Here is a 57,671-nt window from a genome sequence, read left to right on the forward strand (position 1 = left end):
CTGTATTGGATAAAGTAACGTTGACGTCACCACCTTTGCCACCAGCTCCGCCATCGCCGCCGATTGCGACGCCCACAAAGGCCCCAACAGACCCGGACGAACCGCCATTACCGCCGCCACCGCCGATAGACTGGGCTAAAATGCCCATCGCATCGTCGCCGCCAGTGGTGATGATTCCATCGTTTACAATGGTCACGGTCGAACCGCTGCCGCCGCCGCTGCCGTTGCCGCCAACAGACACCATGCCGCCGGACGATCCCCCGTCACCGCCACCGCCGCCAATGGATTGAGCGATGATGCCACGCGCGCCATCCCCCTGGGTCACAATGCGCCCATAGTTGCTGACGCTAACCGCCGCACCTGTACCGCCACGAGACCCACCGCCGCCGATGGCAACTAAACCAAAGGAATTTGCACCGGTACCACCACTGCCACCTATTGACTGCGCCATCACCCCGTCAGCTCCGTCCCCAAGGGTCAGTATGCTTCCCAACCCCTGCACAAACACACTGACGGCGCTACCGCTGCCACCATTTGATCCCACACCACCCAACGACAGAGAAACGAGGCCCCCGGCAGTTCCACCGGAACCGCCCCCGCCGCCGATGGATTGGGCAACGATCCCTCGAGAGAAACTGCCCCGCGTTTCGATGGTTCCACCATGCGAGACCGACACCTGCCCGCCGTTGCCGCCGTTATCTGCGCTACCTATCAGAGAAACAAGAAGGTTGCCGCTGGTTCCGGTAGAGCCACCAGACCCACCGACGGACTGAGCAAGAATCCCGTTGGCAAAATTGCCGGTGGTCAGAATAGTGCCGGTGGACGCCGTGTTGACCACCACGTTGCCACCGCTGCCGCCGTAGCCGCCGCTGCCGGAGGATCCGACCAATCCCCATTGCGAACCGCCATTACCACCGTTGTTTGACACACTCAGCGCATAGATACCGTCAGCATAGTCACCGCTGGTCGAAATCGATCCAGCCTGGGTCACCGTCACGTTACCACCATCGGCCGAGTGGCCGCCGGTGCCGCCACCCGGTGCCGCAAAACCACTGCCGCCGTTCCCAGCCTGGCCGCTGCGGCTGAACGCAAAGATCCCCTCGTTGTTAGCGCCCGATGTCTGGATCGTGCTGCTGGCCGTTTGCGTTGCGTTTACCGTGCCGCCCTTACCTCCGTCACCGCCATCGCGCCCGTCCCAAAAGCTTAGATAGGAATCCCCGCCGTCGCCGCCGTCGCCGCCAACACTGCCAATCTCCCATCCGACATTGCTGGTGGCATTCACATCGCTGCTAAGCGACTGGGTCTGAGTCGGGCCCGTGCTGCCGTTTCCACCAGAGCTCGGCGGAACCACCAATGCACCGTCCCGCCCATTGCTGCCATCCTGCCCATAGACAACCTGACTCACCCCATTAGGGCCTGAGACGTTGACAGGTGGTGTCACCGTCCCCGGCGTACCCGAGCTGTTGAAGTCGCTGTTGTACTGAGACAGCGTCAACTGTGTCGACAAACTTGCCGTACCGGTCGCTCCACCGCCGCTGATTTGAGCAGTCGTTCCAGTAATAGAGACAATACTGAAGGCAAGCGGAGGATTGTCCGAATTGTAGATTGTGTCGCCTGCGCTCTTGACCAGAAAAACGTAGCCGTCTGCGGTTTCAACGAAGGCTGTTGTACCCGCCGTTGGCGTGGATGCGGGGTCTACGATCAGTGCGCTAACTGTTGTATCCTGACCCGTCACCGGGTTTTTGACGGTATCACCAACCTTCGAGGCCGCCGTCGGCGCAGCGAGCAAAGGATTTGAAATCAGAGCTAAAAACGAAACAGTAACCAGCAAATTTGATTTCTTGATCACTCCGGAACCTCACAACCAACGCATTCAAACGACACGGCGACCGAACAGGTTCCCGAAAAGCAGTCACCTGCAATTCGAGCTTTCCCCATCACCATCTTGTGAAGAGTATCTGCAATTTTAAGACGATTGATGTGAATTTGTTCACTCATTAACGGTTTGGTAAGACTAATTGCTGATTTACAACACAAAAGTATCACTTCGATACAATGCAATGTTTCCAAAGCGATAACCAATGCCGCCCGCAATGGTTGTTCGTTTCAATCTATGCAGTGGTCACAACCTAAGATTGCGGCTCTCTGTTAGGCTGGATGACCTTCACTTCCGCTCTAAGTGTCTGCGCTATGTTCGGAAGTTTTGGAATACGGGCTTAACGCAATGCAGATCGTCTGGTTCAAACGCGATCTTCGCGTGCAGGACAACTCCGCCCTTGGACGTGCTGCGGAGTGCGGAGAGGTGCTTCCGCTTTATGTCGTAGAACCGGACCTTTGGCAGCAACCTGATATGTCTGCCCGCCACTGGGGCTTTATCGCCGAAACGCTCGAACAATTGCGCGATGATCTGGGCAAGCTGGGTCAGCCTCTGGTTATACGAACCGGGGAAATCACTCAGATCCTGTCAGATCTACATGCTGCGGAGCACCTCTCTGCGCTTTGGTCGCACGAAGAAACCGGCAACAACTGGACCTATCGCCGTGACCTGAAAGTGGCTGAGTGGTGCACTGAACACGGGGTGCGATGGCGTGAAGTTAAAAATCACGGCGTACAACGCCGAATGACCTCGCGCGTAGGGTGGGCCAGACGCTGGGACGCCCATATGGCGCAACCCAAAGCTCTGCCGCCGGTTCTGTCAGCGCTTGAAATGGATCTAGGCCGTGTGCCGTCCTCGAAGGATCTGCAGCTTGTGTCAGATCCCTGCCCGGATCGCCAACCCGGTGGGCGAAGCGACGGTTTAAAGCTTTTGGACAGCTTTTTACACAGTCGAGGAGAAACCTATCAACGCGCAATGTCTTCGCCATTACAAGGCGCGTACGCCTGCTCGCGCCTGTCGCCCTATCTGGCTTGGGGGGCCGTTTCGATGCGCGAGGTGGCACAGGCGACGGGGCAGAGGCAACAAAATTTGAGTTCGGGTGCGCAAGCCTGGCGCAAGTCGCTGCGTTCTTTTTCGGGTCGTCTGCATTGGCATTGCCACTTCATCCAGAAACTGGAAGACGAACCCAGGATCGAATTCAAGAACCTGCACAAGCTTTACGACGACTTACGCCCTGTGCAGCCAGATCCCGCGAACCTGTATGCCTGGGCCAATGGTCAAACAGGTTATCCCTTTCTGGATGCCTGCATGCGTTCACTTAGAGCAACGGGTTGGCTGAACTTCCGGATGCGGGCGATGGTAATGGCAACCGCAAGCTATCACCTTTGGCTTGACTGGCGCGCGCCGGGTTTGGAATTGGCGCGGCTATTTACCGACTATGAACCGGGCATTCACTGGAACCAGGTCCAAATGCAATCCGGCACAACCGGTATCAATGCTGTGCGGATCTACAATCCCGTCAAACAGGGAAAAGATCAGGATACGTCCGGCGTATTTACACGGCTATGGGTGCCAGAGTTGGCCGCGATAGCCGATCCTTACCTACAAGAGCCGTGGTCCGCACCGAATGCTGCGGCGGTGGTTGGCACGCTCTATCCCGAGCGAATCTTTGACCACCTTGCCGCCGCAAAGCTGGCACGCGAGAGGATTTGGGCTGTCCGTCGCACTCCGGCCTTTCGCATCGAAGCCGCCGCCATCCAGTCCAAACACGGAAGTCGCAAACGCCGCTCATCGTCTAAAGCACGATCAAAACCTTCGGCCCAACTGAGTTTACCACTGGACGGCTAACCGATGCGCATGCGCAAGAAATCTGACCTACCCTACAAAACTTGCATCAGATGTGGGCGACCTTTCACATGGCGTCGGAAATGGGCAAAGGTCTGGGATCACGTTCGCTATTGCTCGGACCGATGCAGGCGCGCCAGATGATTAGCCTGCTAAAGCATTTAGCCGTGACATGCACCTCACGTTTTCAAAGAAATAGTGAACTCATTCACCCCTCAAAGAACGCGCCCTTGAATAGAACATGTCACGGACAGCTATACGCTCTCTCTCGCTGTCATGATGGCCAGACCTTCCGCCACAGCGGTAAAAACGGATGCAAAAGAATGCTCTGCAGCCGGGAAAACACGCCGCATCGTTTCAGGGACAATGGCCATCAGGCTAGAGCCGCCAACATAGACAACCCGGTCGATCTGTTCTGCAGTTAAATCCGCCAGACGCAACGCTTCTTGCACCCCAGTCTCCAACCGTGAAGCATGATCGTTAAGACTGTCGGCCACCAGCGCGTCACTTAACTGCAAAGCCAACCCAGCCTCAAGCACGTCAAGTTTGATCGCCGGATTTTTTGACCCTGAGTTCACAGCAATCTTTCCACGTTCAACAGCAAAGGCCAGTTCATGCCCCAATTCGTGCTCAAGCACCGAAGCAAGGCGGGCCAACCGTTCAGGTGACTGGGCCAGTTGTATCATGTCACCCACCGTGCGCCGGTTCTGCGCCGTGTACAGAAACGGGATCACCTCCCAGGTCGCCAGGTCGTTAAATATGGCGTTGGGGGCCTTCGATGCCCCGCTGCTAAAAACATCCCGAACCATCGAACCTTTGCCCAAAAGCGGCATCACATGATCAATACTGATCGCGCGATCAAAATCCGTTCCCCCAATGCGCGCGCCGTGATTGGCCAGAATCTCTAATTCGGCTGCATGGGACCGAAAGACCGAAAAGTCAGACGTTCCACCCCCAATGTCGACAACCAGCCCAGTACCCGAGCCGCATTCAGTGGCACCTGTCGCGATGGCCGCTGCGGCGGGCTCAGGGCAAAACTGAACATCCGTAAATCCGGCGGCTATGTAACATGCGCGCAAATCAGCTTCTGCCTGAGCCTCTCGCGGGTCGTTCACCCCATGAAAAACTACAGGTCGCCCCGATACAACGCGTGTGCATGGCACACCAAGTTCGGCCTCTGCCTGTTCCCTCAGTTGGCGCAGAAAAGAACCGATGATTTCGACAAATGTCAGCCGCTCGTTCAAAATCTGCCGCTTTTCATGCATTAAAGCAGTACCCAAAACCCGCTTGAGCGCTCGCATGAAACGCCCCTCCTGCCCATCCAAAAGCGCTTGGTTGGCGGGTTCACCAATCAAGGTTTCCCGCGTTTCGAAGTCAAAAAAGAAAGTGGTTGGAAGTGTCTGTGCACCGCCATCGAAACGTACAAGTCGAGGCGCGTTTGCATTCATGTAAGCAACAGCTGAATTTGACGTACCAAAGTCGATGCCGATCCACGGGCAGATGGGGGCCATGGCGCATGTCTCCGAATTGTCTGAGCAAAGAGCGTCGGGCCTAAAGTTTTCTCAAACCGGGGTCAAGCCTATGTACCCGTGGCGTCGCCCTGATGCGCCGCGTAACTGGCTTCCAGCTCATTTTTCAAGAAGTCCCCGAAGTTCAAAGGTTCAAACCTTGGCGCACCGGTCCCTGCAAGAGGCGCAATATCGGTGGAAACGTGCGGGTCGAAAAAAAATGGCACAGAATAACGGTCTTGGCCGCTGGTATTGATCACACGATGCGGCGTGGACAAGAGGCGACCATTGGACATACGGTGCAACATGTCACCGACATTGACCACAAACGCGTCTGCAATCGGGGGCGCATCAATCCAATGGCCAGCAGGTGTCTGAACCTGCAAACCGCCAACGTCATCTTGCGCCAACAGGGTCAAAGCCCCAAAGTCTTTATGTGGGGCTGATCCAAACAGATCATCCGGGCTTTGCGCTGGTTGCGGCGGATAATGAAGCAGACGCAGCCACATAGTTGGCTCTTCAAAAGCTGCCAAAATCGAGCGGTTTTCAGCGCCGATGGCCTCCAACGCCAGCCCTAATAGCTTTTGGCCCAACTCGGTCATTGCCCTGGCATAGGCCTCACAAGCGTCTCTAAATCCTTCAAGTTCAGGCCATTGGTTTGGCCCCGACAGGTAGACATCCGGGTCAGCGACGGCATCCTCGCGCATCATCATGAAGGATGCCGACTGGTTCGGTTTGGTAACTTCGGCCAGTTCGGAATTCACGTCTGTAGACGTGTTGATAGCAATGTAGCCGCGATGGTTTTTATCAAGTGCGATAGCTTGTTTCGCAGCTTCTGGCAGCGCATGAAATCGCCTTGACGCGGAAAAAACGGCGGCACGCAACTCGGGATCGACCCCGTGATTAATGACGTATCCAAAACCGCTCTTGCCATACGCTTCCAGAAAGGCTTGCGCCAATTTGGTTGTGTCTTCACCGCGGATGAGCGGAGCCAGATCAAGCACTGGTATTTCAGTAAATTCAGTCACTTCAGATCTCCGGCCCTTGAAACTGTGCCGTGTTGAAAGAACCCGAAAACTTGACGGCGAAGCTCATGCCCATTCATTCCTTAAGCTGTGAATCGTCAAATAGATTCAATACAAACAACATTCCTCTGCCTTGACACGATTGCCAAGGGCACATGGTCTAGCGCTCAGGACTTAGATGAAAGAAAAAGGCAAAACGACTGTCAGGTGCAATGCACAACAGGAATGCGTGTCTGAAGCTGATCAATTAGATCTCGTTCTTGGAGGAAGACATCCAATTCCGCATTCGGCTTCGCGGCTATCCTTGCTCAACCCAATTTAGCCTACCACTCCACGCTCTCATACGTTTCTGTGTTGATTTGCGTAACGTCAGAAACTTGCTGAACCGTAACGGGTTCCGCCATGACATCGGGGTGCGACCCATCTGAAGCCTCTCGCTCAACCGCGTCGATCTGATCTGCGGCAACATCCCAAGCAACGTCAATAGCTGGTTCCCCCGCAGCGACATCAGCATCAGTCAACGTGACGCTTTCGCCCAAAACGCCGACCTCTGGAACGGTATGCTCGTCCCCAACGGCAATTGTGAAATTTGTCTTAGATGTAACAGTGGCACCATTAAAGGCAATTGAATCAATCGCGACCTCGCCGCTGATCACTCCGGCATATTCTGGAGGGGGTGAGATTTCTAATGCATCAAGGTTCCAGCCTGAAAGGTCGGCCGGGCCACCATCTGTGACAAGCGCGTCTTCCCCGCTGCTCAGGATCGTTGCAGGCGGCAAACCCTCAACCCTGACACCCGTATTTTCGCTGACCGAGGCGATCTCGACCGCAATATTCAGCGTGCCGTTCACGTCGACTGCGGCGTCGTGATCAGGTTGAACCATTTGGCGACCCTCGAAACCCGGGCCTTCCCATTCCAATTTCAGTCCGGCGCGGCCAAAATTCTCGAAATACCGAAGCTCGATATCATGCGTGCCGGGCTCCAGGATAATCTGACCCGAGTCGCTGCGATAACTGTGGTTCCCGTCATCTTCAACGACCTCGTGCCCATCGACATAAAGCACCACACCATCGTCTGCCGACGTGAAAAACGTATAGGTGCCGCCCTCATCAATTGTCACTTTCCCTTGGAAACGGGCCGCAAACGTATCTTTGGACCCCCCGTCCCAGAAGGATCCGTGCCCATTGTCATAGTCAATTTCTGACTTGATTTCTTGGTGCGTTGGATCTGCGTCCCAGGTCACGTCGTCCAGTTTTCCAATCCGTTGATTTGAGTCGAAATATTCTGCATGGAAACCCGTTTTCACTGCTATGCTCGGCTCAGCAATCTGCGCCGCTTCCACGGCAAAGCCCACCGGTTGGCTAATTTCGGTCAAACCGTCGCCTGACACAGTTAGCAGAGCTTCAACTTCCCCGACAAAGTCATGAGGCGTTGTGACGGTCAGCGTTTCCGCAGCAATACAGGTCAGGTCGACGCTGCCATCGTTGCCGACCACCAAAGTTTGATCGCCAGCCGCCACTACAGAGCCTGCAGGCAGACCTTTCACCGTTAGCGTCACAGTCTCATTCTGATCGGCATCAGGGTGGACAACACTCAATGGTGTCGGGACCCCCGATACAGTTGGCACCGACGTCACATCTGGCGCTGAAACAAGTTCCGGTCCGTCCATCCCGGGGCCCTCCCACTCCAGCTTCAGCCCGGCGTGACCATAATTCTCGAAATATCGCACCTCGATATGATGTGTACCGGGATCGAGGTGAACCTCGCCCGACTTGGTCTGATAAGCGTGCAACCCGTCGTTTTCGATCACAAGCTGCCCGTTGACCATCAGTTGCGCACCATCGTCCCCACCCAAGTCGAACCGGTAGGTTCCGCCTTCATCCACTTGCACTGCGCCACTGATCTGCACTCCGAAAGTATCGCGGGAGCCGTCCTCCCAAAAAAACTCGCCACTGTTTTGGTAGTCGATTTCGGAAATGACCTCCTGATGGGTCGGCTCCGTCGCCCAATCAATGTCCTCCAACGAGGACAGGCGTTTGTTGACGTCGAAATACTGTGCGTGAAACCCTGTCGAAACCGTCAGGTCCGGGGTATCCGCGACGTTAACAACAAATGTCTCTGACGTGCTGAGTCCGCCAGCATCCGAGACCTTCACCGTCACATCCACCGTTTTGGCATCTTCATAGTCGAGAGCCGCGTTTTCTTTCAGACGCAAGACGCCATCTACAACTTCGAACCGATCATCCGAGACGGAATAACTGTGGCTGTCATGACTGTCCGGATCGTGAAAGCTAAGTTCGCCCACAATCGCGCCACTGGCATTTTCGGCGAGTGTATTCGGTGTGACTGTCAGAGTAATGTTGTCGACCAATGCCCCATATGTATCGTTTTCGTCAGCTTGTTCGCGCAGCTCCAGCCTGTCTTCACCTGTGCCGATGACCTGCATGTCGAAAGTGGTCCAGTCGGTACTTTCCGGGTTCAACTCGGCAATCAGTTCGTTGTTCCAGTAGACTTCGACCGTATCTGTGCCGTTGGCCAATCTCTCCCGCAGATCAAGCCCCAGGTCGTAAACCTGACCTTTGCTGGTCTGGACCGTCTGGCTAAAGCTGTCGACGCCACGGCCCGCGTCCAATTCCAGGTGTTGCTGACCATCCGAAGCTTTGGTCCCACCAAGGTTGTCCCAAATCTCCATCCCGGCCGTGCTGTCCCAGGCACCTGAAGCGTCGTTCTTGAAGGTACCCCATCGTCCATGGTCTAGGTCAAACTCCTCGAAACTGCCGTTTTGAACAAGGTTGCCGGTATTCGTGCTCAGCGTCAGACCGGTCGGCGCTTCGTTTTGGTCTGTCACGTTTATTGCGAACTCTTCTGAATACGAAGACCCAGCCGCATCAGTGGCAGTGACTTGCACAACAACCTGAGAGTCGACTTCGAAATCAAGTTCGATCCCGTCCTTTAGTTTCAATTCACTATCCACAACTTCGAAACGATCGTCCGAAACCGAAAAGCTGTGACGGTCACCATCATCCTCATCTTGCACAGACAAGACCCCAACGACTGCCCCGCCCGCATTTTCAGCGACTGCAGCATGCGAAAGGTTCACGCCAGTAACGGCATCGTTGGCGTCTGTAACCTCAATGGCGAAAGCTTCGGTATGCGAAGACCCTGCCGCGTCGGTGATTGTGACTTGCACATCGATCCGCGCTTCTGCTTCGTGATTCAGGGCAATCCCGTCTTTCAGCTTCAACTCTCCGTCTACAATTTCAAACCGGTCGTCCGAGACCGAGAAACTGTGGTGCTCCTCATCATTGCGATCATGCGCAGACAGGGTCGCTACCGCTTGTCCATCGGCGTTCTCTTCAACCTTGATGTTTCTGATGGGCACGCCAGCAGGCGCAGGGTTTGGCAGCATGTTTACGGACAGAGGTTCATCTGAATTGACTTGATCCGCCAATTCAACCGGCTTTACCCGGTCAGCAGGGGCGCTGTGGGCGGTCATTGAGGCATTGGCAGAGACTTTTGTTTCAACCTCAAAACTTTTAGGTTCAAAGTTCTCACGTCGATAAACAGTATTGGAAGGCTGCTGGCTTCCGGACAACGAAGGCACAGGCACAATCGGTGCTGGTGTTTCTGTCGGCGCGTCGACCTCGGAAGGTTTCACTTCATCCTGTGCCTGATGCGCAAACGCAGCATTTTCTTCCAGCGACAGGCGCTGCGCCCCTTCGACGGTTTCGCGCTGGGCTAAGCTGCCCTCGTGTTGGTCACCAGTATGCAATGTGCTGCGGCTTTGATCTTCGGGTGTGACCTGCACCGATTTGGAAATCCCAGAGGCAAAGATCTCTTTTTCACGCAAGTCCTTTGGCACATTGGAGTTTAAACCCGACCCGCCGCCATTCATTTCACCCATAACAAACCCCTATTCCAATTCACTGACACAGAACGGTAACGTGGAGTCGTAAATCTGGCCTTTCGTTTTCCCCCTTCATTTTAGTCAAATCCTTCCGATGAGAAGCATGCAGCTTCATGAAACAGAAAGGATTTGCAACGCTTCCTAAGCCGGGCAATCGGACGGAGCTGAGATGGAAGACAAGGGATTCAAAGGGCGCGACAGTTCCCTTGCAACCAATGTACTAATCCTTGCCGCGTCGTTGTCATTGAACATTTTGGCGCTGATGGTGCCGATCACGGTATTGCTGATTTTTGACCGGGTGATCCCGTTTCAGTCGGTCGAGACTTTGAGAATGCTGACCTTGTTTCTTCTGGTGTCTGTATCAATCGAACTGGCACTGAGGTGGAGCAGAGCGACGCTGCTCAACATCACTTCGGAACGGGCCGCAGTCTCGAACTACCGCCGTTTCTTAAGCCGAATCCTTCACGCCAGCCCGATTGCTTTTTCGAAACACGCCGGTTCGACCTATCTTGACCGCTTTGCAGCTATTGCCCATTTGCGCGATCACAACGCAGGTCAGAACCAAGCGCTGATGATTGATCTGCCATTTACGCTGGCTTTTGCCGCGATGATTGCATTGATCGGGGGGTGGCTGGTCATTGTTCCGGTCATCGGGCTGATAGCCGTTACAATATTCTCTCTGGCGATCAAACGAGCGCAGTGGACATTGTTCGACAAGCGTAAAGCGCTGGACAGCCGTAGGTATGCCTTTTTGTCCGAGGTGTTGTCTGGCAGCCAAACCGTCAAGGCCAACCGAATGGAACGCCAGATGACTCGCCGTTTCGAAAAGCTCGAAGATCAGACAGTAGACGTCAGCGAACACCTGATCCGGCTCTCTGGGCTTGCGCAAAACTTTGGAGCAGTATTTGGGCAGGTGTCAGTTGCCGCCATGGGATTGCTGGGTGCATTTCTGGTGATCCAAAACAAAATCGGCATCGCCGAAATGGCAGCCTGTATGCTGTTGAACGGACGGATCATTCAGCCGCTGACCAAGCTTTTAACAGTGTGGGTACAATCGGAAAACGTCGCCTTTTCCCGCAGCAAACTCAGTGAAATTGATGCGCTGGACACCGTTCCGACCGCACCCGAAAGCAGGCTCCCAATCCACGGCAGGATCACAACACAAGGCCTGCAACTCGGACAAGACCAGGCCAATCCCGCTGTGTTGAGCAATTTGCAGGTTTTGCCTGGTCAGATCGCTTTGGTCTCCGGCTCGGCGCGATGGCAAATCGATGCGTTTTATGACACAGTGGCCGGACGAACCGTACAAGACATCGGAGAGGTGCTGATAGACGGAACTGACGCGCGATCTTTGGCGTCTTGGCGGGGGCGCGATGCCATAGTTGTTCTGGAACGTGACCCGGCCATTTTTTCCGGCACGTTGTTGCAAAACCTCAGCGGCTTTGGAGACGACGAACAGATTAAGCGCGCAAAAGAGTTTACCGACCTATTAGGGCTGGACCTTCGGATCAATCGCTTGCCGATGGGTTACAACACCGTTCTGGGGTCAGGCAGTACATTCGAAGACGACCCCGTGAATCGTCAGCTGATTGCCCTTGTGCGTGTACTGGCACTTCGCCCGAAAATCCTGATCATGAGCGAACCGACATCTGTTCTGGACACTACAGAACGGGATGCTTTTGCGTCTTGTCTTGCCAACATGCCCAACCGACCAACCATTCTTGTCGACAGCCCTGACCCACGCCTGCAAAGGCTTGCAAGTGTAACTTGCTGCGTAACCTCTCAGGCAGGCGATGAGGTTGCAGGCTGGAATGCCGACTTGCTCACCGACCAGATCGCTGCACAAAACAGACTGGATGTGGCATGACCCAGATACACACGCATGACGCGACTGTTTTGTTGAAGAAGGTGCTGTTGGTCAGCGGCTGGCAGAACGAGACGGACACGATATCAGAGGCCTTCCCCCATCTGTCCGAGACATTAGACCCGGATGAGTTGGTCCAAACACTTGAAAATCTGAACGTTCCATATGAGCAGACAACGTGCCGTGAAAACGAAATAACACAGGACGATTGCCCGGCAATGATAATCCCGGGTCATGGAAAGTGTTACGTAGTTCTTGGGCGCAGCGGCGACACACTGCAAGTCGCAGATTTGAGCAGTAGCTCTACACGCCCGCTTGAACAAAAAAGTACTCCGTGCACATTGATCCGCGTCCAACAGTTTACAAACCACCTGACCCAGCAACCTCTCAGAACGGTTTGGGGGTCGTTTGGGCTATTGCGTGAAATGATGCTCGGCCTTTTGCTTGCCGCGTTTCTAACCAACCTGCTTGGCTTGCTCGCGCCGCTATTAGTCATGGCAATTTACGACCGGGTTGTTCCCTCGGGCTCAGTCGACCTTTTGTTCGGCTTGGCAGTGGGCGTCGGTATCCTTGCCGTTTCGGATTTTTTATTCCGTAGCATCCGTACAAAAGCCCTTGCCCAAGTCGGCAAGAAAGGAGAACGCGCACTTGCCGTCGGGCTGTTTTCAAAACTAATGCGTCTTCCATTGTCCCAACTGCGGAAATCTAATGTAAACCAACAAATCGCTCGTTTTCGTCAGATCGAATCCTTACGTGAGCTTTTCACCGGTCAGCAGATGATCGTTCTGATCGACTTGCCATTTGCGCTCATGTTTCTTGCTGTACTTTCATATTTAGCCCCATCTGTGGGTTTGCTTACACTTGGGCTTTCAGCTCTACTTTTCGCTGTAGGGGTTGCCTCACTACCGATCCAAAAGCAGCTGGACCGGACAGCTGCCGAGGCCACCCGAGCCAGTACGACAGGTATCGAGGATGCCGTCGCGCATCAAAGCGCACTGGTAGATCTAGGGATGCAGAACCAATGGCTGGCGCGATATTTGCCTCTAGCAGAAGAAGCTGAGGTCGCTGCGAAGAATGCGCGGCAACTACGGACCTTGACTCAGGCCCTTTCTCAAACAGTGGTCACGCTTGGATCCGCAGGGGCGATTATCCTGTGCGCCCACGGCGCTGTTGAGGGGAGCATGAGCTTTGGGGTGTTAATCGCTTCGATCGCGCTTGTATCAAAAGTGCTGTCCCCGGTGCAGGCTTTTCAGTCCTCGCTTGTGCAATTGGACGGGCACCGAAGCAGTCAAAAGCAGGCCGACCAGGTTCTGACTCTGCCGGAAGAATTTGAACTCGGTTTGGGTCGCTCACACCAAAAAACACTAAGCGGGGCGATATGTTTCCAAAACGTAAGCTTTCGCCCCGACCCGTTGAACCCGGCACTGCTGACTGCGGCTGGTTTGCATTGCGCCCCGGGTGAGTTGGTTGTTTTAATGAGCCGCGACGTGGCAAACCGAACTGCGGTGCTTGATCTGATCAGCGGGTTGGCAACACCATCGGCGGGTGTGATCGAACATGACGGCATCGACATCCGCCAAATTGCACGGGACGAGCTGCGAAAATCCCTGACCTATGCAACCTACGATCCACGTTTGTTCCACGGCACTGTGAAACAGAACTTCCGCCTTGCCGCCCCAACTCTGAGCGAGGCCGAGATCAAATTGGCACTCTATAAACTGGGTATTCTTGACGAGATCGAAGCGTTACCTGACGGGTGCGACACGCGACTGACTGCTCAGCGGATGTCTGGTATGTCCGATGCGTTGATCAAGTCTTTGGCTTTGGCGCGCAGTATGGCGCGGTTATCCTCTGTTCACCTTTTCTCGGAACCCACCAACGGGTTGTCACACGAGTGTCGTTCTCGATTCAGATCTTGGTTGAACGATCAAAAACCCAACAAGACCATCTGGGTTGCCACCGCAGACCGTTCGTTGATGCACATGGCAGACCGCCTGATTTATTTGAACGGGGACCGGGTAATTGTGAACGACACGGGGCCTGCGGCAGTCAAAAAGATACAGTCCGTTTTAAAAACACTGGAAGGCTGAAAATGGGGTTTTCTTCAAAAAACAGACGGGCATTGGGCCCCTTTGCAAAATCGAAACGGAAGTCACAGATACGCCCGATGCGACTTGCAGCGCTGGTTGCCATGGTTTTTTCGGGCATGGTCGCAGCGCTGATCGTGCTGGCTGGGCGGACAATTGTCCCACAAGTCACGCGCGCACCGGGCACGATCATCCCGATCGGGGACTACACTCAGATCGAAGTGATGGATGGCGGTGTCGTTGACAGGGTTTATGTGCAAGACGGAGCGCATGTGCAGGCAGGTGACGTGCTGGTTCAGCTCAGCCACCCCGACCTGAGCAGAGAGCAGCAAAAACTGCGGGAACAGATTGCGACACTGGACCGCAAACTGACGCATGGGCGTATCATTTTGAAGATGCTGGAGAGCGGCGATAAGCTCAGCACACCGGAGTTGATTGCGCTGCGCCGCCAGAACCAACACCGCGCGGCTGCAACGCTGGAGATCTACGCCGAAAGCCAGCGTATGAAGCGTATTTCGATTTCACAACAACAGGAAACACTTGAGATTCTGAAAGCCTCTCAAAGTTTCACGGTGGAACGTGTCACGAGAAAACGGGCGGAATTGGAACGCGCTCGACTGCTGCATGATCAAGGCCTGACAACGGCACGTGATCTTGCCCGGGATGCTGATCAGCTGGACGCACTGCAAACTGCGGCATCTGAGGGTGAAGTGCGTCTGGCACAGGCGCGCAATACTCTGACGATGGCTAGGGCCGATCTTGCCGAACAAACCTTGAGCCTTCGCGAAGCAACCCTCAGCACATTCGAGGAGTTAAGCGATTTACGCAGCGAACTGAGCGTTTCATTGCGCGTTGTGAACCGAAAGCTAGACGGCTTGCGAATTGTCGCTCCAACGACGGGGATCGTGCAATCGGTCGCCTTCCCCAACCAAGGCGAGGTCATCGCGCCGGGGGAAACAATTTTCGAACTGCTCCCCTCCCAACTGGACCTAATGGTCGAAGCTCGCATCCCGAACAGTGAGATCGGCTACGTCAATTTGGATAAAGAGGTTCAAATGACGGTGGATACCTATGACGCGCGGCGTTTCGGCAAGGCACAAGGTCGAATTGTGGCTGTGTCTCCTGTTCCACTGGTGGATGATCAAACCGGGGACACTTACTTCCGTGCCTCGATCCGGTTGAAAGAACAGTCTGTTGGGGCCGGCGCATATAAACGCCCGCTGCAGGCTGGAATGACGGTAGTGGCGGAAATGACAACCGGTGAAAGCTCGTTGCTCACTTATATGTTGAAACCGGTCCATCAGACGATGCGCAACGCTTTTTCCGAGCGTTAACTTCATAACCCACAAACGTTCAACTCTCCGGGTGCGGAGGATTCGGGTGCCCTTCATTCTCTGCTGGCGCCCCTTTTCCCGACCGATCAAAGCTGCGCGGAACGCATGTCTGCAAGGGCCAAAGCAGACTAACCCGCTCTTAAAACCTAAAGCGTTACGGTCCTTTGGCAGAAATTCTGAAAACCTCAATATCTTGGTTTAAACCTCGAACAGCGTGGCGACCAACGGACTGAACCTTGTTTCCCATGTGTTTCGCAACACGCGAAGTGATCAGGGTCTTTTCACCCAGTATCTTACAAAGATCCTGAACACGGCTAGCGACATTGACGGTCTGTCCAACAACTGTGAAGTCCAATCGATCAGGGCTGCCGATATTGCCAAATGTCACAGGACCAAAGTCGATGCCGATAACAAATTCGATTGCATCTTGGCTTCGTTCATCCGCTTGTTTGTTGTATTCGTCAAGATTGGCCAAGGCTCCAGATGCAGCCTCGACCGCCGATCTGCAGGTGGACTCGTCGCTGTTGTCGGCCTCAAAAACTGCGAGAATGCCATCGCCCATGAATTTGAGCACATCGCCGCCTGCGTTCTGAATTGGCGAGACCACCATTTCAAAATAGTCTCCCATCATGGCCAGCAGTTTTTCCTCGTGCCAAGCTTGCGCCTTTTCGGTAAACCCCCTGAGATCCGCAAACAAGATCGCGGCTGAAACCGTTCTGTGTTCCCCGCGCTTAATGTGCCCCTGACCGATCTCTACCGCTGGACCATGACCTAGATAAGTCTGCAACAGGCTTTTTTGTGACTGACGCATAGCTATGGGTTCCAAAGCAGCTGCAAGTGCAAAACGCGACTCTTCAATGTATCGAATGTGCATGTGGGAAAACCCGGTTTCAGCATTTGAAGTGAAACTGGTGCCTTGAACCGATCCATTCCCATGTTCCAACGGAATGGCCAGAAAATCCGTGGCACCCGCTTTAGCTAGTTCCGAATAGATCGGGTGTTCATCTTCAAGGTTGAGGTCCGTCAGCCGCTTTCGCAGAGAGCGGCGGTGCGTGACGATGTATTCAAATGGGCTGCCATGCCACGCACTTGTCGATAGCACAGTCGTGGGAACCGTATAGCGGTGGGTATTTTCAGGGGTCCAGATAATACCCCATGCGCTGAGCAATGGATTTGAATAGTTTTGTGCAATCCGTGCCCGTGCCAATGGTACACCAAGCTTTACAAGGCCTTCGCAATAGCCTTGAACGATTGCGGTTTCATCCCCCAACAACCGTCCTTCAGAAATCAGCCAATGGTTCAGTGCATCAATTTCGGACACGAGCCTCTCGCACAAAATGGAGGTGTTTACAGTCTACATATCAATTCCTAGGAGAGAACCCGCACTGATGCAGACGCTTTTGAAATTCTGCATCAATGCGGTTTGCCAAACGGGCGGCGGTTTCGTTTGGGGTATGATCAACTGACAGCGGCGGCTTTGGTAGGGTCATCCTCAAGTTGTTTCAACAAGCGTGCCTGTTTAACTTTTGGATCCAAGTCCGGGTCGGTTAAATGAGCCAACATGTCCGGTACGGTCGCTTCGATTTGATCTTGCGAGGCCAGCGCCATCCCATGAGCCACAAAGGGGCGCAGATAGGTCATTCCGGCAAGGTTCGCGGTTTGCTGGAAAGGCTTAAGAAACTCGGCCATCGTGTAATTGTTGTACCCTCCCGCGTGGTAACTGTGCTCGGGCCCACCTGTAGAGACAAGGATCAGAAACTCGCGCCCCTTCAGATGATCCCCACCGGTTCCGTAGGCAAAGCCATAGCTCAGAACCTGATCCATCCACGCCTTCATGACAGGCGGCGCAGAGTACCAGTAAAACGGGAACTGAAATACAATCCGGTCATGGGCCATCAGCAATGCTTGTTCCGTTTCGATGTCAAAACGCAACTCAGCACCACCGATATCGGTCAAATCGCGTGTGGTGACTTCTTGCGCGTCTGAAAGCGCATCGAACCAGACTCGGTTGATCCGGGATTTGCTCAGGTCTGGATGCGCGGTGAGAACGAGTGTTTTCATGTGTCTGCCTCTTGCAGAAGTTTCGCTGAATAAACGGTGATGAGGGGGCGACCATCGGGACGCGTGTCAAACCGCCAGTTTTCCTGAACCCGCGCTTCGATATGTTCTCCGCTCACGGTTGTGGCACGAAACAGAACTTCGAACTCCGTAGCGCCCGGCGTGACCTTTATCTTGCTGACGTGATGTTCGGTCGGGCGCTGCAAGGTTGCAAGTACGTCTGTATACCACGCGCGCACCCGAGCGTGCCCTGTCAAGGTCGCGTCAACATCCGGCATGTCCCAATCCACATCGGGGTGTAGGTCCTCAAGGAATGCCTCGATCGGATCAAGCCGGTCAAACCGCGCGAACCAATCTGCGATAAAGGAACGTATTTTGGGATAGTCGTTCATGGAGTTCACCATTCGGCGACTTAATCAGCCAGCCGGTCCGGCAGCGGAGCCAGATCATACTGCGACCAGAAAAACGTATTTGCTGCATCCTGATCGGCAGAAAGGTTCGTCGCTTCGACGATCTTGCCCTCTTCGATGCGATAGACCAGCGCCCAGGTCGTATCTACATTCGGTTTTCCGTCTGCATTCGACCAACCGCGATGAATGTCCACGACATGTGTTTCATCCGCGCCGAAATAGATCGGCTGGGCTTGGAACCCGGCTGTGCCCAATTGTGCGAAGAAGGCGAGCACTTCCTCACGCCCGTTCTTCGTTCCAGACAATGGGTGACGACCCGGAATGTGCCATTTGACGTCCTCGTCCATCACGGCAGCAATTCCGTCCAGATCGTTCGCGCCGTAGGCGGCAAAAAAGTCTTGGACCACTTTGATGTTCTCTTCCGGTGAGGCCGCCATGGCGGTGTCTCCTGCGATGATTGCGGTGGCGAGTGCTGCGGCTTTGGTCAGGGTTTTCATCTCTTGTCCTCTCAGGCGCTTAGGCGTCGGGCAACTGCAACGCTTTCTGCCGGTCTATGCTGTGATGACGAGAACTTAGTTATTTAGCCTTTTCGTGATAATTCCCCCAAAATTCACTTCTTTCATGTATAGAATCGAACAAAGCCAAGATCGGGGATCCTATGCGCTTACCGCTTGCAACGCTTGAAATCTTCACCGCCATAGCAAGGCACGGGTCGCTGCGGGCCGCCGCAGACGCACTTGGCATCAAACCATCGACAGTGAGTCATCAGTTAAAGTCGCTGGAAGATCAGCTGGATACGGCACTTTTCATAAGAACAACGCGCTCAATCAGCCTGACCGAAGCCGGGCGTGCGCTCATCCGTGGAGCGGGCCCAGCCTTTGACCAACTGTCCGAGGCGGTAGAAAGTGCACGCAGCACAGGCCATGCCGCCCGTGGTACGCTGAAGTTGGCCATGCCTGAATTTGCGTACCATTTGTACGTGAGCCCGATCCTGAACAGCTTTTGCGCCAAATTTCCCGAGATTGAGCTGGAGCTGTCATTGACGGATGCGCTCTCGGACATTTTGGGCGAAGAATTACATGCTGGGTTCCGGTTGGGGGACCGAGTTGCGCAAGATATGGTCGCGGTTCGACTTACTCAGCCATTGCAACTGGCTGTATCAGCAAGTCCGCACTATCTGACTGCCCGCGGCACGCCCATGGACCCACGCGATCTTCTTGAGCATAACTGTATTCGATACAGGTTTCAGTCTTCTGGCCAGATTGCTCCGTGGCGTTTTGAAGCCAGAGAGGGACCGTATTCCGTTCAAGTGCAAGGCAATCTGATCACAAACACTTTGCCAGCTTCGGTTGATCATGCAAAACAGGGGTTGGGGCTGGTTTATACATTCCGGGCCTTTGTGGCCGCTGAAATCGGAGCAGGCCACCTTAAGCCTGTTCTTGAAAACCATCTGGGCCAGACGCCCGGTATTTTCCTTTATTACCCGCGGGAATACAGGGGCATGATGCCCTTAAAGCTGTTCATTGAGCACATAAAACAGCTAAGAGGTTCTAAGTAGAAAAATAAGAATACTCTTTCCGTTCAAGCAGCATCAGTTAAGCACTGAACTGGTGCCACTTCCGACAAATCGGGCGAGATTCGCACCATATCAGACAGTTGGGGGACTGGCTTGGACGCCCCCTTGAGGATCAATTCAGCTGGAACGCTGGTTGCTGCGGCTAAAGCTTGCGACAGTGGTGTACCGACTTTAGTCACCAGATTCCGTATGGCGGTTGTCAGGTCCAAATCCGCCCCTGCCAATGTACCGTCTTGCAGTGTCAGTCTGCCCTCCTCGCGCCGGATAAGCCGCCCTTCCAGATGAAACTCTGATTGATCAGTGCCAGCCACGGCCATCGCATCGCTGACCAAAAATATTTTTCCCGGCCCGCGTTTGGCTACAAATGCAGCGCGCATCGTTTCGGAGTGAACATGCACAGCGTCTGCGATCAAACCTGCAGAGAGGTTCCCGCTTGCCAGCACTGCACCTACCAAACCGGGCTCGCGACTGCCGAGTTGGCTCATTGCGTTGAACAGATGCGTCGCGCAGCGGGCACCAGCCTTTGCGTAAGTGATGCAAGTGTCAAATGAGGCGTCGGTGTGGCCCAGCGAGACGATAATCCCCGCCTGGGTCAAAGCCTTGACCTGGTCAACCGAAACATTCCCTGGTGCCAACGTGACCATCAGCGCAGGTAATTCGCGGGCGGCAGTCAAAAGCTGATCAAGATCAGCTTCCTCCATCGGGCGGATCAGCGCGCCGTCATGGGCACCCTTGCGACGCACCGACAAATGCGGCCCTTCAAGGTGCAGACCTGCAATGCCGGGAACCCCCTGGCGCACCGCCTGTATCGCAGCCTGTATGGCAGCAGTTGTTTTCTCTGGCGTGTCCGTAATCAGCGTCGGCAGGATTGCAATTGCCCCCAACCCGCGATGTGCCTGAGCGATCCGCTGCAACGTTTCGACCGAGGGCGCGTCATTGAACATCACACCTCCCCCGCCATTCACCTGCAAATCAACGTAGCCGGGACTGAGGATGTCACCTGACAGATCCTCAATCCTTGTGTCAGTCGGCAGTTCATTTGTCGGTATTATCGCGTCGACTGTGCCGTCTACAAACCGAATGGCATGATCTTGAAACAGTGTCTCTCCGTCAAAAATCGGACCGCCGGCGAAGGTGATGATTGAGCCATTCATACTGTTTCGGTCACTTTCCGAAGATGGCGCGGTGTATCAGGGTTGATGCCGCGACGCGCAGCGACGGCTTCAACCATCCCATAGAAAGAAGCAATGGCAGCGACAGGATCGGTCATCCAATGCGCTGTCCGCACATGCGGCAGCGAAACAGCATCCTTTACGCGATCCGTCGTCGCAAAAACCTGTGCACCCTTGGCCGCAAGTGCATCTGCGACCTCTGCAATATTTGCCTCGGCAGCATCGCCAGAGGAAAAGGCGAGGACCGGAAAACCTTGATCCACTATTGAAACCGGACCGTGCAACACTTCGGCAGAGGAGTAGCTTTCGGCGTGGATCTGGCAGGTTTCCTTGAACTTTAACGCCGCCTCGTTCGAGATCGCCCAGGACGTTCCGCGGCCCAACGTGAACAGCGACTGGCCATCGATCGCATCGATTACAACACCCCAGTCGCAGGCAATGGCCTGCTCCAGATCTTTCGGTAGGTTGCGGATGGCCGCCAGCAAATCTGCGTCGCCTTTGATCTCGGCCAGCAACCAAAGCCCCGCAACCAAAGACGTCACAAATGTTTTGGTCGCCGCAACACTCAACTCTGGCCCGGCATGAATGGGCAGCGCGGCCGAGGCAACATTCGCCAGGGCCGAACCGGTATCATTGGTGATCGCCACAGAATAAGCGCCGCCTTGGGTCAGCGATTGGGTCAGGCGAACAATGTCTGGGCTTTGCCCAGATTGCGACACCGATATGCACAGCGCGTTTGGACAGCGCATATCGACGCCGTAGATCGATTTGACGCTTGGCCCAACCGACGCCATGGGCAGGCCCAGCAACAGCTCTGACGCGTATTTCAGATAGCTGCAAGCATGATCGGATGATCCCCGCGCAACAGACATCAAAAAGAGCGGATCGCGCGCGCGCACTTCTTGCGCCGCTGATTTGACGGCCTCGGATCCTTCGGTCAGCAAGCGGTCAACGGCGACAGGTATTTCGTTGATTTCCTGCCGCATAAGCGTGAGTTGGTTGGACATCAGGTCCGCCCTTTCAGTTTGATAGGCGCAGTTCGGCCACGAAATCGTAGGCATCCCCGCGATAGATGGAACGGGTGAGTTCGGCCACACGTCCGCTTTCCAGATATGACGTACGTTGAATACGCAATCCTGCCGTCCCCTCGGCTACGTCCAGCAGCCGCGCTTCGGTTGCTTCAAGATTGATGGCCGAGATCTTTTGGATCGCGCGGACCGGGCGATGACCTGACTGTTCAAGTACGGCATAAAGCGACCCGGTCACCTCGGTGGGGTTGGGTAGGATGTCCAATGGCAGCGCGGCGCGTTCTAAGGCCATCGGGCGTCCTCCGGCTGCACGCAGACGGTGGATCCGGGCCACTTGATCATTGGCCGACAGGCCCAACGCCAGCATTTCATCGGGTGCGGGCAGGAAAATTCCCCGCTCCAGCCACTTCGAGGTCGTTTCAAAACCACGCCGTTCCATATCTTCTGTGAATGAGGTCAGATGTGACAGAGATTGCTCGACCCGCGCGACTGGTTCCCGCACAAAAGACCCTGAGCCTTGCCGTTGCTCGATTGTTCCTTTGCGCACCAACTCCTGAATGGCCTTGCGCACTGTAACACGCGACAGGTCGGTCAATTCCGCGATCTCACGTTCGGGCGGCAGAGAGCTGTTTGGCGGCAGGATACCTTCCTCGATCCCCTGTTCAAGCCGCTGGCGCAGCTGCACATAACGTGGTCCGGCAGACTGGCCCAGCCAGCCCTCGGGCTTTAGGAAATCAACAACGCTCATGTTCGACCTCCTCTTTGAACGCTTGCGCCAAAGCGATTGCCCCTGAAAGCGGATCGCCTGATGGCTGCGTTAAAACTTGCTGCATCTCTTTTGGCAAAAAGGCAGCGTAGTGCGGACCTATCCCGCCAGTCAGGCAAATGGGAACACCGGGGATCCAGCCCATCTTTTCCAGCCTGTCCGCCAAATAGCCGGCACCCGCCTGCATGATCGACATCGCAACTGTGTCCCCCTTCCCTGCAGACTGTGTGACGACGGGTGCCAGAGCACCAAATTCCGTAGGAGACATTGTCGATGCGGCTTTGACGATACCAGTCGCACCCTCGAACTGGCGCAGCAAGTGCCCGGACATTTCAGACGACGCAATCACCCCGTCGGCACATTCCAGCACCTCGGACAATGCCCGTTTTCCGACCCACTGAGCCGAAGCCTGGTCCCCCAACACCGGCCCCCATCCTCCGGCAAATCTTGGCTTTCCACCCTGCTGCATGGCTAGAAAAGACCCGGTGCCACAATGCGCAACAAAACCGTCACGTGGCCCTAACGCCCCGCGAAGGGCAGATGGGCGATCATCTTCTATGCGCACATGTTCAAAGGGCAAGGCCGCAGCCAGACGATCAGCTACGGCGGGCCCCGTGACACCTGCCAAACCCAGATATGCCGGCACTTTGGCGAGGTCTGCGAAGTCAATACCAGCTTGTTGACTCAAGGCGGCCAATCCTTGCGAAAGCTCAGCACAGGACGCATCGAAATCGGTCGACACGTTCGCCGACCCAACCTCAACCCGCCAGCTTCGAGCACGATCCGACAAAGCGAGGCGGCACCGCGTACCTCCACCGTCTATTGCCAAAACCAGATTATCCATGCAGCGAGTCATGAAGAGACCTTTATAATACCTTTGCCGAATTTAGAAGGCCAAAATACGACCTCATGCGAGTTTAATTGCATTATTGAGGGAAATAAACAAAATGGTAGACTAATGGTATCTAAAAGGTATGATGCCGAGAGACCGGGGGAGAATCACTTGAACACACCTGTGACAGAACAGTTGCACCCAAATGCAATCGGGCTCGACACGCGCCCGCTGTCAGATGTCGCCGCCCTTCTGGCGCAGTCGCAAGCCTTGGCCGCGTCTGCGCCACTGGATGCGGTGGGCCCTATCTGTGACGGGGCACAGGCCATGGCGGCCACGGTCCGGGCGAAAGGCGTTCTGCGCTATTTGGCGGCAGGTTCCTCTGGCCTCATGGCTGCAGCGGATGCTCTGGAACTTGGGGGCACTTTTTCCATCCCGGCAAATCAGATCCAAATTCACATGGCGGGCGGATTGCCTTCCAGCGCAGAGATGCCCGGAGATGTCGAAGACATCTCGACCACCCTAACAGATGAGTTGGCTGAACTTTCCGCCCGTGACACTCTGATCGCAGTTTCGGCCAGTGGAACTACACCATACACCGTCGCGGCCGCTCGCATTGCTCGCGACAAAGGTGCCCAGGTCATTGGCATCGCCAACAACGCTGGCTCCGAACTCTTGCAGCTATCGGACCATGCGGTCTTGCTGGAGACCCCGCCGGAACTTGTATCCGGCTCGACCCGAATGGGCGCAGGCACCGCGCAGAAAATTGCGTTGAATATACTTTCCACACTGATGGCTGTCGAGTTGGGCCATATTCAGGACGGAATGATGATCAACCTACGCGCCGACAACGACAAGTTACGTGCTCGTGCCAACGGGATCGTCTGTCAGCTGACGGGCGTTGATCCCAAACAAGCGGCGTCGGCACTGAACATCACGGGCGGCGACCTCAAATGTGCGGTACTCGTCGCAGCAGGTGTCGGATCTGAAGAAGCCGCGCAAGCACTTCTGGATGAAACAAACGGCCACCTCCGACCCGCAATGAACCGATTGAAACGAAACAACGAAAACACAAACCTGGGAGAAGCAAAATGAAACGCAAAGTTCTAAGCCTGGCTCTGATGAGCACAGCGCTGGTCACAAGCGCCTATGCACAAGAGGCTACGCTGACAATCGAAAGCTGGCGCAACGACGACCTGGCCCTCTGGCAGGAAAAGATCATTCCCGCCTTCGAAGCAGAGCACCCGGGTATCAAAGTCATCTTCTCACCCTCCGCGCCTGCCGAGTACAACGCGGTTCTGAACTCGAAACTTGAGGCCGGATCGGCCGGTGACCTGATCACCTGTCGCCCGTTTGACGCTTCGCTGGCGCTGTACGAAAGCGGGCACCTAACTGACCTGTCCGACCTCGAGGCCATGGGCAATTTCTCAGATGTTGCGAAATCCGCATGGCAGACCGATGACGCATCCGCCAGTTTCTGCGTGCCTATGGCGTCGGTGATCCACGGTTTTATCTACAATAAAGACGCCTTCAATGAGTTGGGCCTTGAAGTCCCCACCACAGAGGCCGAGTTCTTTGCCGCTTTGGACAAGATCAAGGAAGACGGTACCTATATCCCAATGGCGATGGGCACAAACGACCAGTGGGAAGCTGCCACGATGGGCTATAACAATATCGGCCCGAACTACTGGAAAGGCGAAGAAGGCCGCCTGGCGCTGATAAAAGGCGAGCAGAAACTGACGGACCCGCAATGGGTTGCACCTTATGCGACACTGGCTAAATGGGCGGACTATCTGGGCGACGGATACGAAGCGCAAACCTATCCCGACAGTCAGAACCTGTTTACCCTCGGTCGCGCCGCAATCTACCCGGCGGGCAGCTGGGAAATCGCTGGCTTCAATACGCAGGCCGATTTCGAAATGGGCGCTTTCAAACCTCCGGTCCAGAATGCAGGCGACACCTGCTATATCTCTGACCACACTGACATTGGCATCGGCCTGAACGCGGCCAGTGAAAACCAAGAGGCCGCAAAAACTTTCCTGTCCTGGGTCGCAAGCCCGGAATTCGCCAGCATCTTTGGCAACGCGGTTCCCGGGTTCTTCCCCCTGTCCAACACTCCGGTCGAGCTGGAAGACCCGCTGGCCAAGGAAATCGTCGGCTGGCGGGATGAGTGTGAAAGCACAATCCGTTCGACCTATCAGATCCTGTCGCGTGGCACGCCAAACCTGGAAAACGAAACCTGGGGTGCATCTGTCGCTGCCATTAAAGGCACGGAAAGCCCCGAGGCGTTGGGCCAGCAGTTGCAGGACGGTTTGGCCAGTTGGTACGCACCCCATCAGTAAAGCCTGAGCGCTAACCATCACCGGACGCGGGGTTTCGCGTCCGGACCTTTTCCCGGAGTCCGTCATGCAGACCCGCCGCATCCGCTGGCACATCGCCGTTTTCCTTGCCCCTGCGGTTCTGGTCTACACGGCGGTGATGATCTTCCCCTTGTTCAACACCCTCCGTCTTGCACTGTTCAGCGAGGTTGATCAGGCGCGCGTCTATGTGGGCTTGGAAAATTTCCGCACCCTGTTTTTCGACCCGATCTGGTCCGAACAGTTCTGGAACGCGTTGGGAAATAACTTCTGGTTTTTCCTGATCCACATGCTGGTGCAGAACCCCATCGGCATCGCCTTGGCGGCAATCTTGTCACATCCCCGCTTGCGGTTCGCTGCGCTTTACCGTTCGGCGATTTTCATCCCCACGATCCTAAGCTTTGTGATCGTTGGCTTCGCCTGGAAACTGATCCTGTCACCCCTTTGGGGTATCGCGCCGTCGATGCTGGACGCCATCGGTCTAAAGTCACTGTTTGCACCGTGGCTGGGTAAAGAAGAATACGCACTGACAACGCTGGCGCTGGTGTCGGTCTGGCAGTTCGTCGGGATCCCGATGATGTTGATCTATGCTGCCCTTCTGTCGATCCCCGAAGAAATCCTTGAGGCCGGAGAGATCGATGGGATTACCGGGGCTTCCGCGTTCTGGAAAATCAAACTGCCGCTCATATTGCCGTCCATCGGCATCATCTCGATCCTGACATTTGTGGGCAACTTTAACGCGTTCGACCTGATATACGTGTCGCAAGGCGCGCTAGCTGGGCCGGATTTCTCAACTGATATCCTTGGTACATTCATGTACCGAACCTTCTTTGGCTTCCAATTGCAATTGGGAGATCCGCATATGGGGTCCGCTATCGCTGGGGCCATGTTCGCGATCATCCTCGTGGGGGTCTGCATCTACCTCTTCGGCATCCAGACCCGGATGCGCCGGTACCAGTTGTGAGGGCATGGCCATGAACAAAGCACGCCAAAACCCGCTGAACACCGCCGCCATGCACGGGGCGCTGATCCTTTACACGCTGATCGCCCTGTTCCCGGTCTTCGTCATCATCATCAACAGCTTCAAAACCCGCCGCGCCATCTTTCGCGAACCGCTTGCCCTGCCCGACGCTGAGAGCTTCTCGCTGATCGGTTACCAGACGGTGATGAAACAAGGGGATTTCTTCCTCTATTTCCAGAATTCGATGATCGTTACGGTGGTGTCGCTGGCATTCATCCTGCTTTTTGGTGCCATGGCGGCCTTTGCCCTCAGTGAATACCGCTTCAAGGGCAACCTGCTGATGGGTCTCTATCTGGCGCTTGGGATTATGATTCCAATCCGTATCGGTACTGTCGCGATCCTCGAGATGATGGTGGCCACCGGGCTTGTGAACACGCTTTGGGCCTTGATCCTTGTCTACACGGCACAAGGATTACCGTTGGCGGTGTTTATCCTGTCCGAGTTCATGCGACAGGTGTCCGACGACCTGAAGGATGCAGGCAGGGTCGATGGGTTGTCGGAATATACGATCTTCTTCCGTCTTGTCCTGCCGCTCGTCCGCCCTGCCATGGCAACGGTCGCGGTATTCAACATGATCCCGATCTGGAACGATCTGTGGTTCCCGCTGATCCTCGCCCCGGCGGAGGAGACCAAAACCCTGACGCTGGGCAGTCAGGTCTTCATCGGTCAATTCGTCACCGATTGGAATGCGGTTCTGTCGGCCCTGTCGATGGCAATCCTGCCGGTGCTGGTGCTCTATGTCATCTTCTCGCGCCAACTGATCCGCGGCATCACTTCAGGAGCTGTCAAATGACCCGAGTTCTGATTGCTGGCCTTGGCAATATGGGCCTTAGCCACGCGCTGGCCCATCACCACCATCCGGACGCGCAAATCGTGGGATTGGTGAACAGGTCCGGTCATGTGGATCACCCCGAGCTGGGCCAGTATCCTGCCTATTCGGACTTCCACTCGGCGTTGGCCGAGACAAATCCGGATTTGGTCGTTGTCGCCACCTATTCCGATAGCCATGCCGATTATGCCTGCGCCGCGATGGAAGCTGGCGCGCATGTCTTCGTTGAAAAACCACTGGCCACCACAGTGGCTGATGCCAAACGCGTTGTCGAAAAGGCCACCCAAACCAACTGCAAACTGGTGATCGGCTACATTCTGCGCCATCACCCGTCGTGGATGCGCCTGATTTCCGAGGCGCGTGACCTTGGCGGGCCATATGTGTTTCGCCTGAACCTCAACCAGCAAAGCAGCGGGGCCGAGTGGGAAACGCATAAGGCGCTAATGCAAACCACCTCGCCCATCGTCGATTGCGGCGTGCATTACGTCGATGTGATGTGCCAGATCACGGATTCGGACCCGGTGCGCGTACATGGCATGGGCCTGCGCCTGAGCGATGAGATCGCCGAAGATATGTACAATTACGGACAGTTTCAGGTGGTCTTCGAGGACGGCTCGGTCGGTTGGTACGAGGCCGGTTGGGGCCCGATGATGTCTGAGACCGCGTTTTTCGTGAAAGACATCGTCTCGCCCAACGGGTCGGTTTCGATCACCGATGGCAACAAGGGCGCATCCTCAGATATCGACGGCCACACCAAGGTCGGCGGCATTTTGGTCCACCGCCCCGAAGGGGAAAGGGAGATCGACATGCCCGACGAACCCGGCCATCAGGAGCTTTGCGACGCAGAGCAGGCCTATATGCTGCGCTCTATTGCTGACGACATCGATCTAACCCGCCACATGAATGACGCCGTGCAATCGCTGGCCATCTGTCTGGCAGCAGACGAAAGCATCCGTACTGGCCAACCCATTTCGCTGAAAGAGGCACGCACATGACCGCCCTGACGCTTACGAACGTGAACAAGTCCTTTGGCACTGTTGAGGTGCTCAAGGACATCAACATCGAAGTGGAAGACGGTGAGTTTGTCGTCTTCGTCGGCCCCTCGGGTTGTGGAAAGTCCACTCTTCTGCGTGTGATCGCGGGGCTTGAGGATGTTACATCAGGCCAAGTGCGCATAGGCGGCGAAGTGATGAACCTCACCCCGCCTTCAAAACGCGGTATCGCGATGGTGTTCCAGAGCTACGCGCTTTACCCCCATTTGAACGTGCGCAAAAACATGTCGCTGGCGCTGAAACAGGAAGGTCAAAGCAAGCAGGTCATCGAGGAACGTGTTGCCAAGGCCAGTAAGATGCTGAACCTTGAACCTTACATCGACCGCTACCCGTCTGAATTGTCCGGCGGCCAGCGTCAGCGCGTTGCCATAGGCCGAGCCATCGTACGCGAACCCAAATTGTTTTTGTTTGACGAACCCCTATCCAATCTGGACGCAGCTTTGCGTATGAACACGCGGCTTGAAATCGCAAACCTGCACCAGCAGCTCGATGCCTCGATGATCTATGTCACCCATGATCAGACCGAAGCGATGACGTTGGCTGACAAGATCGTCGTGTTGCGCGACGGGCGTGTGGAACAGGTTGGCAGCCCGATGGAGTTGTACAACAATCCTGCCAATCAATTTGTCGCCGGTTTCCTTGGCGCACCATCGATGAATTTCTTCCCCGCCAGCTTAGTTGGAGAAAGCACAGACATCACAATGGGGGTCCGGCCCGAAGACCTCTATCTGACAGATGAAAGCCCTTTGAGCGCACAAGTGACCCATGTCGAGCATTTGGGAGGGGACACCAACGTGATCGCAATGATGCAAGGTCATCAGGTTACAGCCCGCCTGTTCGGTCAACACGAGGTCGCAACCGGCCAAAAGATACATATTGGTTTCACACCGGATCGCAGTTATCGCTTTGATACGCAGGGCGCTCGGCTCGCCTAAACCTCTGTTGAACTTCACCCGCCCCAGTCAGCCAAATGACCTGTGCGTTACCATCAGGCAAAGCGGTCTGGTGAAAAGGCCCCTATGTCGACATGAGGGCTTTGCCCGGCCATATCAGCCGCGACCAATCGGGCCGTGGTGGCCGCTAAAGTCAGCCCAAGCTGACCATGACCCGTGGCGAAATGAACGTTGTCCAGACGGTCACTGCGCCCAATGATCGGACGCGTGTCAGGGGTGAAGGGGCGATACCCAATACGTCGTTCAGCTTCTTCTGTTTTTAAGCCGGGCAAGACACGATGCGCCCGCCGGACGAGCACATCCGCCCGGTTCCAGTTCGGCGCTGCATCCAAACTTGCGAACTCAATCGTTCCGGCGACAGCCAGGGCCCCATCGTATGGCGTGACTCCGAACCCTCCCTTTGGATAAAAAATCGTGTGCTTCAGTTCCAGACCCGGATCAGACAGAGCCGTTAAGTATCCGGCCACGCCTTCCAACCGGATTGGAACGCCCAAATCTCGCGCCAGCATTTTGGATCGGGCGCCAGCAGCCAAAACAACGCGTCCTGTTGGCGCCACCGTGCCATCGGTCAGCCTGACCGAGCGCACCTGTCGACCTTCTCGGTCGAACCCTGCAGCCCCTGCCCGTTTGACGATGCCGCCCCGCTTTAGGAACGTTTGATGCAGAACTTCAACCAAACGTTTCGGATCCGTCACATAGCTCCAGTCGCGCAACAACGCGGCATATTTGAAATCAGGCGCTATAGCGGGGTCGAGTTCATGAGCTTCATGGCCCGAAATCTCGTCAATAGTGCATCCAAGTTCGCGCGCAAGATCAAAGGCAGCGCCCATAGTCGCCTTGTCAGCGTCATCGTCAAACAGCTTGATGATCGGGCGCTCGATCAGCAATTCCGGGTGGCCGATGTCATCCAACTGGGCTTTGAAATCCGCCGTGGCCGAGAATGTCAGCCGCGCCAGATCCGCCGCGATGGCGCGCATCTTTGACGGGCGAGCGTTCGCTGTGAACCGCGTGAACCACGGCAACAACTTCAACGCTGAACTGGGACGCAACGACAAGGGCGCTTCGCTGTCTAGCAACCATCCGGGCACTTTCAACATCATTCCGGGTTGCGACAAGGGAACAATTTCACCTACGGCAATACAACCGCATGACGCCCAACTTGCCCCCTCACCGACGGTGTTGGGCTCAAAAACCGTAACCTGATGTCCCTCAGCCTGCAGCGCCAGCGCACATGAAATGCCAACAATGCCACCGCCGACAACCGCGACCTCTTCCATCTGCAGCATTCCTATTGCAAATCATGCAGTTGCGACAACAACTCCGTACTAACAACTACGCCCTGTTCCTGAGCGGTGGCGCGGTTTTTCAACCGTCCGTCACCCGGAACACGGGCCGAGCCGTTGCCTTCGATTTCCGCACAGATACGCTTGACGTAGTCATTGAAACCCGGGTTTCCAAAGCGCGTAGGATCAATTGCGATCAACGTGGCCCCGCCTTTGATGTTCAAAGCGCCATGCTCTACACGCTCGGTATTGTCGACCGATAGCGTGCCACCGGCCAACGCCGCGCCTAAGACTTCGATCAGAAAGGCAATCGCGGCCCCTTTGTGCTCGCCAAAGGGCAGCAGGCTTCGGGATTCCAGAATGGCATTTGGATCGGCAGTGGGCTGACCATCCAGGGCCAAACCCGCCGGGCGCGGAAGATCGTGCCCCTCTGCCGCGGCCATACGAATATCCATCAGCGCAACCATCGATGACGCCTGATCCCAAACAACCGGCTCGGCCCCCTCGCGCGGGCAGGCGAAAGACATCGGGTTCGTTCCGAATACCGGCCGCACACCACCCTGTGGCACCACCATCGACAAAGAGTTTACAACTCCCAGCGCCACCAACCCCGCCTCGGCCAGTGGTTCGGTGTCAAAACGCAACGCTGCCAAATGGTGGCAATTGGCACAGGTGAAAGAGGCAATGCCGTTTTCACGTGCCATCGCAATCAGCTCGTCCCGCGCCGCTCCTGCTACAAGTTGATAGTACCCGTTGTCACCATCCCCGCGCAAAACGCCGGGGGCGATACGCTCAACCTTGGGCGACGCCGCCGGATTGGCATATCCCGAAGTGAAGCTTTGCACGTAGACCGGCAACATGCGCAGCCCGTGGCTGCGGGGACCGTCCCGTTCAGACCGGGTGACGATTTCCGCCAAAACAGCACTGCCGTGCGCATCCATCCCCGCCGCCACAAGGACCGATTTAGCCAGTTCCCTAACCTCTGCGAGTGAGAACGTTTTCGTCGAGATTTCCGTCATCTGGGTGATCCTGTCCTTGTAGAGCGTAACGGGGCGCGCCAGCGCCCACGTCAGAGTTAACTGCTGTATTCCCGGCGCTTTTTGGCGACAAACTCGTCCAGCGCACCGCGTTGATCGTCAGGCATCGGAGGCTGCACATAGTTGTCCAGCATCCGCCGCGCGGCTTCATTGCCAACAACCTCAGCCGTTTTCGATCCTTCTGCCTCCCACTGTTCAAAACTATCGTTGTTTTGCAAGTGGTTCATATGCATCGGGTTTTCACGCGTGTGGTCCGTACCCAGGAAATGCCCTCCGGGGCCGATCCGGGCGATGTCATCCAGCAACGGGCCCAGATCTTCGTCCTGAAGCCCGCTAAAGAAGCGATGGAAATTCTCAAGCTGCAACGTGTCCTGCACCCATTTCGAGTAGCTGACCCCCAACGCCCCTTCCAGAAAACCGGCCGAGTGCACAATGTAATTTGCCCCGCCAAGCAGCACGGGCCACATCGTGTTGGCCGTGTCAAAACCGGCCTGCATGTCGGGCGATTTTGACCCGGTCCACATTGTGCAGGTCCGCCACGGCACCTGATAGAACCGCGCCATCTGACCCACCAACAGGTTCATCAATCCCGGCTCAGGCGACCCCATCATCGGCGCGCCGGTTTTCATAGACACGCCCATGATTGCCACACCCAGAACCATCGGCGCGCCGCGTCGGATGATCTGGCTATAGGCCATTCCCGCCAAGGATTCCGCAATCAACAGCGCCACGCCGCCTTGCGGGCTGGCCGGGGTCGAAGCGCCCGCCAAAACAAAGGGCGACAACAGGCACGGCTGGTTGGCCGCTGCATAGACGCGCAGGCTTTCCAGCATGGTCTCATCCCAGACCAGCGGCGTGTTGCAGTTCAGCAGCGCAGCCATAATTACGTTATTATCTACAAACTCTTCTCCGAACACGATCCGGGTCATATCCACCGAGTCACGCGCCGCCTGTTCTGACAATACCGAACCTTTGATCGGCTTGTCGGTCAGCGTCAGCGCCGCGTGGACAAGCTCAAGATGGCGCTGCGGAACCGGAACATCCTGCGGTTCCACCGGCAGAATACCCGGAACCATCATCGACTGGCTCATCTGGCTCAACTTGAAGAAGTTGTGCGCATCCTCCAACTGCGAGGGGCGGCGCACGCCGTCAAGATCATAGACAAAGGGTGCGCCATAGGCGTTCGCGAAGACCGAGTGCTCGTTACCCACATGCAAAGACCTCTCTGGGTTGCGTGCCGCATAAGCCCATTCCGAAGGTACTGACGAGATCAGGTCCATCAGCATGTCGCGCCCAATACGGACGCGCTCGCCCTGAACATCCGCGCCATATTTCTTCCAGTCAGCCAACGCCACCGGATCGCGAAACTCAATGCCGGTGGTTTCCAGAATGGTCATCGCAGCATTGTGGATACGCTCGACCCCCTCAGGACCCAGCAGGTCAATGGGTCCGACCTTACGGTTCAGGGTCGGCAGGTAGACCGGGGGTGGGTTGGTGCGGGCCTGAACGCGTGCCGCGCGTCCACCACCACGGGTGGACCGTCCTCGTGCTTGTGCCATTTCAGCTCTCCTTCTCAGGCCCGAGCGCGCGCGCTGGTTGGGTCAACAGCGCAAACGTCGATCACCTCGGCCTCGCGCATTTCATTGTGAACCATCACCTGCATTTTCGTGCCCGGTGCGGTCATGTCCTGTGGCACAAGGGCCATCGCGATGTCGTGGTTGCAGTAGTAGGAAAATCCACCCGACGTGACGCGCCCGATTAGCTTGCCATCGGCGTACACACCTTCGTCAAACATCACCGAGGTATCGCAGAACGGCAGTTTCAGAGTCACCAACGTGTTGTAACCACCCTCTGCCTTTTGCTTTTGCAGCGCAGCCTTTCCAATGAACTCCCGCTCGACCATCTCGCCATTGACCTTTTCGGTCATGGCCACAAAGCGACCCAGATCAGCTTCGTAAGGTGTCATGTCCTTGCAAATCTCGCGGTTGATCGCGCGATAGGATTTCTCAAGCCGCATGGATTCCAGTGCTTCCAGGCCAAAGGGCTTCACCTCAGCCTTGAGAAGCAGATCGACCAAATGGCGGTTATATCCGACCGGGTGGTGCAGCTCCCATCCCAGCTCGCCGGTATACGAGACGCGCAGCAGATGAACACCTTTGGCATACCCTACCTCACCCATCTGTGCCGACAGCCACGGGAAAGCTTCGTTCGACAAGTCGTTGTCGGTCAGCGGTTGCAGAATCTCACGAGCTTTCGGACCGGCCAAAGCAATCACGCCCAGCTGTTCCGAGATATCCTCCAACACGACCGAGCCGTCCTTGGGCAGCAAGCGCTGCAACTGATCCCAGTTGTATGCGCGCCAGTTAGGGGTCGAAATCAGATAGAAATCATCCTCGGCATATCGAACGATGGTGTATTCCGCATCCATTCCGCCCTTGTCGTTCAACATCAGCGACAGGGTCATGCGGCCAATCTTCGGCAATTTGTTGGCCATCAGACTGTCCAGCCATTTTGCGGCACCGGGGCCACGCACGGTGAACTTGGTCATCGGCGACATTTCGATGAACCCGGCCTCTTCGCGGGTCGTGCGGACCTCGGCCTGTACCAGTTCCATGTGGTCGGTGCGGCGGAAACTGTGTTCGGGGATTGCCTCCGCGGGGGATTTGGCGAACCAGCGGGGGAACTCGTATCCGTTGAAGCTGGTCCAAACCGCGCCATGTGCGGTTAGCAGATCATAAGACCCCATGGTTTTCATCGGGCGCGCGTCCGGGAAGTCCTCTCCCGGAATATGCGCGTCCATATGGGTACCCCAGGTCTCGCGCACCTTGTCCATCGTCCAGCGCTTCGAGGCGTAGTCGGAAAAACGGCGTGGGTCGAGTTCGGACATGTCCATACCCGGGTCACCGTTCACGATCCATTTCGCCAGACGATTGCCGACTGTGCCGCCCCACAGAATACCGCCGGGCATACCTTCGGCCAGCCACAGATTGTCATGCCCCGGCGCGGGGCCCGCCAACGGCAATTCGTCCGGGGTCATCTGGAACGGCCCGCGTGTGTTGGCCTTTATACCAACCTCGCCGAGAGTCGGCACACGCTCAATGGCGCGTTCCCATTGGGTTTCCACCGCATCGAAATCCTCAGGCAGCAGATCGGCCCCGAAATCAGGCGGCACGCGATCCTCGGCAAACAGTTTGAGGTCCTTGGTGAATTCATACGGACCGAACTGAATCCCGCCCACATCCTCGCGCAGATATGCGCCGTAATCCTCGTCGCGCAGGATCGGGAATTCCGGCAGCCCCTGTGCACGGCGTTCCTTCAGCAGCGGCACGGTCTCGGTGGTCCAGTATTGATGTACGATTGGAATACAAGGCAGATCCAACCCCGCCCGCCGCGCGTTTTCGCGCGCGTAGTTGCCGGTGGCGAAGATCAGATGCTTACAGGTGATCTCACCCTTGTCGGTGGTCACCTTCCAAAGCCCGTTCTCCAGCTTTTTGTAAGATTGCGCTTCGGTGTTCTGGTAAACCTTTGCTCCCGCATCACGCGCCAGCTTTGCCATTGCCATGGTAATGTCAGCGGGGTTCACATAGCCGTCTTCAGTATGCAGGATACCGCCCCGGATATGTTCAGACTGGTTCAACAGCGGGTGAACCTCGGCCACCTGTTCCGGGGTCAGCAGTTTGCACGGCACGCCGGCGGCTTCGGCAATCGAGATATAAGACTGGAATTCGTCCCAGCGCTTTTCGGTGTTAGCAACGCGCAGCTGGCCGACTTTGCGCAACCCAACCGAGCTGCCCATCTTTTCCTCGACCTCGGTATAGATGCGGATGGTCTCCATCGTCATCTTCGACACGTTGTGAGAGCGTACAAAAGTCACCAACAGGCCCGCCGCGTGCCAGGTCGAGCCCGAGGTCAACGTCGTCCGTTCCAACATAACGGCATCGGTGCACCCATGCTCGGTCAAGCCGTACAGAATCGAGGCTCCGACACAGCCGCCCCCTACAACAACAACTTCGGCATGTGACTGCATTTGTTTTCTCCTCTCCCACTGCGCTGAAACCCCGACCAACGCCGCTCCGCAAGGCGGAAACTTGGTGGGTCAGGGATTCAGCACAGCACATGCTGCTTTACCCAATTCTTTGCGCTCACAGGCCAAGACCGCAATCGCAAAAAAATTCACTCTGGGCAAATTCAGCTAATGCGAATACGCCTAGGATAACTTAAATACACCGAAACCTCATAATACAGGTCAAACCACCTTGCCCTATGGTCCCTACGATTTCCCACCGCTCAGCTCGCTGATCAGTTTCGAAGCCGCCGCCCGCCATGTCAGCTTCAAACAGGCCGCCAGTGAACTGAATGTTACTCCGGCCGCCATCAGTCATCAGGTCAAAGCGCTCGAGGTTGAACTCAATTGCGCGTTGTTCCAGCGCCATCACCGAGGTGTGGAACTCACCGAAAGCGGCGCTTATTTGCTGGTTGCTTTGCAACGTGGGTTTGAGGGGATCAGCGAGGCACTCAAGCAGTTGCGCTCGCAATACGATCGTTCAGGTGTGACGATACGATCCAGCACTGCAGTCAGCTCGTTGTGGCTGACACCCCGCTTGGCGCAGTTTTGGAAGAATTTCGGACATATCTCTGTCACACAAGTCGTCACTGATTTGGGATACGACACGCAAAAATGTGACATAAGCATCAGGTATGGTGACGCGTCACGCGAACGTGGCACGCATCATGTTTTGTTCCGGGACCGGATCATGGCTTTGGCCAGCCCTGAATTTGTCCGGCAAAATAAAGTCGAACAGCTGCAGGACCTGCCCAAAATCCCACTTATACATCTGGACGCGCCCGGCACCGATTGGACAGGTTGGCAGGAATGGGCGGCTGGTTTGGGTTACTCCGGCTCACTCAAATCGGGGCACAGGGTGAACAATTACACCATTGCCTTGCAAGCTGCACAGGATGACATGGGCGCTGTACTGGGATGGGAAGGGCTGACCGCAGGTTTGGTTAGGTCAGGCAAACTGGCCAAGTTTTTGCCACAGACACTGTCAGCCCCTTTGGACTTTTACGTCGTGCTACACAACACCTCTTCGGATCGGGCTGCATTGGTCTACAAATGGTTGGTCGAGGATTCCAACTGATAGCCAACACTTTGCTGAAATGTTCGCTCGTCAACAAAATGGGGAACCGAAATCAGAGCCAAAGTGGTCGTTTCTTTTCCCTTCTCAGCACCCATTTGCGGGGACCGACTCCGTTTAAATTCGGTTCAGGTACTATGAGCCAGAAGCGCGCTTGTAGCGCGGGTCATACCAGCGGCGTATTGTTCGCTGGTTGTAGTCTTTAACAAAAGACCGGTTGAAACAGTCGTGAGCAGAAAGGCCAAATCCGCCGCCGCTTCGGGTGTTGGTACCACGTTTGCTTTCACCAAATAACCCGACAGGGCTTTTTCGAACTCTGCGCTGTAATCCATTTCGGCATCTGACGCGGATTCGATGGCAAATTCCATAATCTCGGCACCATGAGGCGTGCCCCGCCATATGGCCACGTGATCTCCGATCCAAGTCTGATACGCCCGGGCCAGAACATCCCGGGGCGAACCTTCTGCCTGGCTCAGAACATCAAGGGCCGCATTGGTCATCGATGTCAGCACTGTTCTGACAGCCCATTCCAGAACGGCTTCTTTCGATCCGAACTGGTTGTAGATCGACTGACGCGACAAACCAGCAGCTTCGGCAATGTCATTCATGGACACTTTGCGAAAGCCATATTGCGCAAAGACAGACAGGACTTCGAAAGCGTTTGACGATTTTTTCATTTTTACCTTGTTGACATTTTGGGTCGTGTTTGTAAATAGAGTACACAAGAATATACCCGTCTGCAACCTATATCGATTGGACCCCCTCGGATGGAACAGAAAATCACTGACTCGGGCTTCAGTAGCTGGAAGCCCTCGCAACTCCCGGAACTGAATGGCAAGACCTATGTCATCACCGGCGCAAATTCGGGCATCGGTTATGAAGCCGCCCGGATGCTGGGTGAAAAAGGCGCGACCGTTGTAATGGTCTGCCGCTCACGCGCAAAAGGTGAAACCGCACAGCGCAAGCTGTCAGCGTCCTCGAAGGGCAAGGTCGACCTTATCCTTATGGACCTCAGCGATCTGTCGTCGGTCCGCAAGGCGGCCGAGGAACTGCGCGGTCGCTATACCAAAATCGACGGCCTCATCAACAACGCAGGCATCATGATGACCCCGCAGGAAAAGACCGTTGATGGGTTTGACCTGCAGATGGGGGCCAACCATCTTGGCCATTTCCTATGGACCGGCCTGCTGCTGGATCTGGTTGAAGCTGCCGAAGGCCGTGTTGTTGTGCTATCCAGCCTGGTTCACAAGTACGGACCTCTGGATCTGGATGATTTCATGACCGACACCAAATACACGCCAATGAAGGCCTATACCCAGTCCAAACTGTCGAACCTGATGTTCGCGTTTGAACTGGATCGTCGCCTAAAGGCTGCCGGCAGCAAGGCCATCTGCGTCGCCTGCCACCCTGGCTATACCGATACCAACCTGCAATCTACCGGCCCGACCGGCTTTATGAAAGCCATGCTGGCCGTGATGAACAAACTGGCCGCGCAACGCCCCGAAGCCGGAGCCTATCCGACGGTGCTTGCCGCCGCCGGAACCGAAGCAAAGCGTGGCGCATATTACGGCCCGCAAAAAATGGGTGAATCCCGCGGCCCGGTTTCCGACGCCAAGGTGAAAGATCACGCACTGGATCTCGAAAAGCAGCGTCAGTTGTGGGCAAAAAGCGAGCAGCTGGTCGGGTTTGAATTCAACCTGCCTGCCGTCGCACACGCGGCATAACCACTTAAAGACAGACCCCCTCGATATCCCCCTCACTCACGAAACAGGTCCGGGCGGCGCAAAAGCTTCGCCCGGACCATTTGTAAATTCTCCCATCACACGGAGCGGCTCGTGATCAAAACGCTGTTTGTCTGGCTATTTGCCCTGTTCCTGATGACGGGCGGGATAACCCATTTTGTTTATCCGGCTGTATTTGATGGGTTCATGCCATCATTCATTCCCAAGACTCCTGCGCATATTCTGGCCGGTGTCGCCGAGATCGCAATTGCCGCTGCCCTGGTCTTACCTAAATTCCGAGCCTATGGCGGGCTGTTCGCAGCAATGTTGTGCACCGCCTATTTGCCGTTCCACATCTGGGACTTGTTCCGGCCCGATCCGGTTGTCGCGCCTCTTTGGGCCTCGATAACGCGCCTGTTTGTGCAATTTGCTATGATCGGATTTGGCATCCATCTTTGGCGTACGGAACCAAAAGTCAGGTCAAACTGAATTCCCTCCAACTGCAGGTAACACAACCTCTTCGAACGCAGCACCAATCAGACTTTAGTGGCGATGGTCGCGGCTGGGGCCGGATGGAGCATCAAGACGCCTTTGCTGTTTGATCACGCCCAACGGTTTTGAAACAGACTTCGGCTGCTCCGCCTTCCGGTCAAAAGCTTTTCCCGCACCTAGTCCATCGTGGCGACGCTGGATTGATCCCGATCCTTGCTGGAGCTGATGGATCGAAAGATACGAAGCCTGATCATATGTCCCGGCCATCTGGCAATGGCTAAGCCGGGCTTAGTATATTGAACCTCGCGCGAATTTCGCGCTCTTGCTCCGGCGTCAGATATTGGGGCTTGTGTTCGGCCAGGATGTCCTGCGCACGGGACCGGGCGCGGGCCCATGCATCCTGCGCCCCGTTTTCCGCCCATGTGCGCGGCTCATCACGGTCGGCAAGCGTGGGATAGAAATAATCCCGCTCCATCGCCGCATAGGTGTGTTGACCACCCAGAAAATGCCCCTCGCCCAGGACCGCGTCGCAGATCGCATCAAAGCCCAGGTTTTCATCACTCACCTCGATCCCCCGCAGCGCACGGTAGGTGTTCGAGTGCATTTCGTCGTCCAGCACAAACGCCTCAAAACTAGCCCCCAGCAGGGATGCGGTCATGCCCGAGCTTTCATAGATCAGGTTTCCTCCGGCCAGGGCCGCCGCCATCGAGGTGATGCCCTTCTCCATGCCATATTGCGCGTCAATCGCCTTGGCATCGGTCATCGAACAAGCCACACCCGAGGGTAATCCCAGCCAGTTAGACAACTGCGCCGAGGCCGCATTGAGCACGGCTGTCTCACCGCTGCCCCCCGAGAACGCACCGGTGCGCAGATCAATCACCAGCGGCCAGTTGGAAAAGACCATCGGAAAACCGGGCTGGATCGCATGGACCATAAGCAAGCTGGCCAGTGTTTCCGCCAGTGATTGCGCCAGAAACCCGGCCAGCGTGGCGGGCGCGGTCGCCCCCGCCTGCGCGGCGGTGATGCACGAAATCGGGATATTGTGCCGAATGCACTCATAGACCACATCCACCGCATCCTCGCCATAGCGCATGGGCGAGATCATCGGGCTGATATGCGCCTTCATGAACGGACGCTTGGCAAATTCGCCCGGTCCACCTGCTGCAATGTCCAGCATCTCGACAATCGGAGCGACATATTCAGCCAGCGTGAACGAGGTTGCCGTGGGTTTGGTCGTGTTCTTGATCAGCGCGAAGGCTGTATTGACGTCCAGATCGAAATTGTCCGGCACATCCGTCGCAACACAACAGCGGGTGTACCAGCTGACATTGGCCAGCGTGTCCTGCAGCCGTGTGAAGTTGTGCAGGTCTTGCAATGTCGAGGGCCGGTACAGACCGCTGTCCAAATCCAGTGTCTGCACCGCCGCGCCACCGGTGCCGAAATAGACCTTGTTGCCACCCACCTCGATGGATCGGGCCGGATCCCGGCCATGCAGTATGAACGTCTTTGCGGCCTGATCGATGGCCTCCTCCACCAGCTTTGGCGGAAACAGGACACGCCCTTTGCCATTGTCGATAGCGCCAATAGCCAAAAGGTCTTTTTGCAGGCGTTTCGGCACCTCACCAACGCCCAGCTGTTCCAGCAGGTCCAGAGAGGTGTCGTAAATGCGCCGCAGATCCGCATCGCTGAGCGGTTTGTAGGCTCCGCCAAACTGACCCGGAGGGCAAGGATCAACAGCCGGTTTCGCTGCGCGCGCAGCTAGCCGTTCGCGACGGCCCCCTCTCTTTCCACGCTGCCCTGCCATGTTTGCTCCTTCGGCCGCATTTTGACCGCGATAGAAGAAGCTTAACCGAAGCAATTACAACGACCTCGCCAAAAACTCGAAAAAATCGAACTTAGAGTTCGATTTACTTTGAATTATTATCCGACATATTGCGAAGCCTTCTAATCTGCGGGCCTATCTCGGCAAACTGTTTTTCGGAGGCTCGTGTCACATGAAATCCCGCACCAAGGTTGTCGTCATTGGCGGTGGTATTGCCGGATGTTCAACGCTCTATCACCTGACCCAAGAGGGGTGGAGCGATGTTGTTCTGGTTGAACGCAACGAATTGACAAGTGGCACGACCTGGCATTCCGCCGCGCAAGTGACCAATTTTGGCATGAACCAGACGATGGTCGGGCTGAAGACGCATTCGATCAACCTGTATAAAGAGCTGTCGGAAAACCCAGAATACCCGATCAACTACCACCATGCCGATGGCGGCATCCGCCTCGCGAATACCGAAGCGCAGATGCAGGGTTACCGCCACTTTGCCTCAATGGCGCGGGGCATGGCAGTTGACTTCGAGGTGATCGATGCTGAGGAATGCGCCCGCCGCCATCCGCTGATCTCGACCACAAACCTGCTGGGTGGGCTCTGGGATCCGCTGGATGGCGATATTGACCCGGCGCAGCTGTGCCAAGCACTGGCCTATCACGCCCGCAAGGCCGGGGCCGAGGTCTATCGCAACACGCCGGTCACCGCGCTGACGCAACACAAGGACGACACCTGGACCGTGCATACAGAACAGGGCGATATTGATTGCGACATCGTGGTCAACGCCTGCGGTTACCGCGTCAACGAAGTCGGCGCGATGATGGGTGTACATCACCCGGTTGCGTCTATGGAGCATCAATATTTCCTGACCGAGGACATCCCCGGCATCGCCGAGGCAGGCCACCGGATGCCACTGTTGCGCTGCCCGATCAGCGACTATTACAGCCGTCAGGAAAAGGACGGTCTGCTGGTTGGCTTCTACGAGCAGGATTGCAAACCGTGGGGCATGGACGGGATTGACCCGAACTTTGTCAACGCGCTGTGCCCCGATGATCTGGACCGGGTCATGGATGTGCTGGAAGGCGCTTTTGAACGCATGCCCGCCTTGCGCGAAACCGGCATCCGATCCGTGGTGAATGGCCCGATCACCTACACAATCGACGGCGCACCGTTGGTCGGGCCGATTCCGGGTAAGTGCAACGCTTTCTGTATCATCGGTCTGCGCGCCGGGTTGGGCGAAGGCGGCGGCCACGGCTGGTTGCTGGCGCAACAGATCGTGCATGGCGAGGCGTGTTATGACACCTGGTGCCTCGACCCCCGCCGCTTTACCGGACACGCGAATGTCGAACTGACCTCGCTGAAAGCCATCGAGGACTACCAGAACGAATTCCGCTTCCACTTTCCCCATGAACACCGCCCCGCAGGTCGTCCGGCGAAGACCACGCCGCTAACACCGGTTCTGGCCGCTGAAGGGGCTGAGTTCACCGTGGTGAACGGGTGGGAGCGGGTCGATTACATCAAACCCTCACCCGACTTTCACCCCAGCCTGACCTTTAACTTTGACGAAGCCTTTGACGTGGTCGCCGCTGAGATCAAGAACGTGCAGGAGAATGTTGGCCTGTGCGAGGTCAACGGCTTTAACCGGTTTGAAATAACCGGTACGGACCGCCACGCCTTCCTAGACCGCATGTTCTGCGGCGCGGTAACAAAACGTGCGGGCCGGGTAGGTTTGGGCTATCTGCTGAACCATCACGGCATGATCAAGGGCGAGGCCACCGTGGCCAACATCCCAGCCAGCGACCGGGGCCCCGCGCGGGTCTGGTACGGCTCGGCAGCAGCCAGTGAGTACCACGACATGGATTGGCTGACCCGGCACCTACGCGATGGAGAGGACGTTCAAATACGCTCTCTGACCAACGACCAGACGATCCTTGTTCTGGCCGGTCCCAAGGCGCGCGATGTCCTGTCCGCTTGTTCCCGCGGTGATTGGTCGAAACAGGCTTTCCCCTGGCTATCAGTCAGAGAGTGCTTCATCGGGTTTGCCCCGGCCACTGTCATGGGCGTCAGCTTCTCAGGCGAGCTCGCCTATGAAATCCACGTACCAAACGCTTCGCTCTATGCCGCCTATCTGGCACTGCGTGCGGCGGGCGAGGCGCACGACCTGAAGCTGTTCGGGGCCCGCGCGGTGGAGTCCATGCGGATGGAGAAAGGTTTCTTGCATTGGAAAGCCGACTTGCTAACAGAGTTTGACCCGTTCGAGACAGCACTGGACCGCTTCGTCAAGTTGAGTAAAGGCGATTTTATCGGCAAAACGGCGCTGGAAAAACGTCACGCCAGCGGCCCCAACAAAAAGCTGGTGACCCTGATAGTCGACGCGACCCACGCCCCGGCCCACGGCGGCGCCTCACTGATGCAAGGTGAAACCGTTGTCGGCACCATCACCTCGGGCGATTGGGGGCATCGGGTTGGCTTGAACCTGGCCTATGCCTTCGTGAACCCCGATCTGGCCGCTGTTGGCAGCACAATGCAATTGGATTTGTACGGGGATCTGGTCAAGGCAGAGGTCATCTCGTCTTCCCCCTACGATCCAGACCACACCCTCATGCGCAGTTGAGGTCGCCATGACCACCGTGCCAGTTTTAACTCTTGCAGGCACGGGCATTACTCGAAAAGACTGTCTGGCTACTTAATTTCGTTGGGATCGTAAGAACAAATGTGCGCGTTCAGAGCTTTGCAGTAGAGCCCTGTCAGATGCCAAAAGCATTCAGCGTGTGCATGACCCCGCGCAGTTCGGCCAATCCGCGAAGCCTCCCGATTGCGGGATAACCTGGAACTGAGTCTCGTTCTTGATCGTGAAGGATGCGATGCCCGTGATCCGGGCGCATTGGGATTTCAACGCCCGTCACACGCTCAATACGCAAGAGCTTGCGCGCAGATGGGCAAAATGGATGCGGGGCCCGAGCTGACGAGCAATGGCCACCAAATCGTTTTTGGAATGTGCACCCAGCGATCCGGTGCACAAGGTAAATCCCGACGCCGGAGATGAAGAGATTGCGGCAATGGCTTCGAGATCGGCCTGGGTCGAAACAATCCGCGGCAGGCCGAACAGATCCATCGGCGGATCATCGGGGTGGATCGACAACTTTGCCCCTTCGGCTTCTGCCACTGGCAGAACGATTTCCAGAAACGCGGCGAGCTGCCGCCTGAGTGTCGCGTGATCGCAATCGTCATAGGCGGCAAGTCGGGTGCGGAACGTATCCAGCGTATAGCTTTCCTTTGATCCCGGCAGTCCGGCAATCACTGTGCGCGTCAACCGGTCAAGCATCGGCAAATCTGCCTTCGCAAACCAGTCTTCCGCCGCCGCCAGATCCTGTGCCGTATAACTGTCCTGTGCTCCGTCGCGCCGCAAAACAATTAAGTCAAAGACAGCGTAGGCAGCGAAATCGAACCGCAGCGCCAGAGACCCATCCGGCAGCGCATAATTCAGATCGGTGCGCGTCCAGTCTAGCACTGACATGGAATTTAACAGATATTGCAAATGCCCTGACGGGCCAGACGCCGCAGGTTTTCAGCCCAGATATATGCCTAACGCACCCAATCTGGCGCGCCGGTCTGACGGATATGAGCTAGCGGAATAGGGTCTTTCGGCCCGAACCAACGCCAACTTTCCAGCATGACTGCCCCCTGTTCCCTGCGTTTAACCTGACACCGATTTGGAGTACGGAAACCCATCAAACTCGGGGTTTTCAACATCCGATAGTTCCAAAAGTGTCAACCGAACGTTTTCAAGATGCTGCCACATCGCTTGCCGCGCGCCTTCCGCATCGCGACGACGCAGGGATTCAAGAACAGCTGCGTGATCGTCCAGCCACTGACTGCGATACCCGATGTCAAAAATGCGAGAATGCAGCCTGTCCCACATCGGACTGGATTCCCTTAGATGCCAAAGCGTATCGATCTGATTGACCAGAACCGAACTTTGCGTGGCCTCGGCAATCTGCAAATGAAACTGACGATCCGCCCGATAGTCGTCTTCACCGGCTTGGATCGAGCGTTTCTCCAACTCAAGCGTTTCACGCTGCGACAGAATATCGGCTTTGGTCACCGAGGTGACCGCGAATCCGGCGAAGCTGCTTTCCAAAAATTGCCGAGCCTGCAACAGCTCGAACAGGTTTTCCCCACCGATCTGGCGGCCGAACCCAAGTTTCGCGCCCTGCTTCAGAACGCCTATCGGGCAGTTTCAAAACAAGGCGCAAGAGCAGCTCTGTCCCAAGCCATACAGCCGAAGAACGACAGTCCATAACCGGTCTCCCGGACCATAGTTTTCTGTGGCATTCCACTCGGGCTGAATGCGGTTTGCAAAGAACACATTAACTGGGTGCTCATCACGGCGGGCGCGCGCCACGCCGGTTAGGCCTACGTGTTCTAATCAATGGTTCCGCTCCCGGGTAGCTCGATCTTTCGCAGTAAGATCCCGCTCCCTCACATGACGGTTCTTTGTTCGACATGCGCTGGGACGAGGGCGCGGACGAGGTCTTTCATGTTGAGGATGCCGACCTGTGTTTTGCCGCTCATAACGCGGTAGGTTTTGTAAGTGTCGCCACCCGAGATCGAGATCAGGTGTTCGAGGTTGTCGTTAACATCCACCTCGCCGTCAAACTCACCTTCGTGGGTTCCGTCCTTGTCCATCACCGAGCGCACGCGCAGCACGCGGGCGCGGTTGATGTCGCTCACGAAGTCCTCAATGTAAGGATCGTTCGGGTTCAACAGGATGTGCTGCGGCTCGCCCTGTTGCACCACGTAGCCATCCTTCAGGATCACCAGGTGGTCAGCCAGCTTCAGCGCCTCGTCCAGATCGTGGGTGATGAAGATGATCGTCTTGTGCAGGTCTTTCTGTAACTCCAGCAGCAGGTCCTGCATGTCGGTGCGGATCAGTGGATCAAGCGCCGAGAACGCTTCGTCCATCAGCATGATCTCGGAATCCGAGGCCAGCGCCCGGGCGATCCCCACGCGCTGCTGCATCCCGCCTGACAGCTGGTGCGGATAGTGGTCCTCGTATCCCGCAAGGCCAACGCGCGCGAGCCACTTCTTGCCCGCCGCCACGATCTCGTCCTTGGTATCGCCGCGCACGGCCAGCGCCATGCCCGCGTTTTCCGCCACCGTTTTGTGCGGCAGCAGCGCGAACTTCTGAAACACCATCGACATTGTGTTCAGCCGCATGTCGCGCAGCTTCAACGGGTCATAGTCCAATACGTTCTGCCCATTGACCCAAACCTCTCCGGCCGTGGGTTCGATCAACCGGTTCAGGTGTCGGATAAGGGTCGATTTGCCCGACCCTGACAGACCCATGATCACTGTGATCTCACCGGCCTGCATGTCGACATTTATGTCTTGCAGGCCCAGCACGTGGGCTTCCTTCTCCAGCAGGTCGGTCTTGCCCATACCCTGGCGCACCTGTTCCATCGCGCGATCAGGATGCGCGCCGAAGATCTTGTAAAGGTTGCGGATTGAGATTTTAGGTTCAGCACTCATGTCCCGCCCTCCTTAATGCTTCTGTGCCGCGGCAACACGGGCCAGCGCCGCCTTGGACACCCGGTCCAGCACGATTGCCAGCAACACGATGCCGAGACCAGCGATCAGGCCGACGCCCAGTTCAAGATTACGGATGCCGCGCAACACCAAAACACCCAGACCGGGCGCCGAGACCAGCGAGGCGATCACCACCATCGCAAGGCTCATCATGATGGTTTGGTTCACACCCGCCATAATGTTTGGTAAGGCCAGTGGTAGCTCGACCCCCCACAGTTTCTGACGCGGCGACATGCCGAAGGCATTCGCCGCCTCAACCACATCCTTGTCAACCAGACGAATGCCCAAGTCGGTCAGGCGGATCACAGGCACGATGGCGTACACAATGATCGCAATGCCGTAGAGTTTCGGTTCGGTAACGCTGAACAGGAAGATCAGCGGGATGAGATACACAAAGGTCGGTAGCGTTTGCAGCAGGTCCAGAACCGGCAGGATCATACGCTGAAAGCTATCGGATTTGGCCATGGCGATGCCGATGGGCACCCCCAGCAGAATACAAAGCCCGGTACAGACCAGCACAATCGACAGTGTCTGCATCGCCGGCTCAAGATGATCGATGAAGCCCAAAAAGCAAAATACGAAGATCACGAATCCGGTTACGATGGCCGAGCGTGAAACATACCAAGTCAGCACAAACAGCGCCGGCAGCATGATCCACCACGGCACCGCATCCACCGCAAGCAGCGCCCATTCCAGCATCCATGACAGCGGTTGCGTCAACGGGTCCAGCACCAGCTTCAACCCGTCCTTGATGGCAAGAAAGCCATCCTCAACCGCAGACACAAAATCCCGCGATTGTGGGATCGCAGGACAGGCTTCGTTCAAGGCATCAAGAGAGGGAAAGGGAAAAGTCGGGCCATTGTCGACATTCTCAGCATTGGCCTGCGCCAGCAAATCGGCCATCGAAAGATTTGCCCCGCCGCCAGAAGACTCGCACCAGTCACGGAGTCCCAACGCATCGAACATGCGGTCATAAAAAGCCATATCGTCCCCTTCCAACAACACCCGGGCGCCCCCTTGTATGAGGCGCCCAGATCCTTACCGTGTTTTATTGTTATTTCAGCAGCGCTGACAGTTTCGCGCGCGCGTCGTCATTCAGCCACTCACTCCAGGTGTCCTGGAAGTTGGTCAGAAAATACACCGCAGCCTCTTCTCCGGACGCGTTGTTCTCTTCCTGCCAGGCAAGCAGACCGTTCATCACGTCATTGGTGAATTGAACATTCTCCATCAGCGCCGTCTCTTCGGGGTGCGAATCCGCGAAAGTGTTGGTCACAACCGTGGTCACGTCACTGGCCGGGAACGCACCAAGCACCGGTTCTGCACATTCTTCCTGACTGTTGCACTCATGCGCTTCTGCCACATGTGGGCCTACATCGACCTGCACCATCGGGTAGCGGCCTAGAATCGAGGTTGGAGCCCAATAGTAGCCAAACCAGGGTTCTTTCGAGTCATAGGCCGAGGCAATGGACGCTGCCAGAGTCTCTCCCGATCCGTGGATAAAGTCCTCAATCCCTGCATCAGCAAAACCGGCCGCCTTTGCCATGTTGGTGCTGACCCGTTGACAGGTCCAGCCCACCGGGCAGTTGTGGAACCGGCCACCGACCAGTTCAGGATTAGCTAGGATGCCTTCCATCGTGGTCAGTTCCGGATGTTTTTCGGCCAGATAGGTCGGAATCCACCACGCTTCGACACCGCCATCAGACAGCACCTTGGCGCGTTCGATGATCGCACCGCTTTCGATCAGACCCGGATAAGCTGGGGCACCATTGGTCCACAGCTCGGTCAGAATGTCTGGCTCGCCAGTTTCCGCAACCGAGGCCAGCGCGGGCGTCGTCGCCGACGGCACAACAGTCACCGTGCAACCATAGCCTTGCTCTAGCAGGAACTTGCTGACCTGCGTCACAATAATCGCCGAACCCCAGTCCATCTCGGTAATCGAGATTTCACCGCAATCAGCCTGCGCCGCTCCGGCAGTTCCCATAGCAATTGCAGCACTGGCCGCCAGCAGTTTCATTTTCATATTTTCCTCCACTGTTTTGAAGAACGCCTTTGGGCGTTTCTTGTTGACCTCTGAACGTTTCACAGAATCAAAAGATGGCCAAAAAATTACTGCATTGGTTTGATAATTTAGTATTATTACTTCGAATTTGTGACATATGCGCGAAGCAAAGCCCAAGTAAAACAGAAAGATAGGAATGCCACGATCCGCCGCTTCGAAAGATCTGAGCCTCAGATGGCTCGAACTGTTTCAAATCTGCGCGCGAAAAGGTTCGCTACAGGCTGCATCCAAGGAAACGGGCCTGACAATCAGCACCGTTTCGCACCACCTGCGCAACCTCGAAGATCACCTTGGTGTTGAACTGTTCAACCATTCCCGCCGACCCATGGTTCTGACACCTAAAGGGCAGGTATTTCTGCGCAATATTGACGAGGCACTTTACGCCATTCGCAAAGCCAAAGCCGAGGCTTCTGCCGGAAGTGTCGCCGAGGCTAGTCTGCTTCGGGTCGGGTCAATCGAGGATTTCGACAGCGACATCATGCCAGAGTTGGCGGTGTTCCTTTCACAGCATATGCCCAATTGCGATTTTGTGTACCAAACGGATTCAAGTCACACGATCATCGATATGCTGCGTGGTCGGCATCTTGATCTGGGGATCACAACCTCTCCGAATGAACGTATGCGCGACCTGCAGGAACGACCGTTGCTGCGCGATCCGTTTGTTGTCGTTCTGCCGCGTGGGTGCGACGACCCCCTCACTGATGTCGTCGAAGGCCGCACCACCCTGCCGTTTCTCAGATTCTCAGGCAATCTGATTATTGCCCGGCAAATCGAGTCGCAGATGCGCCGTCTGGGCCTAACCCCGGCCTCAAACTTCGAATGCAGCAACAATCAGAGTTTGATGGCGATGGTTGCGGCGGGGGCTGGATGGACCATCACGACGCCTTTGCTGTTTGCCCGCGCCCAACGGTTTCAGAACAGACTTCGGCTGCATCGCTTTCCGGGCAAAAGCTTTTCCCGCACCTTGGCCATCGTCGCGACACCGGATTGTTCCCGATCCTTGCTGGAACTGGTGGATCGAAAGATGCGAAGCCTGATCACCGAACATGCGATTTCTCACCAGACCCAAAGCAAGAAGTGGCTGGCCGAAAGCTTCCGGCTCATTACCTGATTAGACCATCTGACAACGGCAATTGGCAGGAACGGGCGTTTCTTTAACGCCGTTGCTGCGGCGCTCTTTTTGCGTCGGTTCATTTTTAGGCCGGGCAACCATCTATGTGCCGGTCCAACCTGATTGTCACTCACGGTGCGCCGTGGCAAGAGATCGATAAAAGTCCTCATGCACAACTGAAACGGTTGGTTGCTCAACACATAATTTAACCCACTGAACTATGGCGTTTTTTCGCGCATCACGCGTCAATCTGGGCTCATATCCGCGCAAAACCAGCCGTTAACTTTCTGTTAACGTTTTCCGAACATCTGAGTTGTTACGCAAGTTAGGCCCGACACCACCGGGCGAACTGAGCCGCAGCACTTTGGCCAAAAAGACAAGATGGGAGTCTTTGAAAATGAGCAATGGAACATACGGAGGGTTTCGCGATGATTTACGTGCGTTTGAATCCGGTTGGGACCGCGAACGCTATGACTCCGGGAACATTCAGGACTGGCAATTGAACCAATGGGCCGGGGGCGAAGTCACCGACTTTTATCCAAGCTACTCCAGTTGGTCGGACCTGACCGCCGAAGAATGGGATGCCATGTCCTACCGATCCATGAACTCACTGGGTTTTGTGGGGTATCAGTTCGGTGAGGCGCTGTTAATCGACCTCGGGTATTACACAGACGACGTCTATTACGGGAACGGCGCAGCTTCGAATACATGGGATGGAAACTGGACCGGCAAGAACGGCGTGAACTCGCTTGAGGACTTTATGACAGAGGCCGCACAGGAGCGCGCGATCCAAGAGGCGTTCGGGTATAACCTTCAGGTGATCGAAACCGGTTTGGGCTATCAGGGCGAGAGCCTAGACGACTACATCGGGACCACGCGGACTTACATCGACAACGGCCAGGAAGTGACCGTCACACTGACCATGACGGGTATAATGGCAGCTGCGCACTTACGCGGCGCGTGGGGAACCCTTTCTCTGCTACAAGGCGGGGATGTCTCTGTCGATGAATATGGCACATCCATTCTGCGCTATATCGACCAGTTCGGCGGCTATGACGCCCCTTCGCTTGAAGAGGCCATCCAGGCCTATACCGATGGCATTTTGCCCACAGAAACCGGAGGTGGAACGGACGGCGGAGATGTCTCTCCTCCCTCCGAACCACCAGCGCCGACCGACCCCGCCGGGAACGGCACTGCAAATACCGACGAAAGCGCGGCGGATGTGGTCATAACATGGGCGTGGGGCACGGATGTCACAATTCCGGACTTCGACCCGGCGACGGATACGATATTCATCTCGTGGGTGGGTGCCGATGCGTTGGACGTAAGTGAGGTCAACGGATCGGTCGTGTTTGCCATCCCGTCCAACAACCAATCCACCACATTGAGCGGCGTAACCCTAGCAGATTTGAGCCCTGCAAACTTCACCATTCTGGACAGCACCGCAGCAACCGAAGTGCTGGGTCTGGTGGGGTCGGATGACACAAACCCCGGCCATGACGGGCATGGAAGTGAAGATGGCCACGAACACCAACACATGCATGTTACGCTCGACTTGGCATCCGACGCGCAGGTGATTGATGGCTTTTTGCCGGCGATGGGCGATGTTATCGAGCTGGGCCCGGACGTAACGGCCGAAAGCTTTGCCATATTTGAAGAAAGCGGCGATGCTCTGGGTCAGACTGTCCGTATTGAATTGACCGTTGGCCAAACGACCAAACAGATCATTTTCACCGGATTTGGTTTGTCGGATCTGGACATCAGCAACTTTTCAATCTCGGATCAGGCGGTTCTGAACGAGGTCTCCTCGGCGTTGGGTCAAATCGTCGTCACCCCGGGTGCGGGAGAAGGCTATGATCTGAGTTACGATTCTGATGGGTCGAACCCCCCTGCCTCGACAGGAGCAACAGACACGGGTGGCATCAAATACAGGGCCGATAGCAACGCCGATGACATTACCGGGTTCCGCCCCGGCACGGATCAGTTGGATTTTGGCGGAACCTCGGTGCATGGGATGATTGTCACCAAGTCACCGTCGGGTGAGATTGTGATCGACAGCCCGTGGTCGGACGCAGCGCAAATTGTACAGGGCGTCACCTATCAGGATGTCACCATCGACGATTTCGGCGTGGTTGGAAACGAACACTTCCGTCAAGACATGGGGGGTGTTGTCAGTTGGGAACAAGGTGTTGGTCCACGTGACGCTAACACGGTCTATGTGCGTAGCCACGAATATGGCGTCCACGAAGTGATTGACGGTTTCGATCCGACCACCATGAAGATCAGTTTTCTGTATTTCGGCACGCGCGAACGTCTGAGTGTCGAGGACACGAGCGAAGGTCTGGTCATATCCTCTTTGCCAAGCGGGCAGAGCGTCACGCTGACAGGGGTCACCAAGGCGGACCTGATCCCCGGAATGGTGGAGTTTCACCACGATCAGGTGATGGAGGACAACCTGGAGGTGCCATTTGGCTTCGATCAAGACGGTGTAACTCTGGTTGATCGCACCATGTTGCTGACACCCGAAGCACCCGCCGGTGCCACGACAGATGGCCATCAGACCAGAACCGGCGATCTCACCGGAGGCTCCTCTGGCACAGACAATGGTGGTGGTACAGATGACGGAACCACGGACACCGACAATGACGAAACAGCGGGCGCTGTCACATTCGGTGCAGGTGCCGATGTTGCCGAGCTAACCTGGAATTGGGGTGTTCAGACAGAGATCAACGGCTTCGATCCCAGTGAGGATGTTCTGGACTTCAACTCTCTGGGTGCAGCAGATGTCACGGTGAGCGAAATTGGCGATGATCTGGTGTTTGAGGTTGTTGGAAACGGAGGCCATACAGTGACGCTACGGGATATTCAGGCGGAGGACCTGAACCTCGGCAACCTCACCGCAGATGACTGGAACTCTATCGACGAGGTTAACAGCGCGCTGGTGAACCAGTTGGAAGCATTGGGAATGTCCATAGCCTGAAGAAGAACTCAAAACGCACTCGGCCGGTTTGCCGGTCGAGTGTTAATTTGTGAAACGGCATCCTTCATTTTCCTTCAGTCAGCGGATGCCCAATGTGCAGGGGTCGTTTCTAAAGAGAGGACCCCGACCCGACTGGCCCAAATTTCTGATTGCTGAGCTGGCGGCAACGCGGCGTCTGGCAGGTCCGAAGCAGACGAGCGCTCAACGTCAAGTAAACAAGTTGGCATATTCCACTCAACCGACTGGAAACAAGCCAGGGCACCCACTAAGCTCAAATCGACCCTTCAGAAAAACCGATTGAACCGTCTGCTATTTTGGGTCGTTGTGGAGCTGGAATGCGTGTCAGTGTAGGGATCGCCGTATCCATACTTGTTGCCTTGTCGATCGGCGTGTCGACCTTTGTCGTGCATTCTTTGTGGTGGACAACGGCGCGAGAAAACAGCCGCATGCTGGCGGCCGAAATCAACGGACAGATCGCCAATACCGTACGCATCGAAGTTGGGCTGACCCTCAGGTCGGCCGAAGCAGCTTGGGCGGCAGTCCGCACGATTTTCATCCAAGACGTTATCCAGACGCGCCAGGCAGACAAGCGCGAGTTTGTTTTCCTGTCGCAAATACAGGCGCAGCCCAACATCTCGTGGATCACCTTCGGCTGGCCCGACGGAAATTTCTTCGCCGCACATCGCCTGGGTGACAGCGGTCTGGAGATGATGGAAATCGATGAGAACATTCGCAACCGGATGCTTCGCAATGACCGTTACATCTTTATCCCTGGCGACATTCAGTTCGAGGAGCGGACCTTCACCGACACAGATTTCGACCCACGCGAACACGCCTGGTATCGCAACTTCATCGACCGCGATACACCGGATTGGATCGAGGTCAGGGATCTGCCGGGAAGCGACAAGACCCTATATGCCTTTGCTGGTCCCATCGACGTGCGCCGCCAACGGCAAGGCGTGTTGACGGTAGCGATTGATACCGACCGCCTTTCCCGCTTTCTGGGATCGCTGCGCCCCGGAGAGTTCGGCGCGGCCTTTATCATCAACGCAGACGGCAAAGTGATTGCCATCCCGGACCCCGAGGCGGACGAAATCACACCAGCACGGATGGGCGAAGGGGAGCTCTATGAGGTTGCCAAAATCTCGGGTGAGAGGCTGATGGCCGATGCAGAAAACAAAACGCCCGGGCCGGTGACGAAACGGATCGTTTTTGAGGATGTGCCCTATGCGGTGGCGTTGACGCCGCTTGGGTTCTATGGCTGGCGGGTCGCCACTGTGATCCCGGAATCAGCCTTTCTGTCGGGCATCGACAAGACCCTGCTAAACTTGGTTTACATCCTGCTTGGCGTCGTCGTCGTGGCAATAGGTTTGGCCATCTGGTTCGTCCGCCGGGTCGTTGCAAACCCACTGTCCCGCGTGGCCGAAGACCTCAGTCGGATCGAACGTTTTGATGTCGAACAGGTTTCTCGCAGACCCTCGCGGCTGAAAGAGCTCGAAAACCTGTCCGCCGCAACAGCCAGTATGGCCGCGGGTCTGTCGGCATTCCGCAAATACGTACCAACCGATCTGGTCCGCATGCTGGTGGCGGAAGGTATCAAAACCCAACCCGGCGGCGAGACCAAACAAATCTCGGTTTTGTTTTGCGATGTATCGGGGTTCACAGGTCTTACCGAAAAGCATGGCCCCAAGATCGTCGAACTTATGGAGCCATTCTTCAGTGCCGCGACATCAACCATCGAGCGTCACGACGGAACCATCGACAAATTCATCGGTGATGCGGTTATGGCATTCTGGGGTGCGCCGCGACAAAATCCAGACCATGCCGAACATGCCTGCCGCGCAGCACTTGAACTGGTGGATGTGGTCGAATCCTCCAGTTTGCAGAGCCAATCCGACAACGCTCTGCATGTCAGGATCGGGTTGAACAGCGGAGAAGCTCTGGTTGGAAATATCGGCTCCGAACAGCGGCTGAACTATACCGCAATCGGCGACGTTGTGAACGTCGCCAGCCGTCTTGAAGGGACAAACAAAACCTACGGCAGTGCGATCATCATAGGCCCCGAAACACGGCAAGAAGCAGGTAGTGCCATTGTCGTACGCGAGCTGGATACAGTTGAGATACAAGGCCGTTCTGAAGCGCTGGTGGTGTATGAGTTGATCGCCATGGCGGACAGTTTCAAAGGATCGCGCCACTGGATTGATGCCTATGAGACCGGGCTGTCGCATTTTAGGGCCAGTCGTTTCCCAGAGGCCATCACCGCATTTCAGACTGCTGACACATTGCGCGGCGGCGACATGGCATCACAAGTAATGATCAAGCGCGCAGCTGCCTATGAGGCTCGCGCTTCATAACCGGGAGTACTGCTCAAAAAACGTTTGGTCGGACAAGTAAGTTCCATTGCCATCGATGCAACGCAACCGACAAACGCAGTCGAACCGGCTTAAGGGTCCCTCATGGAGAGCCTTTCTTTGTATGCGCATGTTTGACACGCATACTTCATAGAAGTATTTTCGCGTATACGGAGGCCCAAAGATGAACGCTCAGACGCGAAAGCCAACAAATCTGTCGCTTGATAGTGCGTTACTTGCAGAGGCAAAAGCGCTGAAAGTAAACCTGTCCCGTGCAGCCGAGGAAGGCGTGCGCGCTGCTGTTGCCACGGCAAAGTCTGAACTATGGAAATCAGAAAACGCGGCTGCGCTGAGAAGCTCAAATTCTTATGTTGAGCAGAACGGCCTTCCGCTGGAAAGCTTCAGGCAATTCTGATGCCGAAATACGATGTTTTCCCGAACCCTTCAGGGGATGGGTTTCTTTTGGATATTCAAGCAGATCTACTCAGCGACTTGAATACTCGCGTTGTGGTGCCACTGTTGCCCAAATCGATTGCGCCCAAACCAGCGACGCGGTTAAATCCGGTTTTTGAAATCGAAGGTATGCCTGTCGTGATGGTAACCCAATTCATGGCGGCTGTTCCCGTTGGGCTACTAAAGTCGCAGGTGTGCAATCTGAACGACGATTTTGAGCAAATCACCGTCGCGGTCGACATGCTGATGCAAGGGTTTTAGTCCGATTTTGCTCCGATCGCGGTATGATTTTTAGGGCCGTAGGAAATGAGAAAGCACTTAATCTGGGGATAGACCCCCGCAGCCCCCAGAAACTGTAATTTACACCACGTTACCGCCCGGTGCAGGGCGCGGCAAAGCAATTGGACTTCAGGACCGAAACTCTGGCCAAGACCTTGCATCGGACCAAATCGGTCATGCTTCAAATCGCGACCGAAAAAACCCCCAGCCGATGTGAACCAGCTGGGGTTGTTCGTCAAGTTGGTTGCCTCGGATCGGGGTAATGCTGGAGCGTAGAGGAACGATCATATGTGGTCGGTGGAATTCCTGTCTGACACGTTCGGGGCATCGCACCGGCTCCGTATCCTCAGGGCTAGCTATGACTGTTGTCAGAACGCCTGATCGTATTCATGGCTGCTCGCAGGAATGCTATTGACCCGAGGGGTCAATGCCGACCGTTTGCGCATGGCGATCAATCGACAACGCTGACAGCTTTGTACAACCGGCGAAATCGTTGCAATCGTTCAGACAAAGCGGCCATCTCGTCAGGTTCAAACCTGTCAGGTGTGGACGGCTGAACTGCAAGATCGGCCTCTTGCAAAGCACCAACACCGCAGGCCGCAAGACGGGCAGCGCCAAAGGCTGGACCTGAATCGGAGCCTTGTGAGCGCACGATGGGTTTCCCCGTGACCGTGGCGATCAGGCGCAATAACAAATCTGACTGGCTGCCCCCTCCGATAGCGGCCAATTCTGGCAAGCTGTCAATTGTATCGCCGAAACTCTGTGCTGCGTCAGCAAAGCAAAATGCAATTGCTTCTACCACAGAAAGACAGATTTCAGCGCGTGTTGTCGAATCCTCAAGACCAAAGAAGCTCGCGCGGATATGGGGATCTCCTAAGGGACTTCGCTCGCCAGTCAGGTAAGGCAGGAAGATCGGCAAACGCTCTCCGCTGGCCGTTTCCGCAAGGGCAACAACTTCGGCAGCGGAAAGCCCCAGCTGCCCACCTATCCACGAAATTGGCCGCGCACCGTTCAGCATTGCGGCCATTTGATACCAACGGCCCGGCAACGTGTGCGCAAATGCGTGTACATAACGTTCCGGGTTGGGTTTGTATTCGCGATCTGCCACGAACAGTTGGCCGGAGGTTCCCAGTGAGATAAACCCACGTCCCGGTTCGGTAGCACCCAGAGATACAGCACCTGTTGCCGCGTCACCTCCTCCGGCCACCACAGGAACACCTGCCTTCAACCCGGTTATCGCGGCAGCTTGTGCTGTTACACTTCCTATAACGTCGGTGCCGTCAAAAATCGGTGGCAACCAGCTGGGTAAGACGCCAGTGGCCTCAGCAACACCGACATGCCAGTTGCGCGCGGCCTGATCCAGCCAAAGTGTTCCCGCAGCATCTGAAGTATCGGTTGCCAATTCTCCATGCAGGCATAAGCCGATATAATCCTTGGGCAGCAGCATATTAGCGAGACGCGAATAGTGTTCGGGTTCATTTTGTTTCAGCCAGGCAATCTTGGGCGCTGTAAACCCTGGCAGCGGAAGAACGCCTGCGATCTGCCCGATTTGCGGCTGGGCCATGCGCAGTTCGTCGCATTCTCGCGCTGATCTGCTGTCATTCCAAAGGATTGCCGGGCGTATCGGACGCAGATTGTGGTCCAGCAACACGGCCCCATGCATCTGACCAGACAAACCGATGGCTTTCACGCCCGACAGCGTGACTTGTCCGGAAAGTTGGTTCAATGCGTCGCGTGTTGCATCCCACCACAGATCCGGGTGCTGTTCTGACCATCCGGGCCGCGGCGAGGACGTGTCGATCCCTACCGAGGAAGTGGCGAGAATCCGGTCGGTATCCGTGCAGACAAGTTTGACTGCTGA

Annotated in this window: 46 protein-coding genes (2 of these 46 only partly in view); 21 read left to right on the forward strand and 25 right to left on the reverse strand. The window is 56.0% G+C overall.

What is annotated here, in order from left to right:
• Positions 1-1,849, reverse strand: the 5' portion of a protein-coding gene (locus ACXADZ_RS19355; protein WP_475199027.1) for a hypothetical protein. Its footprint begins 11,474 nt before the window's first position; the window shows 1,849 of its 13,323 coding nt (coding positions 1-1,849); it begins with the start codon at positions 1,847-1,849; the stop codon falls past the left edge of the window.
• A gap of 375 nt (positions 1,850-2,224) precedes the next feature.
• On the opposite strand from ACXADZ_RS19355, the gene ACXADZ_RS19360 reads away from it, so the two are divergent.
• The gene (locus ACXADZ_RS19360) at positions 2,225-3,724 is read left to right on the forward strand and encodes an FAD-binding domain-containing protein (protein WP_475199029.1); all 1,500 of its coding nucleotides are present in this window, start codon (positions 2,225-2,227) and stop codon (positions 3,722-3,724) included.
• A 9-nt stretch (positions 3,725-3,733) separates the two neighbouring features.
• On the forward strand, positions 3,734-3,865 hold the full coding sequence (locus tag ACXADZ_RS19365; RefSeq protein ID WP_475200129.1) for a DUF2256 domain-containing protein: 132 nt from the start codon (positions 3,734-3,736) through the stop codon (positions 3,863-3,865).
• A 110-nt stretch (positions 3,866-3,975) separates the two neighbouring features.
• Here the strand turns inward: ACXADZ_RS19365 and ACXADZ_RS19370 are convergent, their stop codons facing one another.
• The 3 genes from ACXADZ_RS19370 to ACXADZ_RS19380 form a co-directional block, all read right to left on the reverse strand.
• Entirely contained in the window at positions 3,976-5,232 is a 1,257-nt protein-coding gene (locus ACXADZ_RS19370) for an Hsp70 family protein (RefSeq protein ID WP_475199031.1), read from the reverse strand.
• A 68-nt stretch (positions 5,233-5,300) separates the two neighbouring features.
• Positions 5,301-6,257: an isopenicillin N synthase family dioxygenase gene (locus tag ACXADZ_RS19375; RefSeq protein WP_475199033.1), complete on the reverse strand. Its 957-nt coding sequence runs from the start codon at positions 6,255-6,257 to the stop codon at positions 5,301-5,303.
• 320 nt (positions 6,258-6,577) lie between these two features.
• Positions 6,578-10,159: a PA14 domain-containing protein gene (locus tag ACXADZ_RS19380; RefSeq protein WP_475199034.1), complete on the reverse strand. Its 3,582-nt coding sequence runs from the start codon at positions 10,157-10,159 to the stop codon at positions 6,578-6,580.
• A gap of 172 nt (positions 10,160-10,331) precedes the next feature.
• Between ACXADZ_RS19380 and ACXADZ_RS19385 the strand changes: the two genes are divergently transcribed.
• From ACXADZ_RS19385 to ACXADZ_RS19395, 3 genes are all read left to right on the forward strand, one after another.
• The gene (locus ACXADZ_RS19385) at positions 10,332-12,029 is read left to right on the forward strand and encodes an ABC transporter transmembrane domain-containing protein (protein WP_475199037.1); all 1,698 of its coding nucleotides are present in this window, start codon (positions 10,332-10,334) and stop codon (positions 12,027-12,029) included.
• Positions 12,026-14,116, forward strand: coding sequence for an ABC transporter transmembrane domain-containing protein (locus ACXADZ_RS19390; protein ID WP_475199038.1), 2,091 nt, complete (start codon positions 12,026-12,028; stop codon positions 14,114-14,116). The genes ACXADZ_RS19385 and ACXADZ_RS19390 overlap by 4 nt, the downstream gene beginning before the upstream one ends.
• Positions 14,117-14,193: 77 nt before the next feature.
• Positions 14,194-15,447, forward strand: a complete 1,254-nt coding sequence (locus ACXADZ_RS19395; RefSeq protein WP_475199039.1) for an HlyD family type I secretion periplasmic adaptor subunit — start codon at positions 14,194-14,196, stop codon at positions 15,445-15,447.
• A gap of 154 nt (positions 15,448-15,601) precedes the next feature.
• Here the strand turns inward: ACXADZ_RS19395 and ACXADZ_RS19400 are convergent, their stop codons facing one another.
• The 4 genes from ACXADZ_RS19400 to ACXADZ_RS19415 all read right to left on the reverse strand — a co-directional run bounded on the left by ACXADZ_RS19400 (position 15,602) and on the right by ACXADZ_RS19415 (position 18,412).
• A complete protein-coding gene (locus tag ACXADZ_RS19400) occupies positions 15,602-16,768 on the reverse strand; it encodes an adenylate/guanylate cyclase domain-containing protein (protein WP_475199040.1) in 1,167 nt (388 codons plus the stop codon).
• A 137-nt stretch (positions 16,769-16,905) separates the two neighbouring features.
• The gene (locus ACXADZ_RS19405; protein WP_475199043.1) at positions 16,906-17,508 is read right to left on the reverse strand and encodes an NAD(P)H-dependent oxidoreductase; all 603 of its coding nucleotides are present in this window, start codon (positions 17,506-17,508) and stop codon (positions 16,906-16,908) included.
• Positions 17,505-17,897, reverse strand: a complete 393-nt coding sequence (locus ACXADZ_RS19410; RefSeq protein WP_475199045.1) for a nuclear transport factor 2 family protein — start codon at positions 17,895-17,897, stop codon at positions 17,505-17,507. Before ACXADZ_RS19410 ends, ACXADZ_RS19405 begins: the two co-directional genes overlap by 4 nt.
• A gap of 20 nt (positions 17,898-17,917) precedes the next feature.
• Positions 17,918-18,412, reverse strand: coding sequence for a nuclear transport factor 2 family protein (locus ACXADZ_RS19415; protein WP_216600462.1), 495 nt, complete (start codon positions 18,410-18,412; stop codon positions 17,918-17,920).
• A 161-nt stretch (positions 18,413-18,573) separates the two neighbouring features.
• Between ACXADZ_RS19415 and ACXADZ_RS19420 the strand changes: the two genes are divergently transcribed.
• Positions 18,574-19,473 (forward strand): LysR family transcriptional regulator, encoded by a 900-nt coding sequence (locus ACXADZ_RS19420; RefSeq protein ID WP_475199047.1) that lies wholly within the window; start codon positions 18,574-18,576, stop codon positions 19,471-19,473.
• Between the two features lie 23 nt (positions 19,474-19,496).
• Here the strand turns inward: ACXADZ_RS19420 and nagA are convergent, their stop codons facing one another.
• From nagA to ACXADZ_RS19440, 4 genes are read right to left on the reverse strand one after another with little or no spacing between them, the layout of a single operon-like run.
• Positions 19,497-20,645 carry an N-acetylglucosamine-6-phosphate deacetylase gene (nagA, locus tag ACXADZ_RS19425; RefSeq protein ID WP_475199048.1) on the reverse strand — a complete coding sequence of 383 codons (1,149 nt, stop codon included), beginning with the start codon at positions 20,643-20,645 and terminating at the stop codon, positions 19,497-19,499.
• A complete protein-coding gene (locus ACXADZ_RS19430) occupies positions 20,642-21,670 on the reverse strand; it encodes an SIS domain-containing protein (RefSeq protein ID WP_475199049.1) in 1,029 nt (342 codons plus the stop codon). Before ACXADZ_RS19430 ends, nagA begins: the two co-directional genes overlap by 4 nt.
• Before the next feature lie 13 nt (positions 21,671-21,683).
• On the reverse strand, positions 21,684-22,439 hold the full coding sequence (locus ACXADZ_RS19435; RefSeq protein WP_475199050.1) for a GntR family transcriptional regulator: 756 nt from the start codon (positions 22,437-22,439) through the stop codon (positions 21,684-21,686).
• Positions 22,426-23,301 (reverse strand): glucosamine kinase nucleotide-binding domain-containing protein, encoded by an 876-nt coding sequence (locus ACXADZ_RS19440; protein WP_475199051.1) that lies wholly within the window; start codon positions 23,299-23,301, stop codon positions 22,426-22,428. The genes ACXADZ_RS19435 and ACXADZ_RS19440 overlap by 14 nt, the downstream gene beginning before the upstream one ends.
• Before the next feature lie 159 nt (positions 23,302-23,460).
• On the opposite strand from ACXADZ_RS19440, the gene ACXADZ_RS19445 reads away from it, so the two are divergent.
• The 6 genes from ACXADZ_RS19445 to ACXADZ_RS19470 all read left to right on the forward strand — a co-directional run bounded on the left by ACXADZ_RS19445 (position 23,461) and on the right by ACXADZ_RS19470 (position 29,483).
• Positions 23,461-24,384 carry an N-acetylmuramic acid 6-phosphate etherase gene (locus tag ACXADZ_RS19445; protein WP_475199053.1) on the forward strand — a complete coding sequence of 308 codons (924 nt, stop codon included), beginning with the start codon at positions 23,461-23,463 and terminating at the stop codon, positions 24,382-24,384.
• Positions 24,381-25,631: an ABC transporter substrate-binding protein gene (locus tag ACXADZ_RS19450; protein ID WP_171187420.1), complete on the forward strand. Its 1,251-nt coding sequence runs from the start codon at positions 24,381-24,383 to the stop codon at positions 25,629-25,631. The genes ACXADZ_RS19445 and ACXADZ_RS19450 overlap by 4 nt, the downstream gene beginning before the upstream one ends.
• Positions 25,632-25,695: 64 nt before the next feature.
• Positions 25,696-26,610, forward strand: coding sequence for a carbohydrate ABC transporter permease (locus ACXADZ_RS19455; protein ID WP_171095593.1), 915 nt, complete (start codon positions 25,696-25,698; stop codon positions 26,608-26,610).
• A 10-nt stretch (positions 26,611-26,620) separates the two neighbouring features.
• Positions 26,621-27,460 carry a carbohydrate ABC transporter permease gene (locus ACXADZ_RS19460; RefSeq protein ID WP_171187418.1) on the forward strand — a complete coding sequence of 280 codons (840 nt, stop codon included), beginning with the start codon at positions 26,621-26,623 and terminating at the stop codon, positions 27,458-27,460.
• Positions 27,457-28,491: a Gfo/Idh/MocA family protein gene (locus ACXADZ_RS19465; RefSeq protein WP_475199056.1), complete on the forward strand. Its 1,035-nt coding sequence runs from the start codon at positions 27,457-27,459 to the stop codon at positions 28,489-28,491. Before ACXADZ_RS19460 ends, ACXADZ_RS19465 begins: the two co-directional genes overlap by 4 nt.
• Positions 28,488-29,483: an ABC transporter ATP-binding protein gene (locus ACXADZ_RS19470; protein WP_171672517.1), complete on the forward strand. Its 996-nt coding sequence runs from the start codon at positions 28,488-28,490 to the stop codon at positions 29,481-29,483. The genes ACXADZ_RS19465 and ACXADZ_RS19470 overlap by 4 nt, the downstream gene beginning before the upstream one ends.
• A gap of 53 nt (positions 29,484-29,536) precedes the next feature.
• Here the strand turns inward: ACXADZ_RS19470 and ACXADZ_RS19475 are convergent, their stop codons facing one another.
• From ACXADZ_RS19475 to ACXADZ_RS19490, 4 genes are read right to left on the reverse strand one after another with little or no spacing between them, the layout of a single operon-like run.
• Positions 29,537-30,778 (reverse strand): NAD(P)/FAD-dependent oxidoreductase, encoded by a 1,242-nt coding sequence (locus tag ACXADZ_RS19475; protein WP_171672519.1) that lies wholly within the window; start codon positions 30,776-30,778, stop codon positions 29,537-29,539.
• Between the two features lie 11 nt (positions 30,779-30,789).
• A complete protein-coding gene (locus ACXADZ_RS19480; RefSeq protein WP_475199058.1) occupies positions 30,790-31,803 on the reverse strand; it encodes an Ldh family oxidoreductase in 1,014 nt (337 codons plus the stop codon).
• 56 nt (positions 31,804-31,859) lie between these two features.
• The gene (locus ACXADZ_RS19485; protein WP_475199059.1) at positions 31,860-33,380 is read right to left on the reverse strand and encodes a trimethylamine methyltransferase family protein; all 1,521 of its coding nucleotides are present in this window, start codon (positions 33,378-33,380) and stop codon (positions 31,860-31,862) included.
• A gap of 14 nt (positions 33,381-33,394) precedes the next feature.
• A complete protein-coding gene (locus ACXADZ_RS19490; protein ID WP_475199061.1) occupies positions 33,395-35,848 on the reverse strand; it encodes a GcvT family protein in 2,454 nt (817 codons plus the stop codon).
• A gap of 229 nt (positions 35,849-36,077) precedes the next feature.
• On the opposite strand from ACXADZ_RS19490, the gene ACXADZ_RS19495 reads away from it, so the two are divergent.
• Entirely contained in the window at positions 36,078-36,962 is an 885-nt protein-coding gene (locus tag ACXADZ_RS19495; RefSeq protein WP_475199063.1) for a LysR family transcriptional regulator, read from the forward strand.
• A 125-nt stretch (positions 36,963-37,087) separates the two neighbouring features.
• Here the strand turns inward: ACXADZ_RS19495 and ACXADZ_RS19500 are convergent, their stop codons facing one another.
• Entirely contained in the window at positions 37,088-37,636 is a 549-nt protein-coding gene (locus tag ACXADZ_RS19500) for a TetR/AcrR family transcriptional regulator (protein WP_475199065.1), read from the reverse strand.
• Between the two features lie 90 nt (positions 37,637-37,726).
• Here ACXADZ_RS19500 and ACXADZ_RS19505 point away from each other — a divergent pair, with 90 nt between their 5' ends.
• Together ACXADZ_RS19505 and ACXADZ_RS19510 are read left to right on the forward strand one after the other, a co-directional pair.
• Entirely contained in the window at positions 37,727-38,683 is a 957-nt protein-coding gene (locus ACXADZ_RS19505; protein ID WP_475199066.1) for an oxidoreductase, read from the forward strand.
• A 111-nt stretch (positions 38,684-38,794) separates the two neighbouring features.
• Positions 38,795-39,169, forward strand: a complete 375-nt coding sequence (locus ACXADZ_RS19510) for a hypothetical protein (RefSeq protein WP_475199068.1) — start codon at positions 38,795-38,797, stop codon at positions 39,167-39,169.
• A gap of 280 nt (positions 39,170-39,449) precedes the next feature.
• Here ACXADZ_RS19510 and ACXADZ_RS19515 read toward each other — a convergent pair whose 3' ends face one another.
• A complete protein-coding gene (locus ACXADZ_RS19515) occupies positions 39,450-40,976 on the reverse strand; it encodes a trimethylamine methyltransferase family protein (protein WP_475199069.1) in 1,527 nt (508 codons plus the stop codon).
• Between the two features lie 190 nt (positions 40,977-41,166).
• Here ACXADZ_RS19515 and ACXADZ_RS19520 point away from each other — a divergent pair, with 190 nt between their 5' ends.
• Positions 41,167-43,602, forward strand: a complete 2,436-nt coding sequence (locus ACXADZ_RS19520; RefSeq protein WP_475199072.1) for a GcvT family protein — start codon at positions 41,167-41,169, stop codon at positions 43,600-43,602.
• A gap of 133 nt (positions 43,603-43,735) precedes the next feature.
• Here ACXADZ_RS19520 and ACXADZ_RS19525 read toward each other — a convergent pair whose 3' ends face one another.
• The 6 genes from ACXADZ_RS19525 to ACXADZ_RS19550 all read right to left on the reverse strand — a co-directional run bounded on the left by ACXADZ_RS19525 (position 43,736) and on the right by ACXADZ_RS19550 (position 48,597).
• Positions 43,736-43,873, reverse strand: coding sequence for a mannonate dehydratase (locus ACXADZ_RS19525; RefSeq protein ID WP_475199075.1), 138 nt, complete (start codon positions 43,871-43,873; stop codon positions 43,736-43,738).
• 17 nt (positions 43,874-43,890) lie between these two features.
• Positions 43,891-44,505: a mannonate dehydratase gene (gene uxuA / locus ACXADZ_RS19530; RefSeq protein ID WP_475199077.1), complete on the reverse strand. Its 615-nt coding sequence runs from the start codon at positions 44,503-44,505 to the stop codon at positions 43,891-43,893.
• A gap of 180 nt (positions 44,506-44,685) precedes the next feature.
• Complete coding sequence (locus ACXADZ_RS19535; protein ID WP_475199080.1) at positions 44,686-45,147, reverse strand: FCD domain-containing protein; 462 nt, start codon at positions 45,145-45,147, stop codon at positions 44,686-44,688.
• Positions 45,148-45,470: 323 nt separating this feature from the next.
• Positions 45,471-46,520, reverse strand: coding sequence for a quaternary amine ABC transporter ATP-binding protein (locus tag ACXADZ_RS19540; RefSeq protein ID WP_475199082.1), 1,050 nt, complete (start codon positions 46,518-46,520; stop codon positions 45,471-45,473).
• Positions 46,521-46,532: 12 nt separating this feature from the next.
• The gene (locus ACXADZ_RS19545; protein WP_171095564.1) at positions 46,533-47,561 is read right to left on the reverse strand and encodes an ABC transporter permease; all 1,029 of its coding nucleotides are present in this window, start codon (positions 47,559-47,561) and stop codon (positions 46,533-46,535) included.
• Between the two features lie 70 nt (positions 47,562-47,631).
• Positions 47,632-48,597 carry an ABC transporter substrate-binding protein gene (locus ACXADZ_RS19550; protein WP_475199085.1) on the reverse strand — a complete coding sequence of 322 codons (966 nt, stop codon included), beginning with the start codon at positions 48,595-48,597 and terminating at the stop codon, positions 47,632-47,634.
• 175 nt (positions 48,598-48,772) lie between these two features.
• Between ACXADZ_RS19550 and ACXADZ_RS19555 the strand changes: the two genes are divergently transcribed.
• From ACXADZ_RS19555 to ACXADZ_RS19575, 5 genes are all read left to right on the forward strand, one after another.
• Complete coding sequence (locus tag ACXADZ_RS19555; RefSeq protein WP_171095561.1) at positions 48,773-49,747, forward strand: LysR family transcriptional regulator; 975 nt, start codon at positions 48,773-48,775, stop codon at positions 49,745-49,747.
• Positions 49,748-50,144: 397 nt separating this feature from the next.
• Positions 50,145-52,727, forward strand: a complete 2,583-nt coding sequence (locus tag ACXADZ_RS19560; RefSeq protein ID WP_475199086.1) for a hypothetical protein — start codon at positions 50,145-50,147, stop codon at positions 52,725-52,727.
• Between the two features lie 335 nt (positions 52,728-53,062).
• On the forward strand, positions 53,063-55,081 hold the full coding sequence (locus tag ACXADZ_RS19565) for an adenylate/guanylate cyclase domain-containing protein (RefSeq protein WP_475199088.1): 2,019 nt from the start codon (positions 53,063-53,065) through the stop codon (positions 55,079-55,081).
• Positions 55,082-55,262: 181 nt separating this feature from the next.
• Entirely contained in the window at positions 55,263-55,493 is a 231-nt protein-coding gene (locus tag ACXADZ_RS19570) for a type II toxin-antitoxin system CcdA family antitoxin (protein WP_171187382.1), read from the forward strand.
• On the forward strand, positions 55,493-55,792 hold the full coding sequence (locus ACXADZ_RS19575) for a CcdB family protein (protein ID WP_475199091.1): 300 nt from the start codon (positions 55,493-55,495) through the stop codon (positions 55,790-55,792). The genes ACXADZ_RS19570 and ACXADZ_RS19575 overlap by 1 nt, the downstream gene beginning before the upstream one ends.
• 469 nt (positions 55,793-56,261) lie before the next feature.
• Here ACXADZ_RS19575 and xylB read toward each other — a convergent pair whose 3' ends face one another.
• Positions 56,262-57,671 carry the 3' portion of a xylulokinase gene (gene xylB / locus ACXADZ_RS19580; protein ID WP_475199094.1) on the reverse strand. Its footprint extends 27 nt past the window's final position, so 1,410 of the gene's 1,437 nt are visible here — the last part of the coding sequence; its start codon lies off the right edge, out of view; the stop codon is at positions 56,262-56,264.

Source organism: Ruegeria sp. ABM4_193 (assembly GCF_056158705.1).

Excerpts from the sequence above, each read along its gene's own strand:
- ACXADZ_RS19360 (WP_475199029.1), top strand. The coding sequence starts at position 2,225 with ATGCAGATCGTCTGGTTCAAACGCGATCTTCGCGTGCAGGACAACTCC.
- ACXADZ_RS19365 (WP_475200129.1), top strand. The coding sequence starts at position 3,734 with ATGCGCAAGAAATCTGACCTACCCTACAAAACTTGCATCAGATGTGGG.
- ACXADZ_RS19370 (WP_475199031.1), bottom strand. The coding sequence starts at position 5,232 with ATGGCCCCCATCTGCCCGTGGATCGGCATCGACTTTGGTACGTCAAAT.
- ACXADZ_RS19380 (WP_475199034.1), bottom strand. The coding sequence starts at position 10,159 with ATGGGTGAAATGAATGGCGGCGGGTCGGGTTTAAACTCCAATGTGCCA.
- ACXADZ_RS19385 (WP_475199037.1), top strand. The coding sequence starts at position 10,332 with ATGGAAGACAAGGGATTCAAAGGGCGCGACAGTTCCCTTGCAACCAAT.
- ACXADZ_RS19390 (WP_475199038.1), top strand. The coding sequence starts at position 12,026 with ATGACCCAGATACACACGCATGACGCGACTGTTTTGTTGAAGAAGGTG.
- ACXADZ_RS19395 (WP_475199039.1), top strand. The coding sequence starts at position 14,194 with ATGCGACTTGCAGCGCTGGTTGCCATGGTTTTTTCGGGCATGGTCGCA.
- ACXADZ_RS19405 (WP_475199043.1), bottom strand. The coding sequence starts at position 17,508 with ATGAAAACACTCGTTCTCACCGCGCATCCAGACCTGAGCAAATCCCGG.
- ACXADZ_RS19410 (WP_475199045.1), bottom strand. The coding sequence starts at position 17,897 with ATGAACGACTATCCCAAAATACGTTCCTTTATCGCAGATTGGTTCGCG.
- ACXADZ_RS19415 (WP_216600462.1), bottom strand. The coding sequence starts at position 18,412 with ATGAAAACCCTGACCAAAGCCGCAGCACTCGCCACCGCAATCATCGCA.
- ACXADZ_RS19420 (WP_475199047.1), top strand. The coding sequence starts at position 18,574 with ATGCGCTTACCGCTTGCAACGCTTGAAATCTTCACCGCCATAGCAAGG.
- nagA (WP_475199048.1), bottom strand. The coding sequence starts at position 20,645 with ATGAATGGCTCAATCATCACCTTCGCCGGCGGTCCGATTTTTGACGGA.
- ACXADZ_RS19430 (WP_475199049.1), bottom strand. The coding sequence starts at position 21,670 with ATGTCCAACCAACTCACGCTTATGCGGCAGGAAATCAACGAAATACCT.
- ACXADZ_RS19435 (WP_475199050.1), bottom strand. The coding sequence starts at position 22,439 with ATGAGCGTTGTTGATTTCCTAAAGCCCGAGGGCTGGCTGGGCCAGTCT.
- ACXADZ_RS19440 (WP_475199051.1), bottom strand. The coding sequence starts at position 23,301 with ATGGATAATCTGGTTTTGGCAATAGACGGTGGAGGTACGCGGTGCCGC.
- ACXADZ_RS19450 (WP_171187420.1), top strand. The coding sequence starts at position 24,381 with ATGAAACGCAAAGTTCTAAGCCTGGCTCTGATGAGCACAGCGCTGGTC.
- ACXADZ_RS19455 (WP_171095593.1), top strand. The coding sequence starts at position 25,696 with ATGCAGACCCGCCGCATCCGCTGGCACATCGCCGTTTTCCTTGCCCCT.
- ACXADZ_RS19460 (WP_171187418.1), top strand. The coding sequence starts at position 26,621 with ATGAACAAAGCACGCCAAAACCCGCTGAACACCGCCGCCATGCACGGG.
- ACXADZ_RS19465 (WP_475199056.1), top strand. The coding sequence starts at position 27,457 with ATGACCCGAGTTCTGATTGCTGGCCTTGGCAATATGGGCCTTAGCCAC.
- ACXADZ_RS19470 (WP_171672517.1), top strand. The coding sequence starts at position 28,488 with ATGACCGCCCTGACGCTTACGAACGTGAACAAGTCCTTTGGCACTGTT.
- ACXADZ_RS19475 (WP_171672519.1), bottom strand. The coding sequence starts at position 30,778 with ATGGAAGAGGTCGCGGTTGTCGGCGGTGGCATTGTTGGCATTTCATGT.
- ACXADZ_RS19480 (WP_475199058.1), bottom strand. The coding sequence starts at position 31,803 with ATGACGGAAATCTCGACGAAAACGTTCTCACTCGCAGAGGTTAGGGAA.
- ACXADZ_RS19485 (WP_475199059.1), bottom strand. The coding sequence starts at position 33,380 with ATGGCACAAGCACGAGGACGGTCCACCCGTGGTGGTGGACGCGCGGCA.
- ACXADZ_RS19490 (WP_475199061.1), bottom strand. The coding sequence starts at position 35,848 with ATGCAGTCACATGCCGAAGTTGTTGTTGTAGGGGGCGGCTGTGTCGGA.
- ACXADZ_RS19500 (WP_475199065.1), bottom strand. The coding sequence starts at position 37,636 with ATGAAAAAATCGTCAAACGCTTTCGAAGTCCTGTCTGTCTTTGCGCAA.
- ACXADZ_RS19505 (WP_475199066.1), top strand. The coding sequence starts at position 37,727 with ATGGAACAGAAAATCACTGACTCGGGCTTCAGTAGCTGGAAGCCCTCG.
- ACXADZ_RS19515 (WP_475199069.1), bottom strand. The coding sequence starts at position 40,976 with ATGGCAGGGCAGCGTGGAAAGAGAGGGGGCCGTCGCGAACGGCTAGCT.
- ACXADZ_RS19520 (WP_475199072.1), top strand. The coding sequence starts at position 41,167 with ATGAAATCCCGCACCAAGGTTGTCGTCATTGGCGGTGGTATTGCCGGA.
- ACXADZ_RS19525 (WP_475199075.1), bottom strand. The coding sequence starts at position 43,873 with ATGCGCCCGGATCACGGGCATCGCATCCTTCACGATCAAGAACGAGAC.
- uxuA (WP_475199077.1), bottom strand. The coding sequence starts at position 44,505 with ATGTCAGTGCTAGACTGGACGCGCACCGATCTGAATTATGCGCTGCCG.
- ACXADZ_RS19540 (WP_475199082.1), bottom strand. The coding sequence starts at position 46,520 with ATGAGTGCTGAACCTAAAATCTCAATCCGCAACCTTTACAAGATCTTC.
- ACXADZ_RS19545 (WP_171095564.1), bottom strand. The coding sequence starts at position 47,561 with ATGGCTTTTTATGACCGCATGTTCGATGCGTTGGGACTCCGTGACTGG.
- ACXADZ_RS19550 (WP_475199085.1), bottom strand. The coding sequence starts at position 48,597 with ATGAAAATGAAACTGCTGGCGGCCAGTGCTGCAATTGCTATGGGAACT.
- ACXADZ_RS19555 (WP_171095561.1), top strand. The coding sequence starts at position 48,773 with ATGCCACGATCCGCCGCTTCGAAAGATCTGAGCCTCAGATGGCTCGAA.
- ACXADZ_RS19560 (WP_475199086.1), top strand. The coding sequence starts at position 50,145 with ATGAGCAATGGAACATACGGAGGGTTTCGCGATGATTTACGTGCGTTT.
- ACXADZ_RS19565 (WP_475199088.1), top strand. The coding sequence starts at position 53,063 with ATGCGTGTCAGTGTAGGGATCGCCGTATCCATACTTGTTGCCTTGTCG.
- ACXADZ_RS19570 (WP_171187382.1), top strand. The coding sequence starts at position 55,263 with ATGAACGCTCAGACGCGAAAGCCAACAAATCTGTCGCTTGATAGTGCG.
- ACXADZ_RS19575 (WP_475199091.1), top strand. The coding sequence starts at position 55,493 with ATGCCGAAATACGATGTTTTCCCGAACCCTTCAGGGGATGGGTTTCTT.